General features: G+C 54.9%; 46 protein-coding genes and 4 pseudogenes (2 of these 50 only partly in view). 18 read left to right on the plus strand and 32 right to left on the minus strand.

From position 1 onward, the window contains the following. The 6 genes from HB779_RS01050 to HB779_RS01075 all read right to left on the minus strand — a co-directional run. Positions 1 to 610 carry the 5' end (the start) of a glycosyltransferase family 1 protein gene (locus HB779_RS01050; RefSeq protein WP_188342256.1) on the minus strand. 722 nt of this gene lie to the left of the window's left edge, so 610 of the gene's 1,332 nt are visible here — the first part of the coding sequence; it begins with the start codon at positions 608 to 610; its stop codon lies off the left edge, out of view. A gap of 40 nt (positions 611 to 650) precedes the next feature. After that, the gene (locus HB779_RS01055; protein ID WP_244642324.1) at positions 651 to 1,397 is read right to left on the minus strand and encodes an FkbM family methyltransferase; all 747 of its coding nucleotides are present in this window, start codon (positions 1,395 to 1,397) and stop codon (positions 651 to 653) included. A 224-nt stretch (positions 1,398 to 1,621) separates the two neighbouring features. Continuing rightward, entirely contained in the window at positions 1,622 to 2,887 is a 1,266-nt protein-coding gene (locus tag HB779_RS01060) for a polysaccharide biosynthesis/export family protein (RefSeq protein WP_188342258.1), read from the minus strand. A 3-nt stretch (positions 2,888 to 2,890) separates the two neighbouring features. Continuing rightward, on the minus strand, positions 2,891 to 3,190 hold the full coding sequence (locus tag HB779_RS01065) for a helix-turn-helix transcriptional regulator (RefSeq protein WP_188342259.1): 300 nt from the start codon (positions 3,188 to 3,190) through the stop codon (positions 2,891 to 2,893). Continuing rightward, the gene (locus tag HB779_RS01070; protein ID WP_188342260.1) at positions 3,156 to 3,884 is read right to left on the minus strand and encodes a hypothetical protein; all 729 of its coding nucleotides are present in this window, start codon (positions 3,882 to 3,884) and stop codon (positions 3,156 to 3,158) included. Before HB779_RS01070 ends, HB779_RS01065 begins: the two co-directional genes overlap by 35 nt. A 504-nt stretch (positions 3,885 to 4,388) precedes the next feature. Next, a complete protein-coding gene (locus HB779_RS01075; protein WP_188342261.1) occupies positions 4,389 to 4,661 on the minus strand; it encodes a hypothetical protein in 273 nt (90 codons plus the stop codon). Positions 4,662 to 5,474: 813 nt separating this feature from the next. Between HB779_RS01075 and HB779_RS01080 the strand changes: the two genes are divergently transcribed. Together HB779_RS01080 and HB779_RS01085 are read left to right on the plus strand one after the other, a co-directional pair. Next, on the plus strand, positions 5,475 to 6,227 hold the full coding sequence (locus tag HB779_RS01080; RefSeq protein ID WP_244642325.1) for an alpha/beta hydrolase: 753 nt from the start codon (positions 5,475 to 5,477) through the stop codon (positions 6,225 to 6,227). Between the two features lie 156 nt (positions 6,228 to 6,383). Next, complete coding sequence (locus HB779_RS01085) at positions 6,384 to 7,142, plus strand: 4'-phosphopantetheinyl transferase superfamily protein (RefSeq protein ID WP_188342262.1); 759 nt, start codon at positions 6,384 to 6,386, stop codon at positions 7,140 to 7,142. A 4-nt stretch (positions 7,143 to 7,146) separates the two neighbouring features. On the opposite strand, the gene HB779_RS01090 is transcribed toward HB779_RS01085, so the two are convergent. The 3 genes and pseudogenes from HB779_RS01090 to HB779_RS01100 form a co-directional block, all read right to left on the minus strand. Further along, positions 7,147 to 8,493: a lysine N(6)-hydroxylase/L-ornithine N(5)-oxygenase family protein gene (locus HB779_RS01090; RefSeq protein WP_188342263.1), complete on the minus strand. Its 1,347-nt coding sequence runs from the start codon at positions 8,491 to 8,493 to the stop codon at positions 7,147 to 7,149. A gap of 38 nt (positions 8,494 to 8,531) precedes the next feature. Beyond that, positions 8,532 to 12,514 (minus strand): annotated as a pseudogene (locus HB779_RS01095) (amino acid adenylation domain-containing protein). Positions 12,515 to 12,553: 39 nt separating this feature from the next. Then, entirely contained in the window at positions 12,554 to 12,760 is a 207-nt protein-coding gene (locus HB779_RS01100) for an MbtH family NRPS accessory protein (protein WP_371823838.1), read from the minus strand. A 174-nt stretch (positions 12,761 to 12,934) separates the two neighbouring features. Here HB779_RS01100 and HB779_RS01105 point away from each other — a divergent pair, with 174 nt between their 5' ends. From HB779_RS01105 to fhuB, 6 genes are all read left to right on the plus strand, one after another. Continuing rightward, entirely contained in the window at positions 12,935 to 13,966 is a 1,032-nt protein-coding gene (locus HB779_RS01105) for a GNAT family N-acetyltransferase (RefSeq protein ID WP_244642326.1), read from the plus strand. A gap of 113 nt (positions 13,967 to 14,079) precedes the next feature. Next, positions 14,080 to 15,267 (plus strand): PLP-dependent transferase, encoded by a 1,188-nt coding sequence (locus tag HB779_RS01110; protein ID WP_188342264.1) that lies wholly within the window; start codon positions 14,080 to 14,082, stop codon positions 15,265 to 15,267. A 181-nt stretch (positions 15,268 to 15,448) separates the two neighbouring features. Continuing rightward, complete coding sequence (locus HB779_RS01115) at positions 15,449 to 17,620, plus strand: TonB-dependent siderophore receptor (RefSeq protein WP_188342265.1); 2,172 nt, start codon at positions 15,449 to 15,451, stop codon at positions 17,618 to 17,620. Between the two features lie 11 nt (positions 17,621 to 17,631). Beyond that, on the plus strand, positions 17,632 to 18,411 hold the full coding sequence (locus HB779_RS01120) for an ATP-binding cassette domain-containing protein (RefSeq protein ID WP_188342266.1): 780 nt from the start codon (positions 17,632 to 17,634) through the stop codon (positions 18,409 to 18,411). A gap of 16 nt (positions 18,412 to 18,427) precedes the next feature. Continuing rightward, on the plus strand, positions 18,428 to 19,300 hold the full coding sequence (locus HB779_RS01125) for an ABC transporter substrate-binding protein (RefSeq protein ID WP_188342267.1): 873 nt from the start codon (positions 18,428 to 18,430) through the stop codon (positions 19,298 to 19,300). After that, positions 19,301 to 21,292, plus strand: a complete 1,992-nt coding sequence (fhuB, locus tag HB779_RS01130) for a Fe(3+)-hydroxamate ABC transporter permease FhuB (RefSeq protein WP_188342268.1) — start codon at positions 19,301 to 19,303, stop codon at positions 21,290 to 21,292. Here the strand turns inward: fhuB and HB779_RS01135 are convergent. Continuing rightward, the gene (locus tag HB779_RS01135) at positions 21,279 to 21,797 is read right to left on the minus strand and encodes a sigma-70 family RNA polymerase sigma factor (protein ID WP_188342269.1); all 519 of its coding nucleotides are present in this window, start codon (positions 21,795 to 21,797) and stop codon (positions 21,279 to 21,281) included. The genes fhuB and HB779_RS01135 overlap by 14 nt on opposite strands. 322 nt (positions 21,798 to 22,119) lie before the next feature. Here HB779_RS01135 and HB779_RS01140 point away from each other — a divergent pair, with 322 nt between their 5' ends. Further along, positions 22,120 to 22,599 (plus strand): class I SAM-dependent methyltransferase, encoded by a 480-nt coding sequence (locus HB779_RS01140; protein WP_188342270.1) that lies wholly within the window; start codon positions 22,120 to 22,122, stop codon positions 22,597 to 22,599. On the opposite strand, the gene HB779_RS01145 is transcribed toward HB779_RS01140, so the two are convergent. Next, the gene (locus tag HB779_RS01145; protein WP_244642327.1) at positions 22,596 to 23,465 is read right to left on the minus strand and encodes an FkbM family methyltransferase; all 870 of its coding nucleotides are present in this window, start codon (positions 23,463 to 23,465) and stop codon (positions 22,596 to 22,598) included. The two genes, HB779_RS01140 and HB779_RS01145, sit on opposite strands and share 4 nt — an antisense overlap. A 57-nt stretch (positions 23,466 to 23,522) precedes the next feature. Then, positions 23,523 to 25,256 (minus strand): adenylate/guanylate cyclase domain-containing protein, encoded by a 1,734-nt coding sequence (locus tag HB779_RS01150; RefSeq protein ID WP_244642328.1) that lies wholly within the window; start codon positions 25,254 to 25,256, stop codon positions 23,523 to 23,525. Between the two features lie 267 nt (positions 25,257 to 25,523). Between HB779_RS01150 and HB779_RS01155 the strand changes: the two genes are divergently transcribed. Together HB779_RS01155 and HB779_RS01160 are read left to right on the plus strand one after the other, a co-directional pair. Continuing rightward, the gene (locus HB779_RS01155) at positions 25,524 to 26,618 is read left to right on the plus strand and encodes a glycosyltransferase family 4 protein (protein WP_188342471.1); all 1,095 of its coding nucleotides are present in this window, start codon (positions 25,524 to 25,526) and stop codon (positions 26,616 to 26,618) included. Then, a complete protein-coding gene (locus HB779_RS01160) occupies positions 26,615 to 27,379 on the plus strand; it encodes a polysaccharide deacetylase family protein (RefSeq protein WP_188342271.1) in 765 nt (254 codons plus the stop codon). Before HB779_RS01155 ends, HB779_RS01160 begins: the two co-directional genes overlap by 4 nt. On the opposite strand, the gene HB779_RS01165 is transcribed toward HB779_RS01160, so the two are convergent. Next, positions 27,376 to 28,206, minus strand: a complete 831-nt coding sequence (locus HB779_RS01165; protein ID WP_188342272.1) for an MBL fold metallo-hydrolase — start codon at positions 28,204 to 28,206, stop codon at positions 27,376 to 27,378. The two genes, HB779_RS01160 and HB779_RS01165, sit on opposite strands and share 4 nt — an antisense overlap. A gap of 200 nt (positions 28,207 to 28,406) precedes the next feature. On the opposite strand from HB779_RS01165, the gene HB779_RS01170 reads away from it, so the two are divergent. Beyond that, positions 28,407 to 30,176 (plus strand): metallophosphoesterase, encoded by a 1,770-nt coding sequence (locus tag HB779_RS01170; protein ID WP_188342273.1) that lies wholly within the window; start codon positions 28,407 to 28,409, stop codon positions 30,174 to 30,176. 10 nt (positions 30,177 to 30,186) lie between these two features. Here the strand turns inward: HB779_RS01170 and HB779_RS01175 are convergent, their stop codons facing one another. The 11 genes and pseudogenes from HB779_RS01175 to HB779_RS01225 form a co-directional block, all read right to left on the minus strand. Next, positions 30,187 to 30,636, minus strand: coding sequence for a cyclic nucleotide-binding domain-containing protein (locus tag HB779_RS01175; protein ID WP_188342274.1), 450 nt, complete (start codon positions 30,634 to 30,636; stop codon positions 30,187 to 30,189). A 47-nt stretch (positions 30,637 to 30,683) separates the two neighbouring features. Continuing rightward, a pseudogene (locus tag HB779_RS01180) lies at positions 30,684 to 33,399 on the minus strand (ABC transporter transmembrane domain-containing protein). A gap of 242 nt (positions 33,400 to 33,641) precedes the next feature. Next, positions 33,642 to 34,765, minus strand: a pseudogene (locus HB779_RS01185) (glycosyltransferase family protein). Then, positions 34,762 to 36,009: a glycosyltransferase gene (locus tag HB779_RS01190; RefSeq protein ID WP_188342275.1), complete on the minus strand. Its 1,248-nt coding sequence runs from the start codon at positions 36,007 to 36,009 to the stop codon at positions 34,762 to 34,764. The pseudogene HB779_RS01185 and the gene HB779_RS01190 overlap by 4 nt, the downstream one beginning before the upstream one ends. A gap of 10 nt (positions 36,010 to 36,019) precedes the next feature. After that, a complete protein-coding gene (locus HB779_RS01195; protein ID WP_188342276.1) occupies positions 36,020 to 37,234 on the minus strand; it encodes a glycosyltransferase family protein in 1,215 nt (404 codons plus the stop codon). 102 nt (positions 37,235 to 37,336) lie between these two features. Then, positions 37,337 to 38,512 (minus strand): ABC transporter permease, encoded by a 1,176-nt coding sequence (locus HB779_RS01200; protein WP_188342277.1) that lies wholly within the window; start codon positions 38,510 to 38,512, stop codon positions 37,337 to 37,339. Further along, on the minus strand, positions 38,509 to 39,507 hold the full coding sequence (locus HB779_RS01205) for an ABC transporter permease (RefSeq protein ID WP_188342278.1): 999 nt from the start codon (positions 39,505 to 39,507) through the stop codon (positions 38,509 to 38,511). The genes HB779_RS01200 and HB779_RS01205 overlap by 4 nt, the downstream gene beginning before the upstream one ends. A gap of 4 nt (positions 39,508 to 39,511) precedes the next feature. Beyond that, positions 39,512 to 41,416: an ABC transporter substrate-binding protein gene (locus HB779_RS01210; RefSeq protein WP_188342279.1), complete on the minus strand. Its 1,905-nt coding sequence runs from the start codon at positions 41,414 to 41,416 to the stop codon at positions 39,512 to 39,514. Beyond that, on the minus strand, positions 41,410 to 43,299 hold the full coding sequence (locus tag HB779_RS01215) for an ABC transporter ATP-binding protein (RefSeq protein ID WP_188342280.1): 1,890 nt from the start codon (positions 43,297 to 43,299) through the stop codon (positions 41,410 to 41,412). Before HB779_RS01215 ends, HB779_RS01210 begins: the two co-directional genes overlap by 7 nt. Before the next feature lie 137 nt (positions 43,300 to 43,436). Then, a pseudogene (locus HB779_RS01220) lies at positions 43,437 to 44,397 on the minus strand (polysaccharide lyase). Continuing rightward, positions 44,394 to 45,734, minus strand: coding sequence for an adenylate/guanylate cyclase domain-containing protein (locus HB779_RS01225; RefSeq protein WP_188342281.1), 1,341 nt, complete (start codon positions 45,732 to 45,734; stop codon positions 44,394 to 44,396). Before HB779_RS01225 ends, HB779_RS01220 begins: the two are co-directional and overlap by 4 nt. A 393-nt stretch (positions 45,735 to 46,127) precedes the next feature. Here HB779_RS01225 and HB779_RS01230 point away from each other — a divergent pair, with 393 nt between their 5' ends. Continuing rightward, positions 46,128 to 46,520 (plus strand): GFA family protein, encoded by a 393-nt coding sequence (locus HB779_RS01230; RefSeq protein WP_188342282.1) that lies wholly within the window; start codon positions 46,128 to 46,130, stop codon positions 46,518 to 46,520. Between the two features lie 165 nt (positions 46,521 to 46,685). Further along, a complete protein-coding gene (locus HB779_RS01235) occupies positions 46,686 to 48,053 on the plus strand; it encodes a nucleotide sugar dehydrogenase (RefSeq protein WP_188342283.1) in 1,368 nt (455 codons plus the stop codon). 9 nt (positions 48,054 to 48,062) lie between these two features. On the opposite strand, the gene HB779_RS01240 is transcribed toward HB779_RS01235, so the two are convergent. After that, a complete protein-coding gene (locus HB779_RS01240; RefSeq protein WP_188342284.1) occupies positions 48,063 to 49,217 on the minus strand; it encodes a DUF3095 domain-containing protein in 1,155 nt (384 codons plus the stop codon). Positions 49,218 to 49,723: 506 nt separating this feature from the next. Between HB779_RS01240 and HB779_RS01245 the strand changes: the two genes are divergently transcribed. Beyond that, entirely contained in the window at positions 49,724 to 50,518 is a 795-nt protein-coding gene (locus HB779_RS01245) for a helix-turn-helix transcriptional regulator (protein ID WP_188342285.1), read from the plus strand. Positions 50,519 to 50,528: 10 nt separating this feature from the next. Here the strand turns inward: HB779_RS01245 and HB779_RS01250 are convergent, their stop codons facing one another. Genes HB779_RS01250 through motA form a run of 7 tightly spaced genes read right to left on the minus strand, consistent with a single transcriptional unit; the run spans position 50,529 to position 55,839 of the window. Then, complete coding sequence (locus HB779_RS01250) at positions 50,529 to 50,990, minus strand: hypothetical protein (protein WP_188342286.1); 462 nt, start codon at positions 50,988 to 50,990, stop codon at positions 50,529 to 50,531. Between the two features lie 26 nt (positions 50,991 to 51,016). Continuing rightward, positions 51,017 to 52,081: a flagellar biosynthesis protein FlhB gene (flhB, locus tag HB779_RS01255; protein ID WP_188342287.1), complete on the minus strand. Its 1,065-nt coding sequence runs from the start codon at positions 52,079 to 52,081 to the stop codon at positions 51,017 to 51,019. 11 nt (positions 52,082 to 52,092) lie between these two features. Then, positions 52,093 to 53,121 carry a flagellar motor switch protein FliG gene (locus HB779_RS01260; protein WP_188342288.1) on the minus strand — a complete coding sequence of 343 codons (1,029 nt, stop codon included), beginning with the start codon at positions 53,119 to 53,121 and terminating at the stop codon, positions 52,093 to 52,095. A 54-nt stretch (positions 53,122 to 53,175) separates the two neighbouring features. Continuing rightward, positions 53,176 to 53,529 (minus strand): flagellar motor switch protein FliN, encoded by a 354-nt coding sequence (gene fliN / locus HB779_RS01265; protein WP_188342289.1) that lies wholly within the window; start codon positions 53,527 to 53,529, stop codon positions 53,176 to 53,178. Between the two features lie 27 nt (positions 53,530 to 53,556). Beyond that, positions 53,557 to 54,039 (minus strand): BAB2_0123 family type IV secretion system effector, encoded by a 483-nt coding sequence (locus tag HB779_RS01270; protein ID WP_188342290.1) that lies wholly within the window; start codon positions 54,037 to 54,039, stop codon positions 53,557 to 53,559. Further along, positions 54,020 to 54,958, minus strand: coding sequence for a FliM/FliN family flagellar motor switch protein (locus HB779_RS01275; protein ID WP_188342291.1), 939 nt, complete (start codon positions 54,956 to 54,958; stop codon positions 54,020 to 54,022). The genes HB779_RS01270 and HB779_RS01275 overlap by 20 nt, the downstream gene beginning before the upstream one ends. Before the next feature lie 8 nt (positions 54,959 to 54,966). Then, a complete protein-coding gene (gene motA / locus HB779_RS01280; RefSeq protein WP_188342292.1) occupies positions 54,967 to 55,839 on the minus strand; it encodes a flagellar motor stator protein MotA in 873 nt (290 codons plus the stop codon). Positions 55,840 to 55,999: 160 nt separating this feature from the next. Between motA and HB779_RS01285 the strand changes: the two genes are divergently transcribed. The 3 genes in view from HB779_RS01285 to fliI are tightly spaced (at most 31 nt apart) and all read left to right on the plus strand, a layout consistent with a single transcriptional unit that may run on beyond the window. After that, positions 56,000 to 56,779 (plus strand): DUF1217 domain-containing protein, encoded by a 780-nt coding sequence (locus HB779_RS01285; RefSeq protein WP_188342293.1) that lies wholly within the window; start codon positions 56,000 to 56,002, stop codon positions 56,777 to 56,779. Continuing rightward, positions 56,776 to 57,501 (plus strand): flagellar basal-body rod protein FlgF, encoded by a 726-nt coding sequence (flgF, locus tag HB779_RS01290; protein ID WP_188342472.1) that lies wholly within the window; start codon positions 56,776 to 56,778, stop codon positions 57,499 to 57,501. Before HB779_RS01285 ends, flgF begins: the two co-directional genes overlap by 4 nt. A gap of 31 nt (positions 57,502 to 57,532) precedes the next feature. Further along, a protein-coding gene (gene fliI, locus HB779_RS01295) for a flagellar protein export ATPase FliI (protein WP_188342294.1) crosses the window boundary here: on the plus strand, positions 57,533 to 57,671 show its beginning. Its footprint extends 1,238 nt past the window's final position; the window shows 139 of its 1,377 coding nt (coding positions 1-139); the start codon lies at positions 57,533 to 57,535; its stop codon lies off the right edge, out of view.

Genomic DNA, 57,671 nt, shown 5'->3' on the forward strand with positions numbered 1-57,671 from the left:
TTTCAGATACCGTCACGATATGGTCAGCAGTTTTGGCCAGATGACGCACCAGCTTGTAATGATACCGCTTGTTGTCTTCAGTCAGATAGGGCAGGCGCAATGGAACCAGATCGTGAATGGTACAAATGTTGAGTGATTTACGGGCCCTGAGTGGCAATGGATAAGTCGTGTGGAAAAGATCAGGCGCCTTATCGAAAGACAGCGGCAAGCTCTTTCCAAAAACCTTGAAATGCTGCCTCGCCAAGGCAAATACATCGTTGTTGGCATAAAGAAATTCTGAATCCATCACGTTGCCTTGCAGAGATTTCGTGATGACAGTCCCGGTCAAGGGTATCTGTGTTGGTTTTATGCCCAATGGAGCTGCAATCTGGCGGCGCAACCAGCGCCGGCCAAGGGCCACAGGGCCAAGCTTTCTCAAAGCATTGTCGTCAAACAAGACCACTTCGCGGAGCATCGGATCTTTGGGCAGTTTACCCTGAACCGAATGAACAATGCCGGTCTGATAATCGAGATTCCGGGCCGTCTGGATCAGGCCACGCGTATATGTCGCAACTCCAGTACCCTTCTGCATGGACAGATTAAGGCCGTCATACAATATGGTTTTTACCATGACGGCTTCCTTTCAATATGGATATTGACTCTGTGCATTTTCATGAAGGTTCATTCATCGAGAGTACCAAAAGCCAATCCTCCCCAAAATTCTCACTCAGCAATTCATGAGTCGACACGGAATGGGTTTGCCCCTTGTAATCCAGTCGTCGCAGCGTGCCATAAACCGACATCATTTGTTCAATGAAGTCAGGTCCATTTTTGTAGCGTTCAGCATTGAATTCCAACACAATCATCGGTTTGTGCTGCCTGATCGTTTCTTTCATTCCGTCAAAGATTCGCTGTTCGCCGCCTTCTGCGTCAATTTTGATGAAATCAACCCGTTCGTATGATGCGCAAAGCTGATCCAGCGACGTTTCCGGTACGTTCAAAATTGCACCCACAAGAGGATCGGCAATAAACCAGGGTTCCACAACGGTCGCATTTTTGGGTTCGTTGTAAGGTACAAAAAGCGGAGCGACGCCTGTTGTCTCATCACCTAGAATAACCGCTTCAATTCTGGTGCGCCGCAAAAAGCCATTCAAGTCGATTGATCGCCGCAAAAAATCCACAGCATGCGGATTGGGCTCCACAGCCAAAAGCCTTCCCGCAGCGCCCACAAGTTCAGCGAGCAAAACAGAGTAATAACCAAAATTGGCGCCGACATCGACAGCGACCATTCCCGCGCGAATATTGCGCGCGCAGAACTGGGTCAGCCAGATTTCCCAGTAACCGTCGAGCAGGAGATGTGATCCGAACCCACGATCACGTGTATCGAGATAGAATTTATAGCGGCCAAGAATACGCACAAGCGCCGTATAATCACCGAGATATGCACTCTTCGCGAGGTTCTGAACGGCTATTTCCAGATCCTGGCGCTTTAGATTGGCAATTTCATGAAGGTGAAGCAGTGACTGGGATGGCATGGCATGTTCTCACTAGAGCTGTTCCCAAGCAGGAAACATAGTACAGTGATGGTTTCAGTTATATTATTATCCCACAAGACTTACACCCGGAGATTATTCCCCTTTTTCTATTTTATTGCAGCAGCGTTAATGGCGAGAGATGTTGCCGATAGCGCTGGCGAGCTGATGCCCGAGAATACAGCCATAACCTTCTGCCATTCGGCACCGGAAGCGTTGGCGATATAGATGACGTCCCGCGGCTGCATTTCAAACCTTTGCATCGCAAGCAACGTGCTCGTATTCTTCATGTTAAACCGGTAAACCACGGGGATGTACTCCCCGGAATTATTGAGAGAACTGCCGGCGGGAATGAAACGCCGCGCAACCGACGCCATTTCATAGCGCAAGACAAAGACACCTTTGGCGTCGGCACGATTATCATTCAGACCAGCTGCTTTCGCCAGCGCATCCGCCATGGAAATGCGCGATGCTTCAAACGGAATTTCCGCATTGCGCCCGGCCGCACCCAGCACAAGGATTGTACGCGGCTCACGCACCACCGTAATGAGATCGCCTGAACGGACGCGAATATTCTCGGCCGGATTATCGATCAGTGTGTCGAACGGTATCCTTGCAGTGGCGCCGTTACGCGTCAGCCTGATAATGCTTTCGCTTGCCCCGGCGCGAATGCCGCCGGAAGATGCGATGACATCAAGAATCCGCTCGCCCGCACCCGTCAACGAAATCCGCGCACCGGACGCAACTTCACCCGTCACGGTTACCGCATTGGCGGTGCTGCGCTGAATGGTCACCAGAGCCTGCGGCTGAACAGCCTTGCCCTCCAGGGCACTCGATATCTGCCGTTCGACCTGTGATGGCGTTCGGCCTGAAACCCTGATGCGGCCGGCATAGGGCACGGCAATTGTGCCATCCCCCGAAACAGTTTGCGCCGGAATTGTCGTTGAACCGCCCGATGATTGCTGAACACCCGACGCCGTGAGATTTCCACCAAACAGACTTCCGGGAGGTGCCTCCCATAAGTTGACACCAATAATATCGCCAACGGCGATACTGAGTTCGCTTGTCCGGGGGCCAGCGCCGAAATGGCTGACCAGACTTTCACGCGGGCGCACTGCCGCATAGGAAAGAACAGCATCGTTCACATCAACCATCGCATAGTTGATGTGCGTTTCAGTCTTTCTCTGTTCAATAACCTGATTGGCTGACGGACCGGAACTGGGAAGGGCGCAACCAGACAGTGCCGCTGCGATGACAATCACCGAAACGACCGGTAAATTCCTCAATGCGGTACTGCTTGCTTTGAATGTGTCTGACAGAACATATTCTGACAGCGCGAAAGTCGGCAATGGCACTCGAATTCGTCTGCTCAGCATGTCTTACGCGCTCTTTTCATGAAACCGCATCATTGCTGATGGACTCATTCCATATGCATTCCGGTAGAGTGACGAAAACCGCCCCGGGTTCGAAAACTGAAGATGCATTGCCAGATCGGTTACATTGCGGGCGCTGCCGCTAACGATGGCATCGTGCGCCGCTGACAACCGGTATTCACACAGGATATGCATGGGGCTCGTGTCACGATATTCCTTGAACATCCGCTGCAGCGCGCGCGAACTGCACCCTGCTGCGGCTGCAATCTCGTCAAGCGTGATCGAATTGTGGATATTCTCCCGCATGAATGCTTCGGCATTCTGCAGATAACGCGGGGAAATGCGGCGCGAGGACTGATTGTTCAGCGCATTCACATTGTCCGGCTTGGTCATAAACAACTTGGCCAATAACAACCGCTCGTAGACTTCCCGCCAGAACATCACGACCCGAACTGGTTGCAGCGGCAATATCCTCGCTGACATAGCAAAGTGTCTGATACAGTGCCGATGCACTGCCCGTCCGGAAATCATGCAACGGGGAGAAAGCCAATTCCTGAAAATAAGGCCGCCGCATCAAACGTTCAAAATGCTCGCGCAAGGTCGGTACAGGAACCAGATATGTCACCCAGGATGTTCCAGGGTATAGTTTTGCCTTTACTCCAGCACGATCAAAAACACTGGTGGCATTACCAGCGACAACATTTTGTATTTTACGATTCTTAGTATCAACAAGATCAATGGCGCCTTTGAGTATAAATATAAAGCTTAGAGTTGTACCGACCCCATTCGAAACAACCTCCAGACGGCCATTTGTTTCGCCGTAGATAATAGATGTCTGTTGAAGTGTGCAGATTTGCCTTTTGAAACCGTAACGGCCTTGCTCATCTGGAAAACTAGTCCAGCGCCAATTTTCGTCGATCTTCTCAATTTTATTTGAGATATCGTCGCTTGAACTTGAAATAGATCTGTATTCAGAACGTTCCATCGGATTTTTATACATTTCTCCCCCAAAGAAACCCAAATACCGCCAAACAACTTCCTTAATTGACGCCTCAGATTAACTTTAGACATTCAACGAATTATAAATTAAGAGAAACTTTCTAGAAATAGCAACTAAAGAAATCAGTTTTTCAAGTTTTTCATCGTTTTAGATTAATATGAAATTTGAAGACAAATTTAGATATCCCATACAATACCAAACAATTGTTTCTTCATAGAGAACTATGAACATTGTTTTCAATAAATATATTGACGTTAATGTGAGAAAAATGGCGCTTATTATGCTTGCTTGTCGCAAAGTGTATATCTTTACATCGAGATATATCAGCGGCGAACAATAGAAAAAACGGCGGCTTGTATGGATGCACTGATATCAGAACGACGGCATAAGACGAAAGGCGCGGTGATACGGCGAAAGCAACCACTGACTTTGTGGGTGTGCGGTCGTTTTCAGGCGGAGTTTTTCACGAAAATATCGGGAAGTGATTCTCTGATCCGTTCACACCTAGGGCTTGGTGTTCGGATTGAGCGGTGAAGCATCGACAGCCGCCTGGATTGTCCGTGATGTCACGGAAGGGCGGGCCCGGTTGGCAGCATCGATCATCTCGTTTGAAGGGTCGCGCATGACATTATAGACAACCGGAATTGCCGCCTTGGCGTATTCGCGGTAGGTCTGGCGAACAAAATCAGGGATACTGTCCCAGTGCTGACTGCCAGTATACTTCTGGGAGTGAATCGCCTTCGCAATGGATTCTATAAGGTTTTCATGCGTAATCATAAATCATTTCTCACCTTGGCTGCTAGTTCATAGGCAACGCGATAATTCCGTATGTATATTTGTTATATATGTAGAGCGCGAATATTTTTTTGCGACAGAGTAAACATCGATAATTTGCTCACTTGTTACAAGGTCTTTACTGCGTTCCACCGCCGAGAAAAATAAATATGGTTAGCAGCATCCACTCTGACGTTGCAAATGTATGCTTCGAGGGATTTTGGCAATGTTGCAACCACGGGTCTAGTACAAATTTTGTTGAAACAGCCCCATTCGGCTGATTGATATTGCAGACATAGAGTGAGGAACCGGCGTACCGGAGACCTGAGCGCGCAGCCCGGCAAGCGAATTTATATATTGACCGGTAAAGTCATATTTTATAACACCCTGTACAGGCTGACGCGTCGCGGGCCAGTAAAATTATGGACGCTAGAGCAAGTTTTGTTTATTTGGAGCCGTTCTGCCGGAGGGAATTTGTGGGCAAGGTCAAGGGGTTTGACAAGACCGATGTTTACCCATCGGGTGAAGTCAAAGCCCGCAGGAATTGGGCCAAATTCACCCGGCCCACCGGTTGAACCGCATTTCTGCCGAAATGCGGATAATTCGACCGGCAGATATGAAAGCTTGTTGGTTTGCACAGCAAACCAACGGCTGGGTTTCCGGCTGGCGGACACCCACTTTGTCAGGCAGCTCCGTCCGATGGGTAAACATCGACCTTGCTACCTTTCGCGTGGATTGTCTCGCCATCCGAGAAACAGAACTGGCTTCGAATAAACAAAATTTGCTCTAGCGTTCCATCGCCCAAGTCACGGACCCATGCCTGCATTTCCAAATTCATCACCTGCCACCATTGGCAACACCACGTTTCATGATGTCGTGTCGAAACAGAACGGCGGGATATATCGCATCTTTGTCTATCGGCCGTCTGGTGCAGCACCGAAAGATGGATGGCCGGTGCTTTACATGACCGACGGCAACGCCGTTATTGCCACAGCTGTCGATGCCATGCGGGCACAGGCAAATTACCCCAGCGGTACAAATGTGGGATACGGCGTCATCGTCACTATCGGCTATCCGCTTGATGCAGCCTATGATCCATTGCGCCGCTCATGGGATCTTGGCCCGCCTCCGGGTCAAACCTATCCACCCTTCTATGAGAACAGCCCGGAGGTCAAAACCGGAGGAGCTGAAGAGTTCCTGACCTTTATTGAGGACCAGATCAAACCGATGATCGAGGCCAGTGTGCCGATTGACCGGAATCGCCAGGCAATATTTGGCCATTCCTTTGGTGGACTGTTTGTTCTCTACAGCCTGTTCACCCGGCCATCTGCCTTCACCACATGGATAGCCGCAAGTGCATCCATCTATTGGGAAGATTGCGCGATCAATAAGTTTTATTCCCAATTTGCGGCCAACCCTGCAACCCGCCCGGGTGCCCGGCTCTTTTATCCTGCGGTGAATATGAGACCGATAAACTGGCACCATTCCAGCGGGGCGCGGCCGACGAAACCGAAAGACTGGCGCAAAAGCAAGTCACCCGGAATGATATGTATTCCACCGAACTCATGAACAAGCTCAACGGCCTGCCGGATCAGCCGGTTCGAACACAGTTCGAGATTCATCCGGGGGAAAATCACATGTCGCTGCTGCCGGTTGCCGTCAACCGTGCTATTCAAGCAGCGTTCGCTGTCAGAAAGTAACCTGAGACTGCCGGGGAGGAATCCGATGCTGCCATGCGCCTCTCTGGCGGATCTGCCCGAAGCATCAGCCCCGCGTGCCGGCCATCCCTCAGCTGATATCTGGTGGTGGCCTTATCGAACACAAGATGATTGGAATAGAATCAGGCAGACGCTGGCTGTAGACGAACAGACGCGGGCCGATCGATTTCATTTCAGCAAGGATGCCACCGCATTCATGGCCGGACGCTATTTGCAGCGCACTGTCCTGTCGGCCTATTCAGCTATACCAGCACCTGCTCTGATCATAGCCACAGGCACCAATGGCAAACCGTATCTCGCAGATCAGGCAGGCGGAGAGAATATTACATTCAACCTGAGCAATACTGACGGGCTGGCGGTTTTCATCATAAGCCGGAACTGTTCAGCTGTTGGTATCGACGTGGAAACCAGATCGGCGCTGCTTGAGCCGCAAACGGCAGACCTGTTCTGCTCACCAGCTGAACTTGAAACACTCTCAACGCTTCAAGGCCCTGAACGCCAGTCATTGCTGCTGGCCTACTGGACTCTGAAGGAAAGTTTCCTCAAAGCCACCGGGCATGGACTTACAGTCGCACCGCATTCTCTGAATGTCAGGCTCGACCCGATGACAAAAGCCATTTCCGTTGATAGCGCATTGGCAGCAGACGGCGCCGATTGGCACCATCGCCTGCTTCACTCGGCGAGCAATCACCTGATTGCCATTTCAACTCGATCAGACCGGGCAGACCTCATGCTGCGTCAGCACAGGCTCCCCGATCCTCATTAACGGTTCAGTACTCCGCAGCGACAGACTGGCCAAGCGCTTCATGCCCACTGGAAAGCCAGTTGATCTGCGAGTCGTGCGGCTCCAGATCAAAATGGTCGCGGCCTGTCATTGTGTTGATGATATGGGCACTGCGCCAAGCCATTAAACTAAGTTGCGAGTCGGCAATACCATGGCTGTAGCGGCCAGCATTCTGGGCAAAGATGCGGTTCTGTTTTGGCCCATTCCAGTTCAGACAATATTCGTCATTGAGGGCAGGGCGGCTATTGCGGTCAAACTGGATGCGATCCTGCAAACCGGAAAGCGCTTCCGGCAATTTGAACTGATAGCCGGTGGCTAGGACAATCGCATCCGCATGGGCGACCTCTACACCACCATCGAAGCGGTTGCGCACGATCAGGCGGTAGCCATCCTTGTCGGCTTCCACCTGAATGACATCGCGGTTGGGTGACAGCTTGGCCTCGATATCGCGGCCTTCGAGATAGCGCAGGCTGTAAAGGCGGCGATAGATCGAATTGATGGTGGACAGCGACAGCCCGTCACTTGTCAGAATCGATGCCTTCAGCGCTTCCAGCTTCTGATCATTGTTGAGGTTGAGATAGGCGTAGACATATTCCGGTGAGAACACCTGATTGGAGAAAGCGGTATCGTTGATCGGCTCGAAATTGGTCCGGCGGCTGAACCAGTTCAGTTCCTTCAGTTCGGACTTCGAGTTCAGGATGGATTCAACCACCTCTCCGCCACTCTGACCACCGCCAATCACCGCAATGCGTGATGCATTCAGACCGGGCAGGCGGAATTTTGCTTCGGAATTGTGGAAACAGCGGTCACCCAGAAACGGCGTCGCCCATGATGGCATGAACGGTGTGGTGCCTGTTCCAAGAACGATGTTCTTTGCGGCAACGCTGCCATTGTCGAAGCGGACGACAAACCGGTCCTTGTCATGATTGACCTCGCGCACCGGGGTGTCAAACGACACGTTGTTCAACTGACCGGCCACCCACGCGAGATATTGGGCGAATTCCCGTCGTGGCACGGCGTCGTAATGGGCATTCAAAAATGCGTAGAGACGTTTGTGTGCAACGAGATAGGACACAAAGGACCATGGGCTCGTCGGCATGACGGGCGTGACAAGATCTTTCAGATAGGACGATTGCAACTCAACATCCGGCAGCATCATGCCTGGGTGCCAGTCGAAATTCGTCCGGCGCTCGTAGAAGTGCGCCTTCATATCGCCGACGCCGTCAAGCAGCGCCGCTAGGCTCAAATTGGAAGGACCGACACCGATACCCGCCAGATCGAGCGTCTCGTTCGGTTGGCGTGCATGATCATTGTTCGCAAACATGGCAGTCATCAGAATTCCTTTCCGTGATCATCATTCCAAGATTGGCCCTATCGGGCCTCGTCCAGGCGGTGGGAGAGCCGGCTATGGAATGCCTGTGATCCGATTACGTGCAGATGGTTGGTGCCAGAGATGATTTCCGCCGGGTTTGCCCGGGGGAGTAACGCCGCCAGTCGATCAGGTTGAGACCCCGATTCAGACTGTCATCGGCCGCCCAGGAATGGATCGGCACGTCGTGCGGCTGCAATTGGTGACGCCTGAAGATCAGGGCGTTGTCGATGAGAATCCAGAATGTATGTTCACGGCTGCTGATGTCAGGACCATCGGTCGGCAGCTCGTCCTTTTCATCGCCGACAAAGCGCAGGAACTGATCGTAGGTATCGGCATCCATGACATTGAGCAGGCGATCCCATTCGCCGCGCATGGCGGTGCGGGACAACCATTCCTGTACGGTCGCGTGCAATTGATCGCGTTCGCCCGGCTTGAAGCGCGGCTTGGCGCCGATGGCAAATTCAGTGCCGAGATCGCAGACGTCGACCATGGTAATCAGACGCAGGTCGATCTCATCGCCAAGTTTGCGGGCCGTTTCATAGGCCAGCAGACCGCCCCAGGACCAGCCGAGGAAGTAGCAGGGCTGGCCTTTGCTTTCACGGCGGATGTAATCGACATAGCCCTGAATGATATCATCGACTGAGGAGCCGATTTCTTTCTGTTCGGACAGCGAATAACAGATGAAGCCGGTCGCTGGCTGATCCGCCCCGAGATAGTCGACGAGCTTGACATATTCGCGCGTGCTGACCAGCAGACCGGGGAAGCAGTAAAGCACCGGCTTGCTGCCCGACGCGCGCAGCACGATAACCTCGCTGCCCGCCTGATCATTGCCATTTTCAACAACACCAGCGAAGGATCGGATGGTCGGATTGTTGAACAAATCGGCAATCGTCGTACGGTTCTGCGGCTTGCGCTGGCGCAAGGTCGAGAGAATACGGATAGCCCCAAGCGAGTTGCCGCCGATTGCAAAAAAATTGTCCTCGACGCTGATCGGGCTGACCTTCAATATATCCTGCCAGATGCCGAGGATTTCTTCCTCCAGCGCATTTTCCGGCTCGATAATGTTGCGTTTCATGGGCGTTGGTGCGGGCAGGGCAAAACGATCAAGCTTGCTGTTCGGATTGATCGGCATGGCCTTCAGCGGCACGATTGCCGACGGCACCATATAGGCCGGAAGCATGCGCTCCAGCGCCGAATGCATATCAACGACATCGAGTTCGATACCTTGCTTTGGTACGACGTAGGCAACCAGCATCTTCTGCTTCGTCCCCTCATCGTCCCGCAGAACAACCAGAGCCTCGCCGACACCATTAAGCTCCAGCAAAGCCGCTTCGATTTCTCCCAGCTCAATGCGATAGCCACGCAGTTTGACCTGATGATCAACACGTCCAACGAATTCCACCGTTCCGTCCTCGCGCCAGCGCGTCAGATCACCGGAACGGTAGAGGCGGCCGCCCTCCTTGGAGAACGGATCCGGGATGAAGCGGTCAGCCGTCGTATCGGCCTTGCCGATATAGCCGCGCGCCATACCTTCGCCAGCAATGTAAAGCTCGCCGGTCACGCCAATCGGGCAGGGGTTGAGATCCGGATCCAGCACGTAGACGCGCCGGTTGCCGACGGCACGGCCGATAGGGGCGTAGGTGCCTTCAAATTTTTGTCCGGCACGCACCTTCCAGACCATCGGAGTCATGATGGTTTCGGTTGGACCGTAGCCATTGATGAGCCATTCGGATTTCAGCGCCGTGGAAAGCAGATCAAAAGTCTGCTGGGCAAGGCCTTCGCCGCCAAAGGAATAAAGGCGCATCGGCGGCGCGCTGTCGGTCAGATCAGCCCATTCCGCCAGCTGCTGCAAATAGGTGGTTGGAATGCTGGCATTGTTGGCGCCGTGCTTGCGCATGGCGGTCAATGTTTCCTCGGGAGTCCACAGCGGCTGGTCCGGCAGAATGATGCTGCCGCCTTCCATCAGCGGGTTCATCCAGCGTTCGTGTCCACCGTCGGAACTGAACGGCAGGAATGGCAGTTCACGCGATTCCGAGCTCATGCCATAGACACGTGACGTGTTCTGCGTGTGGTGGGTCAGCGGTCCATGTTCGACAGCCACGCCCTTCGGCAGACCGGTCGAACCGGATGTGTACATGATGTAGGCGAGCTGATCCTTGTGAATCTTCACATCCGGCACGCTGTCCGGCTCGAGTGAGAGATCAAGCTTGTCGATCTCAAGGATGACGGCATCAAGCCCTTCCGGGATACGGTCGAGCAGCCAGCTGTTGGTGAGAATAACCTTCACGCCGCCATCGCGCAGGATGTGATGATTGCGGCTGGTGGGATGGTCAGGCTCGACCGGAATATAGGCACCGCCCGCCTTCAGTGTCGCCAGAATGCCGACAATCGCTTCGGGTGAGCGTTTGACAGCAATTGCCACGCTGATATCGGCACCAACACCAAGCTGGATCAGCCGGTGCGCCAGCTTGTTAGCACTTTTGTCGAGTTTGCTGTGACTCCAGACTTCGTCAGCAAAGATGATGGCCGTTTTATCAGGCGTGCTTTGTGCATGCGCCGCGATATGTTCGTGCACGGCCCGGTCATCGTTGATTTCATTGTCTTCATACGGTGCAGAAAGAATATCAAGTTCATCATCGGCGATAAGCTCGATATCCTTGATACGAACCTGTTCTCCGGCGATGGCCTGCGTCAGAATACGGCCAAAATGGATGGCAGCACGCTCGATCAGGTTGGGCTCGTAAATATCGTCGGCATAGTCGAACAGGCCGAACAGTCCGCCTGCGGCATCAGGCGTGACAACCAGCGCGAGTTCGGCGTCCGAACGCGGAGCAAGCGTAGCGTCCTGATCTGCAACGAGTGATGAGCGAGGCATTGGCTGGCGGAATTCGAACAGCGATTTGACAATCGCGTCCTGCTCACGCTCTTCGTGGGTCTGGATTTCCTGAACCAGCCGCTCAAATGGAACGAGGTTCTTTATCCCCGTGGCAACCGATGATGCGAGTGCTTCGCACACGTCGAGGAATGCGGTGCGCGACCTGAGTTCGAGCTTCAACGGCAGGATTTGCTCGCTGCGTGCAATGGCTTGCTGACCCGCCGAGCCAAGCAACGTTCCATACTGCAGAGAATATGTGCCGCTATAACGCGCAAGCAGCACGGCAAAAGCCGCGGAGAGAAGCTCTTCAGTCTTCAGGCCTTGTCGCGCTGCATAGGACTGGATATCCGCCCAAAGCTTTGCATCCAATGAAAACGGCACACGCTTGCGTGCAGCACCGGCATATCCGGCAGCATTGAAGCGGGTAGGGAGCGTTGTCGCATTGTATTCTTCACCGATAATATCCCGCCAATGAGCCAGGGCAGCAGCAAAATCGGACGTTTCCAGCGCTTCTTCTTCGCGGACACCGCGCAAAAGACTGTCCTCGCCGAGCGCGGGCACATCCTGTCCGTCAACCAGCGCAATGAGGTCATGCCGCAGAATGGCAAGAGCGGCATCATCGCAAACAATCGGGTGCAGAACGATGGTCGAGATCAAATGGCCATTGGCACCGGCAATCAGCTGATAACGTACCGAAACACCATTCAACAGATCAAAGGGACGAGCGATAAACCCGACCTTTTCGATCTCGGCTTCCGCCGGGCTCAGCGGATTGCTGTCACTTCCAACAATTTCATTCGATGGCAAATCGTCTGCATTGGAAAACTGCTCGATACGCCCGCCGGCAAAACGGCGGAAACGGGTGCGTAAGGCGCTGTGGCGCCGGGCCAACGCGCTTAAAGCATTCTGCAATTGATCCGGAGTAACCGTCGAATTCCAATGCAGGGTTAGAACCTGCAGCGGGAAAACCGTTGCGTTGCCGATCTGCTCCAGCGACCAGATGCGCTTTTGCGCCAGGGTCAGCGGGAAACTTTCGAGTGTCCCATCGGCAAGGTCGTCCACCGCCACGGGATGGTTCGTTTCGGGTTGAGCGAATAGCTTGTTCATATCGTCACCGATCTGTTGTCTGATGGAATTGTCCGGCGGCTACGCCATTGCCTGACGCAGGCCGAGTGGCCGCGGATCAACCCAGATTTTCTTGATTTCGCTCAGGCACTCGTCACGTGTGCCGTTGAAGCTTTCCTTGCTCCAGCCAACAGGCAGAGCCTTGTCATTGGACCAGACGGAATAACGATGTTCCTGATCGCGAACGATGCTCCAGGTCTCTGGCGACGTCTCGGCGTTCGACATCATGCGGGCTCCTTGCAGAATAAACACATGACCAAGAGACGGATGAACCCGCCCGCGATTTAAGCGGAAAACGAGAAAATTTTTTCAAAGTTTCGGCTAAATCAGAACGCACCCCACGCGTCTCTATAGCAATTGCTTTGCCAGACCATGGCAGCCAACACGCTGCGGAGTGCGCGAATGACCCTTGTTTCCAACCTCGCCAAAGAGACCAATGTGGAGCGCTATCCATCCCCTTCAGCGCCGTCCTGTTTTCTGAAATCCGCCGAGATGAAAACACCGGACAGGCTGGTGCTGACAACAGCGGCCGGGAGCTATCTCGTTGATGTCGAGACCAAGATAGGCCAAACCAAAGTTCGATTACCGGACCTGCGTGCGGACGAAACCGTACCGGTGCTGGCCTCCGCCATCGAATATCTGTCATCGCAATCACGCAATGGCGGCTTGGTCGAAATCGACAACGTACAGGATACGGTTTTTCCCCTCGGCACACGCAACGGCGCAACCTTGACTGTCGATCCGCGTGAGTTCTGGCAATTGCCTCAGCCGTGGATTGCCAATGCCGCCTATCCGCATCCGCAGGTCCATGTTCTCACCAATGGCCAATACCATCCCAAGCGGCCGCGCAAACCGGTCGGGGTGGTCTATGAGCGTTACATCCCATGGCTCGGCGAAACATTGTCGTTCCGCACTGCTGATCCGCAAACGGATATCGAGCATTTTCATCGCTGGATGAATGACGAGCAGGTCAATCTGATCTGGGAAGACGGCGGCGACAAGGAGAAGCACACAACCATCCTTGAGGTGCGCCTGCACGATCCGCACATACTGGCACTGATCGGTTGCTTCAATGGTGTGCCTTTCGGCTATTTCGAAGTCTATTGGGCCAAAGAAAACCGTCTTGGACCCTATTACGACGCACAGGATTATGACCGTGGCTGGCATGTGGCCATCGGCGAGCCTGCTTATCGCGGCAAGAAGTGGATCACAGCCTGGCTGCCATCCCTGATGCATTTCATGTTTCTTGATGATCCGCGCACCCAGCGCATTGTCGGGGAACCGCGCGCCAGCCACGAGCAGCAGATCCGCAATCTCGACCGTTCCGGGTTTTCCAAGGTGAAGCACTTCGACTTCCCGCATAAGCGCGCCATGCTGGTGATGCTGCTGCGCGAGCGTTACTTCGATGACAGGTTCTGGGTACCTGCACCATGAGCATTGCTGCGGGCCAGCGCTGCTGTCGCTGATCATTCTTTACACCACGCTGCATCCGTTGCGCGGCGATACCCATCACCCCATTCCGAACCCACTGTCTCCGAGAGGGCATCATGAACAAGTCCATGCCACCCCATGAATTCGATCCGATGGAAATGCCAGACGATCTGTTTTCACCCATTGATACCGCCGCCTTCAATGCGGTTTCGCCACCCATCTTTCAGACATCGCTCTTCACTTACGATACCTATGAGGCAATGGAAGATGTGTTTGCCGGACGCTCGCGCAACTACATCTATTCACGCGGAGACAATCCCACCGTGCGTGAATTCGAGCTGCTGACAGCACGGCTTGAAGGCGCTGAAGATGGCCGCGGTTTTTCCAGCGGTACGGCGGCAATTACCGCAACAATCCTGAGCCTCGTCGAGGCGGGTGACCGCGTTGTCGCCGTCCAGCATCTCTACAATGACGTCTACCGGCTGTTCGTGAAAATGCTTGCCCGGTTTGGCGTGACAGTCGATTTCGTCGATCCATCCAACCTCGACGAAGTGCGCACCGCGCTGAAGGGTGCGAAGCTGCTTTACCTGGAAAACCCGACATCCATGGTTTTCGAGTTGCAGGATATCGAAGCACTCGCCGCCATGGCCAAGGAATATGGCATAACCTCCGTCATCGACAATTCCTGGGCAACACCCTTGTTCCAGAAGCCAATCCAGCATGGTGTGGATATCGTCATCCATGCGGCCTCGAAATATCTCGGCGGTCACAGCGATACGGTGGCTGGTGTCGTCGTCGGTCCGCGTGACCTCATCGCCAAGATCAACAGCTCCACCTATCCCTATATCGGTGCCAAGCTCTCGCCATTCGAGGCGTGGCTGTTGCTGCGCGGCATGCGGACGCTGAAAGTCCGGCTGAAGGAACACATGCACAACGGGCTGGTGCTGGCCAAACACCTGCAGCAGCATGATGATATCGCTCTTGTCCGGCATCCGGCCTTTTCCGATCATCCGGGCAAGAAGACACTCACCGGTTTTGCGGGGCTTTTCGCCTTCGATCTCAACCCTGACATCGACGTTGCACGGTTCGTCAATGCGCTGCGCCATATCAGGCTCGGCGTCAGTTGGGGCGGACCGGAAACGCTCGTCGTTCCGGCCAAGGCTGCCTTGCAGATCCCTGATCGGATGACATCGTTTGTGCATTTCGGAGTCAATCCGCAGACAATCCGCTTTGCTGTTGGTCTCGAGGAACCCGAGGTCATCTGGAACGATATCCAGCAGGCGCTGCACACGGCGAAACTCTAACGCCACACCACGGATAAAAACGTCAAGGTGCGGGGAAAAGACCGAGAATACGTCAAACGCGCCTTGACTCCACTAAGATGACAAATGTAGTCATGTTTTGAATATGATGGCAACACTCATATTAAATATCAAACAGTCTCAGGGTTTTAACAGGGGTTTGGTCATGCGGGGATGCAGGACGGTGGTTTCGAACGGGGTCAATTCAGCAGGGCGCAGCCAGCGCGATTATAAACGTTTGCTGGTGACGACGTCTTTGGCGACATTGATGACGGCCAATTTCGCCGCAGCGCAGGAAGCCAACCCTATTCAGCTCAACACGATTGTGATTGATGCGAACAATAGCCCTGTCGGACCAGACAACGGCTACATTGCAAAGAATACGACAACAGGTTCCAAAACCAATACCCCACTCAGAGAAATTCCGCAGTCGGTTTCGGTTATTACGCGGGAACAAATGGATGACCGTTCCAACCAGCGCATCGAAGACACGCTGGCATACACGGCCGGGGTGACCGCGTCGCCTTGGGGCGTGGACGATCGCTTCACGCAGGTGAATATTCGCGGTTTTGACGCTGGTTCGAATTCCATGTTCCGTGACGGATTGGCACAAAGAACGATAGATTTCTCCGGATTCAAGATAGAGCCCTATGGCCTTGAACGCGTCGAGGTCCTGAAGGGCCCCGCGTCTGTGCTCTACGGAGAGAACGAAGTAGGCGGCGTTATCAATGCCGTCACCAAGCGCCCGACAAAGGACCCGCTCTACAGTGCCTATGCCAGCTATGGTTCGTTCAATACCTATGAAGTCGGTCTCGATGCAGGTGGGCCACTGGATAAGGACGGTGTGTGGACATATCGCCTGACCGGTCTGTTCCGTGATGGCGAGCAGGAGAAGAAGTTTTCCGAAAACGACCGCGTATTCATCGCACCGGCCATTACCTGGTCGCCAAGCGCCGATACATCTTTGACCGTTCTTGCTAATTATCAGTGGGACAAGCTGACACCGAATTACTTCCTGCCGCTCGCAGGTGTTCAATATCCTGCAGCCTACGGCCAGCTCTCACGCAGTTTCACCACTGCCGATCCAAACTTTGACCGGTTTCATGCAAACCACGGCTCAATCGGCTATGACTTCGAACATACATTCAATGAAGCATGGACCATACGCCAGAAGGTGCGTTATTCGGCCGAAGATACGGATTATCGCCACCTTTACTACAGCAACAGCATGATCGATGACCGGATCATGCCGCGCACCGCGTTCACGGTTGATCAGAAGGCGACAGCCTTTAACGTCGATAACAATGCCGAGTACACCTACGAGTCAGCCCTTATCAAGAATACGCTGCTCATCGGACTGGATTACAACCGTTACACGCTTGATGGACAGAAGGGTTTCGGCGATGGCCCAACCCTCGATATTCTGAACCCGGTCTACGGCCTCGATGTCGTCAACCCGCCAATCTATGAAGATATGCGGCAGACCATCAGCCAAGTTGGCCTTTATGCCCAGACCCATGCCAAAATCGATGATCACTGGTTGATCACTTTGGGTGGACGTCAGGCATGGGTCGACAACAAGACCAATAACCGCCTCAACCCCGTCAGCAGTACAGATCAGTCAGACCAGGCATTCACGTGGCAAGCCGGACTTGGTTATCTCTTTGACAACGGGATGACACCCTATGTCAGCTATTCCGAGTCGTTTAAAACGAACCTTGGAGTGGGGGCGCAAGGGGCATTCGAACCAACCAAAGGAACGCAATACGAAGCCGGCATAAAATATGAGCCGGACTTCTTCCCCGGCACAGTCACAGCGTCGGTATTTCAGATCACCAAAACCAACGTTACAACACCGGATCTTTCGGACCCGACAAATACCATCCAGACCGGCGAAATCCGCCATAAGGGCGTCGAACTGGAATCCGTCGTCAATCTGTTTCATGGCGTCAGCTTGACAGGCAGCTACACGTATCTTGACGCTGAAATCACGTCGAGCAATACGGTGGGAGAGCAGGGCAATCGGCCATCTCTGGTTCCCGAACATCAGGCGTCTTTGTGGGCGAAGTATAATTTCGATACCGGCTTGCTGCAGGGCTTGAACGTAGGTGCCGGTGTTCGTTATGTCGGCAGCAGTTTCGGTGACAATGCCAACAAGATCAATATTGGCGCTTACACCCTTGTGGATGCCGAGTTGAGCTATGAAAAGAATGGCTGGAAGGGCTCGCTCAAAGCAAGCAACCTTTTCGACAAATCCTACTACGGGAACTGTTCGGCGGACGGCAGCGGTGTCAATCCGATGTGTATCTACGGCGAGGGGCGCACCTTAAAGGGCACATTGTCGGCTAAATTTTAAGAAGAAATGCAATGAACGGAACGTCCTTTTCACTCAGCGGTGTCGGTTTTGATATTGACGGAAGAACATTGCTTCATCCGCTGACACTGGACGTTCCGAAAGGCCAGGTTGTCGGTATTCTCGGCCACAATGGCTCGGGTAAATCGACACTTTTGAAAATCCTCGCTCGTTTTCAGGCGCCGACACATGGTCAGGCCGAATATCACGGCCAGCCACTTGGTTCCTTTCGCCCGAAAGACTATGCCAAGAAGGTCGCTTATCTGCCGCAGCAGACACCCGATACGGATGGTATGACGGTACGTGAAGTGGTTTCACTCGGCCGTTATCCCTGGCACGGCGCTCTTGGCCGGTTTTCCCTGACTGACCGAACCAAGGTGACCGAAGCGCTGGAACTAACCGGCCTGATGCCCTTCGCCGACCGCATCGTTGATACCCTGTCGGGCGGCGAGCGGCAGCGGGCGTTTTTGGCCATGCTGATCGCGCAGGACACCGAATGTCTCCTGCTCGACGAGCCGATCTCGGCTCTCGATATCAATCACCAGATCGAGGTGATGAGCCTCATCCAGACGCTGGCACATGAGCATAATCGCTCGGTGCTCATCGTGCTGCACGATATCAACATGGCGGCACGCTATTGCGACCGGCTGATTGCCCTGTCCGGCGGCAAGCTCGTCGCCCATGACACTACCGGCGCGCTGATCACAACCGATCAGCTCAATGCCATTTACGGGGTTCGCATGGGTATTTTCCGGCATCCGGAAACGCAATCACCCATCAGCTACGTTTTGTAGAAAACCGGGAAACGACATGATGGCCGCGCTGCGCCGACGGGACTTTCTTTTTGGCTCAGCCGCCCTCGCGGGATCATGGCTGCTGCCAGTGGCAAGCAGTGCTGCCGCCCCGCGCGTGGTTTCGCTGGATTATGGTCTTGCTCAAACCCTGATTGAGATCGGTGCACCACCGGTGGGCCTCATTGATACGCAGGGGTGGTATGACTGGGTGATGGAACCCACTCTGCCGCAGGGCGTTGCCAATGTCGGTTCCAATTATGAGATCAACATGGAAATGCTGCAGCTTTTGCAGCCCGACCTGATCGTCACGACGCCTTATCTTGAATGGATACGGCCGCAGCTGGAAAAGATCGCACCGGTCCAATCCTTTCCCATCCACGCACTCGGCTCGCCGCCTTATCCGCACATCGTGGCAGCAACGACAGAACTTGGCCGCCTGCTTGGACGGGCGCAGGCAGCGCAGGCTTTGATAGACCGGACAGAGCGCGACTTAGAGTCTGCCAAGGCGGCAACGCGCCGTCTTGCCGAACAGAAGCTGGCGATCATAACCTTTCTGGATGCCCGCAACATCCGCGTCTATGGCCCCGGCGGGATTTTTCAGGATGTCCTCGACAGAATTGAACTGCAGAATGCCTGGACGCGAAAGACCAATGAATGGGGCTTCAGTGATGCCGGGTTGGCTGATCTGATCGCCCTTGGCGACAGCCATGTTTTCTATATGGATCCGGTTCCGCCGGATGTTCTGGCTGGTCTGGATGGCAGCCCGCTCTGGCAGGCCATGCCCTTCGTGCAAAAGGGCCATGTGCAACGCATGGCAAGCGTGCTGATGTTTGGAGCGCTGCCTTCGATTTCCCGCTTCGCCCGTCTGCTGGCAGAGGTAAAAGTCTAGATGTTGCGCACCGCATCCTCACAGCGGCTGGCCGGAACCGCTTTCATCTGGTGCCTTGCGCTGGGCATCGCGGCCATCAATCTCTGGCCGCTGATAAGCACGCTTGGGTTGCAAGCCGCGATTTCGCCGCCGGTCAGTGACGGTCAGGCCATTCTCCTGCATTACAGTCTGCTGCCACGATTGACGATTTCCATCGTTTGCGGCTTTGCACTGGGCCTGTCCGGCACCCTGTTCCAGCATGTCCTGCGCAATCCGCTGGCTTCGCCGTCAACGCTCGGGATCGAGGCGGGTGCGCAGCTGGCGCTCGGGATAGCCATTCTCTGGTTCCCGGCCCTGCTGGGCTGGAACCGTGACCTGACTACGGCCCTGGGTGGGTTCAGCGCCATGGCGATTGTCTTTCTGGTGGCCTGGCGTTTTCAGTTTCAGCCTGTGACCGTCATTCTGACGGGTCTTGTCATGGGGCTCTATTGCAGTGCCATCGTGACGATCCTCGTTCTGATGAACGACCACTATCTTGCAGGCCTGTTTATTTGGGGCGGCGGGTCGCTCAACCAGAATGACTGGCGCGATGTGAGTGCACTTCTGCCGAAGATCGGCCTATTCACACTGTTCGCCCTGTTTCTGACGCGCCAACTGAACGTACTCTCGCTGGGTGATGCAGCCCAAAGTCTTGGCATGAAGTTACAGACCACACGCGCCATTACCCTGCTTGTTGCCGTCGCGCTCACAACCTTCACCGTCAGCGCCGTTGGCGTGATCGGCTTTCTCGGCCTCGCATCGCCAGCCATTGCCCGCGCTATTGGTGCCCGGCGTGTCAAGGAAAGGCTGATCATCGCCCCTCTGATTGGCGCAGGATTGCTTGTGCTGATTGACCAGCTCCTGCAACTGCTCACGGCCAAGACCGGCATTGCGCTGCCGACCGGCGCGGTCACCGCATTGATCGGTGTACCGGCATTGCTGATTGTCATGCTGCGGCGCAAGGCCGTTGCGCAACCGACCGCTGCGGCACCAGCCATTGCCAGGACGCGACGGCCGGTAATGGTGCTTTCTACGCTTGCTGTTCTTCTGATACTCGCATGCATCACCGCGATTTTTGTCGGCAAGGATATTGACACATCCTGGACAATTCATACGGGAGCGATGCTCGATTTGCTCCTGCCATGGCGATTGCCCCGGCTGGTTGCCGCTGTGTCGGCCGGTATTATGCTCGCCCTTGCCGGAACCCTGCTGCAGCGTTTGACCAGCAATTCCATGGCAAGCCCGGAAGTGCTCGGCGTCAGTGCGGGAACGGCATTCGGCTTGCTGTGTATTCTCTTCGTATTCGCCCAGCCCGATTATGGCCACCGGCTTCTCGGCGGATTTCTGGGTGCCGCAGTGGTTCTTGCGGCTCTCTTTGCCATGAGCTGGCGCAAGGCGCAGTCGGGCAATCAGTTTCTAATCATCGGCGTATCGCTGAGTGCATTCCTGACGGCTCTGATTTCCGTCATTCTGGCGTCGGGCGATCCCCGTGCCATGTCGCTGATCAGTTGGATGACCGGTTCGACCTACAGTGTCACCAGCTCCGCCGCGATCATTTCGCTCGTATGCGCCCTTATTGCCATGGTTACGGTCCCGGTATTTCTGCGACCGCTGCAGCACTTCGCTCTGGGCGAAATATCGGCGCATTCGCACGGCGTCAACGTCAGGACTTTCCGGATACTGATTCTAGGCTTTTCCGCGCTGCTGACAGCCATCGCAACCCTGGTTGTCGGCCCATTGAGCTTTGTTGGCTTGATGGCCCCGCATCTGGCACAGCGCATTGGATTGACGCGTGGGTACGCGCATCTTCTTGGTACGGCCCTGTTCGGTGCTTTGTTGATGGCCGTGGCAGATTTTATTGGCCGGACCGCCTATTTCCCTTGGCAATTGCCAACGGGATTGATTGCAACGCTTCTGGGTGGGCCGGTCTTTGCGGTGCTGCTGTTAAAGCCGCGCAGAACTACGCGGCTTTAAGCGATTGCTCGCAGTAACGGTGCGCATCCTTGATCATGAAATTCACGAGCGTACGCGAGACGCCAAGCTCTTCGGCAATGTCTTTCTGCGGGACGCCTTCAATGCGATGCCGGATGAAGGCATCGTGGGTGCGTTTCGGCAAATCCTTGAGCGAAGCCATGACTTTGTTCAAAGCTTCCGTCGTCACAATACAGTCCAGTGCATTGACACAAGGGGCCGGAACGGAATCGACACCGTCCATCGGCATCATATTATTCTTCTCATATTGCCGTTTACGGGCCTCATCCAACGCCAGATTGTAGACCATCCGGCAGGCATAACCGACAGGGCAGTGAATGCAACTGGTCTGCATAGTACACGCTTTTACGACAGCATCATGAAATATATCTTCGGCTTGTGCATGCGAGTGCAGTACACTTTCTGCAATTACCAAGAGTTTATTTTTGTATTTAACCATTGCATCGATAAGAACATTTCCATCATGAAGACCTAGTTCTTTTGACATGATCTTTATTCTTTATGACAAAGGATTTCGACTTGATGTTTGGCAAAAGTAAACCCCATCAGAAATATTTCAAATTCTGAAATATCCGACTCCGCAACCTTCGCGGGTGCAGCTATACAAGAACATGAGAAAAAGAGTCAAGTTAAAGAAAATACGATTTGTTATGGCCCTCAAAACCCTCGAAATCATCCTCGCGGAAAGGTTCCATTTGTCACGATCACCAAAAATCTACCGGATATCCCGAAAGTGATAGTCGACCGGATTGTGACAGGCTGCTAAGCCGGTCAGATACGAATTGAAATATATTGGATACCTGACAATCATGAGCCGTCTCGACAGCTTCATCCGCCGCATGACGGCCCAGCGTGATATTCTCAACCACATTTGCGATACAGTTAAAGAGCTTGAAGGGCCGGTTCTCGAACTTGGCCTTGGCAATGGCCGTACCTATGACCATTTGCGCGAGCGTTTCCCTGACCGGCGGATCATTGCCTTCGACAGGGCATCCCATGCCTATAAAAGCTCGACACCCGACCCGGAAAATCTGGTGATCGGCGAAATCAAGGAAACCGCACAAAGTTTCATCGGCATCAATGCGGCCCTTGTCCATGCGGATATCGGCACGGGCTATCCGGAAATGGATGCCATAACCCAGACCTGGCTGCCGCAACTGGCGGCCGGATTGCTTATCAGCGAAGGTATCGTCGCCAGCGGGCTCGCGCTTGATCATCCGGAGCTGACACCTTTGCCACTACCGAAATCCGTCAAACCTGGCCGCTATTTCCTTTACCGCCGTATTTAGCCTGAGGCGAAAAGCAGGATATCGAACTGAATACGGTCGACGGGAATTTCACGGACCTTCATTGGTGTCGGCTCGTCGCCTAGAAAGACAAGGCAGTCTTCATAGAAGCCGGACAAATACTGCACAAAGGCGGCTGCCTGTTTATCCCCGTAGAATGCGGGTGAAAACTCCAGATACAGCGGAACCTGACGCTGGAGCAGCATTTCCATCGACCGGCAGGCAACGGGTTCGTAGCCTTCAATATCCATCCAGATGAGACCGATCTGGTCAGAAGCGATAGCCGCATCTTCCAGAATTTTATCAACCCGCCGCACTGGTACGACGATCTTGACGTCGGTATGGCTCTGACGGCTCGCACTGCTCTTGCCGTGATTGTTGCGATGTTGAAAGAAATCCAACTCGCCATCCCGATCGCCCGCAGCGCAATTGACCAGTGTCACCCGGTCCTCGAGATGATTCTGCGCGATATTGGATCGCAGCAACCGAAAATTGCGCGGGTCAGGCTCCACGCTGATAATGTGGCTGAAAGACCCGCTCAGGCTGAAATAGATGGTCTGCGTGCCGATATTGCCACCAAGCTCCAACAGCGTTGCATCACTGCGCAGAAGTTGCCGCTCCCGCAGGATTGTCAGCAAACGGCTGACATGGTGCCGTTCAAAATGGCCCTTGCGGAAGATTTTACGGCCAATGTAATCATTGGGAGAGAAGGTCATGACGTGGTCGCCGCAATCCACGGTCATTGTCAGAACGCGTGGGTCCATGGCGCTGATCATCAGCTCCCGGCCGTAGCGCGTGTTGAAAAATTGTCCCGCAGCACGGTTTCTGGCTTTTTCAAAGCCCCGCCGCCATGATTTGATATCGATCACTGTCCGCCCCGTACCGTCCGATAAACCCGTCCCCAAGCGGACACGATAACAGGGTTATCAAAGGAAGCGAACACTGCTTTCCTGCGAAACAACATAAACCCGTAGCGGCAATGCCCGGCCACGAATTGCCACCTCGCGAACTTCGAGCCCGGCAATGTCAGACCCTGCCAGCACGATTGTCGGCTCCGACACCACCAGCGTTGCATCAAATTCCTTGGCGACAGTTTCCAGACGGCTTGCCACATTCACCGTATCGCCAATGGCGGTCAGGCTCTTGACCGCGCCATAACCCATCGCGCCAACAATGGCAGGGCCCGTATGAATTCCGATAGCGACGCGCAAGGGAATGGTGAGCTCCGCCGCCAGTTCAGCATTCAGCCGCTCGATTTCCCGGATAATCAGCGCGGCGGCCTTCAGCGCATTGCTACAGCCATCGGCGGTCGAACCGGTGAGGCCAAACAAGGCCATGGCACCATCACCAATGAATTTGTCCAGCCGCCCGCCCGAACGTTCAACCGCCTGACCGACAATGGCAAAATACCGATTGAGCAGGAAAACGATGTCATAGGGCAGACGGGCTTCAGTGAGCATGGTGAAACTGCGGATATCGCAAAACAGAACGGCGATTTCCCGTTCGCGGCCCGGACTTGCCTGCTGGCTTCCGGCCGGCACGATACTTTCAAGGCTGGGCACCAGCAGCGGCACGACGCTGATATCATGGGTCGGATGCAACTGGCAGGCGAGTCGAACCCCATGATCAGCGCCGATACGGGTGAGCGTCGCCTGCTCGATAGGCTGGGGTGGCGGCAATGTCTCCGCACCTTCAAGCACCTGCACCCGGCAGGTTGAACAGCGGCCTTTGCCGCCGCAGACGGCATAATGCGGTATGCCCCCAAGACGGCTGGCTTCGAGCACACTGAACCCGAGGGGAACCCGCACGCTTTGACCGTCGGCATAGCGGATGGCAATCTGGCTTGCCCGTTCGCGCCAGTGGCGGCGGAAGCGAAGCGCAAGAACCAGTGCTAACGCGCCCGCATAGGATCCAAAAAGACCAACCTTGATATAAAACTCATCATTTTTGACTTCTATGCGCTCGGCAGGAGAGGCGTAACGCGTTGAATTATAGCTCTTATGCCCCTGATAACCGGAAGAAGGAAACTCGCCATAGCCGGAAGCGGGCGACATATTGGCAATCGTACGCCCCGTATTGGCAAAGCCGAGCAAGGCAAGAACCGGCAGCAGAATGGCTGCCGTCAGCAATACCGGCGCTGCCTGCTGATACCATTGCCGGTAGCGCAGCCAGAAGTGAACCCCGATGCAGCCATGACACCAAATAACAATCAGCGCGACCGTCTGCTTGATACCGTTGAAAGGCGAGTTGATCCAGAAGCCGCGAATGATCGTTTCATAACTGTCATAGTAATTGGAGATCTCGTAGCGAATGCGCGTGCCGACTACATGTTCAATGATCAGCATGGGTATGAGCAGCCCAAGAATGATCTGCAGCGCTTCACCCAGCGGCATATAGAGCGTCCGGCGCGCATAGAGCGAGCGCATGACCAGAGCGACGTGGGTGATCGCAGCTCCGTAAAAGATCACCGTCCCGACAGGATTGCGCCAGATGAACAGAAACCAGCGGCGGCCTTCTTCAGCCGCTGCGAGCGAAATCAGGTTGAGCGAATGATTGGCGAGATGCAATGTCAGGAATGTGAGCATGATCAGGCCGGATAGCAACCGCGCCCTGCGCAGGGATCGCTCGGAAACAATGGGCGCTGCTACAGCTATCGTCATGAATACCGGTTCAGCTCCTGTATCCTCTCAGCCATGATTGCACGTGCCTCTTCCCAGCTTCGCCTTAAGTTTATGCGAGCGCGGCTGATTTGGCGATACAGACACGAGTGGTCAACCGCTATGATGGCTTTTTGACAGAAAGACCAGCGAAGCAGGATCAAAAGATTGTTAGTGCCTGTGAACGGCAACCCGTTATAGATTACCGGGAATCGGCTTCGCTGCGCCGAAATGGCTGAAACGATTGTAAAAACACTGGATTGCGTGCGGATGCAGGTCGCCTTTTACGCTCCCCTCAAGTCACCCAACCACGGGGTTCCGTCTGGCGACCGGCAAATGGCGCGCCTGCTGGTGGCTGCCCTGCAGATGGCCGGGCATAGCGTTGAGGTGGTTTCAGAGCTGCGCAGTTTTACCAAACAGCCGGATTTTGCCGAACGTCAACGCGTTGCGGTGGCGGCCACGGAAGAGATAGCGCGCCTTACCGCTCTCTGGCAAACAGCCGCGAAGCCCGATCTCTGGTTCTGCTATCATCCCTATTACAAGGCCCCGGATTTAATCGGTCCGCCGATGGCCGCCGCTCTAGATATTCCCTATGTAACTGCAGAAGCCTCCTATTCGCCGCGCCGTAACGCTACCGGTTGGGCCGAGACACAGATACTTGTGGCCGAAGCGGTGCGTCAGGCCGCCGTCAATATCTGGTTCACCCAGCGTGATCAGAATGGTCTCGCCGCAAACATCCCCGGCGCACGGTTTGCGCCGTTGAAACCGTTTATCGACGTAACGCCCTTCGGCAATGGTCAAATTGCGGACAATCCGCATCGTCTTGTCACCGTGGCAATGATGCGGCCGGGTGATAAATTGCACAGCTATGAGATGCTCGCCAAATCGCTTGCCTTGATCAAGGACAAGCCTTGGACGCTTGATGTCATCGGTGACGGTCCGCAACGGGAAACTGTGCAGTCTTTGTTTTCCTGCTTCGATCCCCGCCGGATAAATTGGCTGGGACAACGGAACGCTGACCAGGTTACCGCGTTGCTTCTTAAGGGCGGCACCTATGTCTGGCCCGGATGCGGCGAAGCCTACGGCATTGCCTATCTTGAAGCTCAGGCGGCAGGACTGCCTCTGGTAGCGCAAGCAACAGCTGGCGTACCTGAAGTGGTCAATGACGGTGTAACCGGCTTTCTGACGCCAGAAGGCGATGTCGGGGCCTATGCCAAAGCTGTAGCCGAAATGCTGGATGACCAGGGCAAACACCGGATCATGGGTTTGGCCGCCCGGCGCTTTATAAGGGAAGAACGGTCGCTGGAGGTCGCAGCGGTGCAGCTGGACAGGCTGCTGAAACATTCAATGGGACGGAGCCAATGACAGAAGACCCAATCTGGCAACCCCTACAGGCAGAACTTGCCCGCTGGATACATGCCAATCGCAGTGCCAAATTCTGGCTGCGCGATGATGATGCCGTTGAACCAACTCCCGCACTCGATCAGCTTCTTCAGCTTGCCAACGACTTCAAGGCCCCCGTGACGCTTGCCGTTATCCCTGCCCATACGGGCGAGCCGCTGGCTGAGCGGTTGGGGGGTGAGACACAAATCTCTGTTGCCGTGCATGGCTGGAGCCATGAAAATCACGCAGCCAAAGACAAGAAAAAGCAGGAATTGGGGTCCGATCGCCCGGGCGATCTCGTGTTGGGACAGCTCAAGCAAGGTTGCGCGCTGCTGGCCAAACTGCATCCGGCACGTTTTGTGCCCGTTCTTGTGCCACCATGGAACAGGATCGATGCTGCTCTGGTGTCGTCACTCGGTGAATGCGGTTTTAGAGTGCTTTCAGTGTTTGGTCCGGCGTCCAAGTCTGCAGCCGGCTTGCCCGCCATCAACACCCATGTTGATCTGATGGACTGGCATGGAACCAAAGGCTGCCGCGATCATGCGGAGCTGGTGAATGCGCTTGTCACGGAGTTGAAAAAACGCATTGATGGCAATGACGAGCCTATCGGTATCCTCACCCATCACCTCGTACATGATGAGTCAGCCTGGATATTTCTGAAGAAGCTCTTTCAGGTCGTGGCTAAAACCCCCGGAGGGCGCTGGCTCTCCATCAATGATTTGATGAAGAGCCAAAAGCTTTAGAGATCGATGATTTGCCCGTCGCGGGCGGCAAAAGTGCCCGCAAACCTCTTTTTGGCCAGCTTTTCGAAATGATCGATCTCGTCATCGGTGCGCGAAGGCGCGTGATGAAAGAGGGCGAGCTGGCCGATTTTACCTGCCGCTGCCAGTTTGACACCGTGCTGCCATGTGGAATGGCCATAGCCGAACCGGCGCGGCATTTCATCTTCCGTGTAGGTGCAGTCATAGACAACCAGATCAGCACCCTCGATCAGCCCAAGCACCGCCGGATCAAGAATACCAGCTTCGTGTTCGGTATCGTAAATAAGCGCAAGGACCTTCCCCGCCCATTCAATCCGGTAACCGATGCAGCCGCCGGGATGATTGAGACTGTCTGTCCGGATTGTGATGCCTTCACGCGGGCTCAGAACATCGCCCGAGGTGAAATCACGAAAACCAAGACAAGCCTTGCAAATATCCGGCTCAACCGGGAACCAAGGCGGACGCATGAATTGCTTGACGATCTCGCGCGTTGTCATGATCCCGGCGAGATGGCCGGACCACAGCCGCACATTCATCGTCGGATTGTAGATCGGCGCAAAATAGGGAAGACCGATAATGTGATCGTAATGGCTATGGGTGAAAATAACGTCGAAGTCAGTTATGCCTTCCGCAGACAAAGCATCACCTGCCTGACGCAGACCGGAGCCCGCATCAAAGATCAATCTATGTTCACCGCAACGCACCTCGATACATGACGTGTTTCCGCCGTAGCGCTGAAATTCAGATCCGGATACTGGGATACTGCCGCGCGTTCCCCAGAATTTCACCCGAAATACATCGTTGTTCATACGTTTCTCACACCCAATTCCCCGTTTTTTTGGTCATCGTAACCAAACTACAAACGTTATGCGAGGCTTGGATTTTGTTTTATTGGCTAACAGCGCAATAAAAACCTGCCATAGAGCATATGTAGGTGATAGCCATTTGTTTTTTAAGCTTTATGAAAATCGCTGATACAAATGTATAAATTCACCGGAACTGCTGATTCATGCCTTTGTCCCAATTTCCACCCATAGCCGTCATCGCAGATGCTCATTTTCACGACCTTTACGGTGATTATGATTTCGCCGGAATAGATGTTGGCGGCAAGCGGATGACGGCACGGCGGCTGACCGACACAGTCCGGTCAACCCGTGTTTTCAACGAAAGCTATCATGCGCTGCGAGGCGCCCTTGATGCAGTGGTCAGGCGCGGTATCAAACATGTGGTCCTGCTCGGCGACTATTCCGATGACGGGCAGGCCGCAACCTTGAACGCGCTTGGACGACTACTGGACACCTATACAACCGATCATGGGCTGATTTTCATTGCCACGCCGGGTAATCACGACATTTTCGGCCCCAAGGGCAGACACCATGCCAAACGCCTGCTCAATCCTGATGGCACCTACACCATCGTTGCCAGCGACAGTGCGTTCATCGACGAGGATGCCGACGGCATGGTCGTTACCGGCAAAATGTATTGTGATGGTTATCCTAATGGCTTGCAGGCTTTGCCCGGTCTCGGCTTTTTCCGCCGCGCCAGTGATCTTCACTGGGAAACGCCTTTCGGCGCCGACGATGATCCCGCAAAACGGCAATACACCGTGCACTCGGCAGACGGGCTGAACGAATACCAGCTCATGGATGCGTCCTATCTGGTCGAACCTGTTCCCGGACTTTGGTTACTGATGATCGATGCCAATGTGTTCGAACCACGGGATGGCCATTTCGAGCGCGGCGATTCCGGTGCCTTTATCGACAGCACCAATGCCGGCTGGAATGGCATGCTGAAACACAAACGTTTCATCCTCGACTGGATGCAGGATGTTGCGGAGCGGGCAAAGAACGAGGGGAAAACGCTGCTCGCCTTCTCCCATTACCCGATGCTCGACATAATGGACGGAACGCATGGGGACGAGAAAAACCTGATCGGCAATACCAGCGCCGTACGCCGTACACCATCGGCCGATGTTGCCGCCGCCGTTATGAAAGCCGGTATACGGATACATTTCAGCGGTCATCTGCATGTCAATGACACGGCCCGTGTACAGGAAAAAGCCGCATGGCTGGTCAATGTTGCAGTGCCATCCCTCGTGGCCTTTCCACCTGCTTTCAAAGTACTGCAACTGGACGGGCAGAACCTGAATGTTGAGACCGTCTCCATGGACGATCTGCCGATAGATCCTGTGCTCAATAGGCAATACCGCACCGAAATCAGCCTCACGGGCAAGAAAACCGGCAATATGCTGGATGCGGCAAATTACGGAGACTTCATCTCGGAACACGTGGACCAGCTTGTGGTGCATCGCTATCTCAGGCGCGAGTGGCCAGCCGATCTGGCGCGGATACTGCCATTGCTGAGCCTTGGCGATCTGTTGACACTCAGCCTGTTCGAACAGCCCGTGGAAACAGATACCGCTGTTGTTCTTGTCCACGCCGAGCGCGGCAGGCCTGAAACCGCAGCACGATTGGAAACGCTTCTTTCAGACACGGGCATCAGTCTTCAGCAACTCGATGTCTTTCCCGTTCTGCTGCTTCTAGGCGACTGGTATCGTTTGCGCATGGGCAGTGAAATGGCACTCGATCGCATAGCCGTATCGACCCTTGGCATTTACAGCGTGCTGATAGACGTTTTCGCCCGCTCCAATGCAATCGGCAGGGGCGGGGCGCAGGCTCAATTTGCGCGGCTGTTCCGCATGATGGCCAATTATCTCGAAGGCCTGCCATCACGCGACTTCAGGATCGATCTGGCAACTGGCGAGATCGGTACTTTCTGATCGTCCGGAATTAATGCTTGCTGCGTTCTTCGGAAAGCTCCGCCGTTGTATGGCTGAGACGGCTGGCAAGAACCCGCATGATTTCGATGGTCATTTCAGGATAGTCGCTGAGCAGCTTGAGAAAATGCTCCTTGCTGATACGCAGGGCTTCAAGCGGTGTTGAGGCTGTTACGGTCGCCGTACGCAGCACATCGCAAAGAATAGCGATCTCGCCCACGATGGAATCATGCTCGACTTCGGCGACTTTGATCTGACCGCTGGGGCTATCAACGCTTACTTCTGCAGTACCCGAGAGAATGACATAGGCAGCGTCCGCCATATCACCCTGCCTGAACAATGCCTGATCAGCGCGATAACTGACACGATCCGACGTGAACGCAAGCAACTTGAGTTTTGCTGGCGCTACACCTGAAAACAGCGGAATCCGCCGCAACATTTCAACTTCATCCCGCAGAAGCATGAACGTCCATTATCCCCCAAGTTCTATCCTACCCCGGCCCTACAGTATTACGATACGAGCTCCTTGAATATACCATTTTTCTCCAGAAGAGTCGCGTGTGTTCCGTCTTCGACCAATGTACCCCGGTCGAAGACAAGCACCCGATCAAACAGGTTTGCCAGCGACGAATTAGCCAGCACCCAGATAATCGCGGGCGCATGACCCTCCTCATGCAGGTTCTGCATGACATTGCGGGTAATCTGGTCCTGTACACGCTGGTCCAGCGCGGGCAGGGGCCGGTTGAAAATCACGTAATCGGATCGCTTGAGCAGGGCTCTGGCAACATTGATCTTCTGCCGCTGCACATTTGTCAGCCGCTTGCCGCCCGAACCGACATCGAAATCCAGACCGATGGACAGAACACTGTCATAGACGCCCAGCTCATCGAAAAGATCGCGCAGGATCACGCGAATACGCTCCGAACCGTCAGCCTGCGTGTACCCGATCCTGCCGAACAGCACATTGTCCATCAGACTTGCCGAGGCGATGAATTTCTTGGCGTCATAGCGCTCGATGACCGCTTTCAGATCATCCGGCAGGTTCTTGTGAAACCGGATGCGGGCGTCAACAATCTTGGCCATCAGCTCATCGGTCAGCAAACCGAAACGGTGCCTTGGTTCAACATAGGCAAAACTCAAGCGGATGATGCTCGAGCGTTCATCGGGCGAAGCGGCCTCGAAATCCCGGCCTTGCAACTTTTGCAGCAGCAGTTGATAAGCCGGGATATCATCAGCCGTCATGAATGTAAGCTGCTGGAAGAACGGATGATCCGGCGGCAGATCCTCGAACAGTTCGATCGCATTGGCAGCAATCTCAAGGCCCATCTTATACAGATCGATATGAAGCCCGCTTTCCCGCAGGATCGAGCGGAAATACGGATGCGCGGCCAACTTGAGGTTCGTCATCATCGGCCGTTTCAGCGTACCGAACAGAAGGTTCTCGCCGATTGTCGCCTGCACGTTGTAAGCCTTGGGTTCAAATGGCACCACGAGGCTGTCCAAATCCTCTTCCTTGAGGCTTTTGCGCAAGGCTTGGCGCAACTCGACGATCCGGCTGGTCAGATCGGCATGGGCTGTCGTATCGACCTGAGAACGCAGGGCAAGATCCATAATATCCTGCGAGATCATGACCGCTTCCAGAACCGGGCGTATGGCACGGAACAGGTCATCCGGACCCGTGACACCCGCAGACGCATAGTCAACCCAGTCACTGTTCAGATCGAGTTCCGGGTTACCGGCCAGACGGGCTTCGTTGATATTCCACTTGTACCTGACGGCTTTTGCACCCTCGTACTCAACCTTCGTCAGCGGCGCATGTTTGAGGCCGTAGAGAAGGTTGTCGCGCAAAGTCCCATGGAAGAAATAGGCATCCGATGCCGCATAGGCGATGCGCCGCCCGGTGACCGATTCAGGCAGTTCGAGCAGATCCTTGCCGTCAATCGTTATGCGGCCGGACTCTGGCCAGATCAGACGGGCAAACGCTTCGGCAATTGCTTCACCGCCGCCACCGCTAGGCCCTACAATAGCAACCGTTTCGCCAAGCTTGATCTCAAGCGAGACGTGATCGACAAGGCGCGCTCCACTATCGTCGGAAAGTCGGAGATTGACCGCGTTGAGCGAATGTTCCAGCCGCCCGACAGGTTCATGCACAACGGCTTGAATACGCGGATCGACCAGCATGTCCACGTTGAACTGCTCAACAACCTGAGCATATTTGATTTGCACATCCTGACGGGACTGGTCCCAGTCAATGAGTTCCTTCAATGGACCCGGCAAATCCTTGTAGGCATTGATGACCGCAACCAGCTGTCCAATGTCCAAACGCCCCCTGCAAGGCAAGAACACCGCCAATGGAATAAAACAGGAAGGGTGTGACCTGAGCGAGGAAGTTATTGATGAACTTGACCAAAAATTTCCACTGATAAAGATCATAGCGGATGGAAAAAATAAGGCCGAGGCGCGCAGCGATATCAGCGCGTTCGTAGTTCGATGTGTCATTGCCGTGGATCGTTCCGATCCCATCGACAATTTCACCAACCCGCCCGGAAAGCTCGCGCGCCGTCAGCTGGCGCTGACGCCCAAGATCGAGCAATTTTTTGCGCATACGCGGGATAACCACGCCTTGCACCGCAACGATGCCGGCGGCAATCATACCCAGCCAGAAATTCTGCAAAATGATGAAGACAAGCGCGGTAATCGCCTGTCCGCCAAGCAGTGCCGGCTGAACAAACGCATCTCCGGTAAAGCCGCCCATCGGCTCCACCTCGTCCTTGATCATCGTCGCGATTTCGGCCGATTTCACCCGCTTGAACTGAGCCGGCGGGAAACGCAGCACGCGGTCAATCAACTCGAAACGGATGCGGCGCAGCATGCGCTCGCCAAGGCGGCCCTTGTAGGTATTGATATAGAGCTTGAACAGGCCGTTGATGACGACCAGCAGCAGGAAAACCAGACTAAGCGCCATCAGCATCTGGAAACGCGTAAGTTGCAGTCCTTCGAAGAACATCACCTTGCCGAAATAGGGCAGATTGTACTGGATGCGCATGAACGTCTGGGTTGCGCCTTCCCCTTCGAATCCGGTGCCCTGTATGGGGCCATTGACTATCTGTTTCGGCAGATCGAACGACAGGAAATACGGAATCATCGAGGCCGCAACAACCGTCAGGATCCATATTTGCTGGAGTCGCGTATTCGACCAGATATAGCGTGTTAGACTTTTTTCCATGGGCAACCGTGAGCTGTGAAATAAGCTGAATTCGTAACTATTTTAATGGGTTATACGCGGTGAAATCCTCCTTGCTGAGACCGTGAGGCACAATAAAGTGGAGGGGAAATAGGCGGCAGTTCATAGATTTTACGGGATTGGCTGAAATCTCCCCAAACCTTTCAGATGTTCAGTTTACAACACGGGATGGATGAACGCTATACGCTTGCACCCGATTGTATGGGTGGAAATCGGGTACAGACTTAGAGCAGATTTCGCAGTATTTCCGCTGTCCGTTTTGCGCCATCAAGATCAAGACGGTGGTCCCCTGGTTTTGGCTGCCGCAATGACCGCTCAACCGCTTCCGCAAGCATAGCTGCGTTCAAGCCGCTTTCCGGAAGGGCAATAGCCAGCCCCAGCGCTTCCAGACGCGTGGCGCGCACTGTCTGTTCAGTTTCGCCGCCCGCAGTGAACGGCACAAGAATGGACCGGCAACCCGCCTGCAGCACATCGCAAACGGTATTGTACCCGGCCTGCGATATGGACAGCTCCGCCCCCTGAGCAGGGAAGGGAAGTCTCTGCGAAAACGCACGAGCGCAACATTATCCGGAGTCTGATCAGACAGTGCAGCAAAATCCGTTTCCGGCAAGTTGGGCCCGGTAATCACACACCATTTGCCGTGTGACGTGCGGGCTGCTTCAAGCGCCGAGCGAACGAGATCAAGCCCGACAGCACCGCCACCCGCCGAGACCACAATGTCGAAAATATCCGTTGGTATTGGCGCAACCGGCCCAGCAACCAGACCGGTGTAGACAATCTTGCCGGCAATGTCGCCAGCAAGCGGAAATGTGTCGGGTAGGGCGACAAAACCGGGATCGCCATGCACCAGCACATTGTCGAAATGCCCGTTGATAAGAGCAACCGTTTCTTGGTCACGACCGGGCTTTGCCCGCTCCTGAAGAATATCCCTGACCGATGTCAGCAACTTCGGCCGGGGCGTTGCCGCTTGAATGGCATCAAGCAAAGGCAGCAGCTCAAAACGCATCTGGCGGCGGCCAAACGGGAAGGCTTCAATGATGACAATATCCGGTTGTACCCGGTGAAATGCCTGAAGCAGCAGGTCGCGGCGGTGATGAAGAAAAGCCTCGTCAACCGGCTTGCCCTGTTCGTCGGCCAATCCTGAAAATCCGGCATTGCTCGCAACAACAGCGGGGAGGGCAACTGATTTCACATTGGAACCGGGAAAGCCCGGGACAGCCAGCCCGCCCGTTACCACAGTCACGTCAAAGCCGTCCTCAGCCAATGCCGAAGCTATGCGGCTGGCACGGGCCAGATGCCCGATGCCAAGCAGATGCTGGACGTAAAAGAAGACGCGGAGCGCCGTCATTGTGTTTTCTGCCATTCGGTTTCAAACAGGGCGGTCAGTTGCCGGATGCTGGAATTGTGATCGAAATGTTCACGCACCCGCACTTCCGCAGCATCGCCAAGCCGGTGGCGCAGATCCGGTTCGCGTATCGCCCTTTCCAAGGCTGCTGCCAAAGCATGCGGCTCTTCGGGCGGAACCACAAAACCATTCTCGCCATCGGTGAGCAATTCGGGCACGCCCGAAATATTGGTCGAGATACAGACAAGGTTCTGGCTGGACGCCTCGACAAGCACGTTCGGCAGGCCGTCGCGGTCGCCATCGGCTGCGATCCGGCAGGCCAGCGCAAAAATATCGGCACGGCGATAGTGCTCCAGCACCTCTTCCTGCGCCAGTGCACCTTTCCAGGTGATGCGGTCAGTTATCCCTAGCTCTTTGGCCAATGGTTTCAGTTTCGCCAGTTGATCGCCGCCGCCAATGTGCACAAACGTCCAGTTCAATTCTGCAGGCAGAAGAGCTAGGGCGCGCAGGAGAATGTCGTAACCCTTCTTCTCCACGGCGCGGCCGACGCTCAGAATTTGCACCGAATCAGCTGCGCTGGAGCCATCGCGCTTCGACCGCACGGTGTTGAAATGACCAAAGCGCGCCAGATCAAGGCCGTGATAGCTCAGATGTACCTCGTCCTTGCGATCCGTCAGTTGCCGCATATGGTCGTAGCCACTACGGGTGCAGGTTACGCTCCAGCGTGCTTCCGCCAGCTTTTCCGTCAGTTCCCAATCCGGCGATGTCCAGATGTCCTTGGCATGGGCCGAACAGGTCCAGGGAACGCCTGTCAGGATGCTGGTATAGGCAGTTACAGAAGCCGGTGTGTGAATGAAATGCGCGTGCAGCCATTCGCCTGCATCCGGCCATTCATGCGCCAGAACCAGTGCCTGTCCCAAACGGCGAAACCGGTTGCGGGTTACATCGCGTTTAAGATCAGCCCAGAACCGTCGCAAAAGTGGCTTGAAGCCCGGCTTGGACCACCCGGCAACAAGACCGCGCAATACCCGGAGCGGCTCGTCATGCAGATATTCCGGCAGGTAGACAACCCGCGCCTTGATCTCGTCATGGATAGGATGGCGCTTCTTGTCCGTTGGCTTGCGCATGGAAATGAGCGTCAGGTCAAAACCGGCGCGTTCAAGCCCAAGCAGTTCCTGCGCAATAAAGGTCTCCGACAGGCGCGGATAACCCTTCAGCACCACCAGTGTTTTACGGCGTATCGGCAAAACAGTCTCTTTATTCAGCAACGGCAAGAGGTAGCTGCTGCTCGCGTTCATCCAGCCAATCGCCAACAATCTTGGATATATGGACCAGCCCTTCCAGCCTCATACCTTCGCCCTTGCCGCTCTTGGATGGCGGCGCCCGATCAGGCAACCGTTTCAAGGCTTCGGCGAGAAGCAGCGGATCTTCGGCTTCTTCGGGCAGCAGCATATCCACCAGCCCAAGCTCCGATGCGCGCTGGGCGCGGATCAGTTGCTCTTCGCGCGGCTGGACGCGTGGCACGATGAGCGCAGGCTTGTCGAAGGACAGGATTTCGCAATAGGTGTTGTAACCGCCCATCGCCACCACGGCCTTGGCTCCGGCAATCAGCTCTTCCATGCGGTTATCGAACTCTATGACCTCGATATAAGGGATTTTGCCGCCCTTCTTCACCAGCTTGGCCCGCTGTTTTGCGGGCATGTAGGGTCCAAGTACGATAAACGCCTTGTGCTGCAGGGTAGGGTCCTGCTGATAGGCGTGAATGACATTGTGAACGAGATCGGCACCATCGCCGCCACCGCCGGTTGTCACCAGAATATAATCGCCTTCCGGAACGTGGGTAGAAGCCTTGTCATGCGACAGGCTGCGCTGCAGGAAGCCGACAAACTTCATCTTGTCACGCACGGTCGAAGGCACATCCAGATCCAGCAGCGGATCATAAAAATCCGGCGGACCATAGACCCAGATATTATCATAATACTGGTCGATCTTCTCCATCACATTGCTCTTCTTCCATTCGGCTTCGAGCAGATGCGGGGCATCCATCACTTCGCGCAGACCAAGCACCAGCGTTGTACCGCGTGATTTCAGATAGGCGAGGGTTTCTTCCGCTTCGCCCTTCAGGCCCATCGGTTCTTTGTCGACAATGAAAATGTCGGGCTGGAAAGTTTCCGCCGTATGCCGGATGATGGACTGCCGCATCTTCAGCGTGTCGTGCAGATCAATATGCCGGGCTAGCGATGTATATTCGCCGTTACGCAGCTTGATCACGCTTGGCACCTTCACAAAATCCACGCGTGCACGGTAGTCGAACGCTCCGGCAATGGTTGCACCGGAGATGATGAGAATGTTGAGCCCGCGATAATCTTCGACAAGCGAATGGGCAATGGTCCTGCAGCGCCTCAGATGGCCAAGACCAAAAGTATCGTGGCTGTACATCAGGATCCGCGCATCTTCAAAACGCCGCATCATGGTCAAAACCTCTTGAATACGATGTGCCGTTGCAGTCGGAACTGCACAGCACATTCGGAACGGCTGGGAGAATCCAAGTTCATTGGCCTTTCAACTTTCCACTTATCTGTAGGGATCGGCTGCGTCGCGCAACCCGTCTCCCAGAAAATTGAACGCCAAAATAACAAGAATAACCGGAATCATCGGGAACAGCAGCCACGGATAGAAGGCGATAACGCTGACACTGCGTGCTTCGGTCAACAAAATACCCCAACTGGTGATGGGTGGCCGAAGGCCAAGGCCCAGAAAGCTCAATGCTGTTTCGCCAAGGATCATACCGGGTATCGATATGGTTGCGGTTGCGATGAGGTGCGACATAAAGCCGGGCACAAGGTGCCGGCCGATGATGCGTCCGCTCTTTGCGCCCATCAACTGTGCGGCGAGCACGTAATCCTCTTCCCGCAATGCCAGAATTTTGGAGCGCACCGCACGGGCAAGACCAGTCCAGTCCAGCATGCCGAGAATCAGCGTGATGCCAAAATAGATCAGAATTGGGCTCCAGGTCACGGGCATGATCGCCGCCAACGCCATCCAGAGCGGCAAGCTGGGTAGAGATTGAAGCACCTCGATGACGCGCTGAACAAGCAAGTCAAACCATCCGCCATGATACCCTGCCAGTCCGCCGATAATGATGCCGAGAACGAAACTGATGGTGATACCAATAAGGCCAATGGTCAATGAGATACGCGCACCATAGATGATGCGTGAAAGCACGTCACGGCCAAGGCGATCCGTACCAAGCAAGAACATCTGCCCCCCTTTGGCGGGACAGACAAGATGAACATTGGTCGCCACGGCTCCCCAGAAGCGGTAATCATCGCCGCGGCAGAAGAAGCGCAACGGCTGCACATCGCTTTTGTTGTCGGTATACACGCGCTTCAGCGATTCCATGTCTACTTTCATTTCACGGCCGTAGACATAAGGCCCAATTAACTTTCCGTCATGGAACAGACGGACCCGCTGTGGCGGGGAATGAATGAAATCAACATTTCGTGTGTGCAGGTTATAAGGCGCCAGAAACTCGGCAATGATGATCATGCCGTAGAGTGCGAGCAGGAAAATACCTGAGGCAAGCGCCAGCCGGTGGCGTTTGAATTTCCACCACATCAAGCGCAATTGCGAAGCAAGATGAATCTTGGCCTGCGCTTCGGTCATGGCCTCGATCGACATCGGGTCGAACGGAGCGGCGGAGACATAGTGCTGCAAAGGTGCACCGGGTTGTGGGAGCGGCAAAGTCACTTGGTGCTCCTGCCCTGCAAACGGATACGCGGATCGAGAAAGGCCAGTGCGATATCGGATATCAGCACGCCGATAACGGTGAGGAAAGCGAGGAACATTAGAAACGAACCCGCAAGATACATATCCTGGCTTTGCAGCGCCTTGATCAGCATCGGCCCGGTCGTTTCCAGTGAAAGCACGATGGCCGTAATCTCTGCCCCCGAAATAATCGACGGGAGGATCGAACCGATATCAGCCACGAAAAAGTTCAGCGCCATGCGCAGTGGATATTTGACCAGCGTACGGAAAGGATGCAGCCCTTTGGCCCGGGCGGTCATCACATATTGCTTTTGCAATTCGTCCAGCAAGTTGGCGCGCAGACGCCTGATCATGCCTGCCGTACCAGCGGTACCGACGATGATAACGGGAATCCACAAGTGAGCGAGGATCGACCGGGCCTTTTCCCAGCTCATGGGCTCGCTGAGATATTTCTGGTCCATCAGGTGGCCAATGGATGTGCCGAACCAGATATTGGCAAAATACATCAGGATGAGCGCCAGCATAAAGTTTGGAATGGCAATACCAAGCAGGCCAAACAGCGTCAGACCATAATCGCTCCAGCTATATTGATGGGTTGCCGAGTACATGCCGATGGGGAATGCGAGCAGCCACGTCACCAAGATGGTGCAGAACGATACGAGCACTGTCAGCCACAAGCGGTCTCCCACAACGGCGCTTACCGGCAGCTGGTACTCAAAGGAATAGCCAAAATCGCCCTGCAGCATGCCGCCGAGCCAATGGAAATAACGCAGCACCGGGGGCTGGTCGAAACCGTATTGGTGGCGAAGCTCCTCCATATCCTGAAGGTTTACCGTCTCGCCCTGCGCCTGCATTTCGGCGATCTGGCTTTCGAAGAAATTGCCGGGCGGCAATTCGATGATAACGAAAACGAGCGCTGAAATGATCAGCAGCGTCGGGATCATGGCGGCTATCCGCCAGAGAATATATCGCAGCATCCGGTCAGCCCTCCTTCAGCCAGAAGGTGTCGGGCATATAGATTCCGAGATAGCAAGTCGGATCAAACCCGTAGAGGCCCTTCTCAGGGACATTCTGCAAACGGGATGATCGCATGATGGGCTGCAACGTTCCGTTGACCAGCCCAATGGAGAACACTTGATCGGTGAAAATCGACAGCATCTTATGCCATATTTCCGTGCGCTCCTGCATATGCGCGGATTTGCGCCACTGGTGCTGCAGGGCAAGAAGCTCCACTGCCGCCGGCAGATCGGGCGCTTCACCATTCTGCCCGAGTGAAAGATAATGTCTGCCCCAGACCGGCCACTGGTATTGATCGTCCATGGTTGGGGCCAACTGTCCGGGATTCATATCCGGCGTAGCAACGCCATTGGCAATGCCATACCAGATCGACATCATGATCCGGCCACCCTGCGCCCGGCTGCGGAAAATATCGCGCTGCGACGTGCGCGTGTACAGTGCCAGGCCAAGCTTGCGCCAATGATCCGTCACGAGTTCGAGTACGTCCGTATCGAGCGTACTCTCGCCGGGTGACTCTATTGTAATCTCAGCAGGGCGGCCATCGGGTAAAAGGCGGACGCCGTCATCATTGCGGTTCTGCATACCCAACTCATCGAGCAGGGCATTGGCCTTATCAGGATTGTGTTCAATCCAGGCTTTGGCATATTCGGGTTTATAGAGCGGGCTTTCCGGCAATACCGTATCGGCACTTGGCGTTCCAAGGCCGTAGAATACCGCCATATTGATTTCGTGCCGGTCAGTACCCAGCGATAGGGCACGGCGGAAGCGCACATCCCGGAACAGATTACGCCAGCCATCATCCACGTAATTCAAATTGGGCACGATCGCAACGCGCGAGCCACGGATCATCTTCCACAGGTCGACTTTCACCGGGTAACGTTTTTCCGCATCCTTCAGGAAGGTATAATCGGTGAAATCCACACCCGTCGCCTGCAGATCGCTTTCGCCTGCACCCGCCTTGGCCGGAATGATTGACGATGAACTGACATTCAGGATGAAACGGTCGATATAGGGCAATTGCCGCCCATTCTCGTCCACGCGATGAAAGAACGGATTGCGATCAAAAACAAATTGTTCGGCTGGCGACGTCGTTGTATTGACCCATGGATCAAGCACCGGCAGTTCCGGATTTTCCGGACGATATTGCCGCGCCATCTTGATGTGAAGGTCCGCCCATTTCTTGACCCGGTTTTCCTTCATCAGGGCCTGAAGCCGGAACTTGTCCTGATAGTCCTTGTGGAATTTCTTCAAATAGGCTGACGGGCCAACAATAACCAATGCCTGCGGGGCAGCGAGCGTGGGAAGAAAGTCAGGGTTGGGCGCTTCCCAGGAATAACGAACCGTCAGCGGATCGATGACTTCAAACTTGGGCAGCTTTCCGTCAATACGCAGCTCAAGCGCACCACCACCCGGTGTCAAATCCGCATTCAGAAGGACATCATTCCACCAATAGCTGAAATCATCCGCGGTCAATGGCGAGCCATCAGACCATCTATGGCCTTCACGAATCCGGAAGGTGAAAACCGTATCATTTTCCGATTCGAACGATTCAAGCACGTCAGGGCGCAAGACAAGATGCTCGTCATAGCCGACCAGACGGGCATAGCCATAGATCGTCATGAAGCGGATATCTTTTCCGCTGCCAATAATGGTGCGGACTGTTCCGCCATATTGGCCGGGAACACGGCCGATTTCCTTCATGTTGATGATACGCGGGTGCTTCGGCAAACGCTGTACCAGCGGCGGCAGGCTCGTGGCACGCAGCCGGTCTGCAAGGAATTCCGGCTCGCGTTCGCGATCGGCGGCCTTCACCGTAGCCGGCACCATGGCGGATGCGAGCACACCCAGGACCGTGCGCCGCGTTACCACGCGCGTAATTCCCGTGCATCGGCATTGCGCCTTGCGAGCACCAGATGGCCATTGCCGAGATCGGCCGGTGACAGCGGGTCGTCACTGTCCTCGCCGGAAAAATTCGGTCCCCAGGCGTGCTGATCCGATGCACCGCTGGCCTTCAAAGTTTTGAAGTCGAGGGGACGATCGAGATCGGGGAAGGGCACGGCCGCGAGAAGCGCGCGGGTATAGGGATGCACCGGGTCCCGCAGGATAATTTCGCGCGGGGCAATCTCGACAATACGGCCAGCGCACATCACGGCAATTCGATCCGCCATATAATCGACCACTGCCAGATTATGCGAAATGAAGAGGTAAGTCAGGCCCAATTCCTTCTGCAGATCTTTGAGCAGATTGAGAATCTGCGCCTGTACCGAAACATCCAGCGCCGAGACAGGCTCGTCGCAGATCAGCAATTGCGGCCCGAGCGCCAGCGCCCGCGCGATGCCGATACGCTGCCGCTGCCCACCGGAAAAACTGTGCGGATAGCGATTGAGGTAGCGCTGGTCGAGACCAATGGCCTGCATCAGTGCCCGCACCTTCTCCAGCCGGTACGCCTTGTCGCCGCGACCATGAATTTCCAGCGGCTCGCTCAGAATATTCTGCACCGTCATGCGCGGCGAAAGCGAGGATACCGGATCCTGAAACACCATCTGGATCTTGGTGCGCAGTTCCATCAGTTTTGCACCCTGCGCGGCAAGCACATCGATCTTGCCTTTGCCATCGTCAAACGTGACGGAGCCACCATCGGGCGTAATGGCGCGCATCAGAATTTTGCTGACCGTGGTCTTGCCACAACCGCTCTCACCCACGAGCCCGAGACATTCCCCGCGCCTGATATCGAAGCTGACGCCGTCAACTGCACGAATTCGGGTCTTGTCCTGTTTGCCGAACAATCCGGATTTCCGGATGCCGTAGGTCTTGGTCAGGTTTCGCACTGAGAGCAGGACGTCAGGCGCGGACTCTTCCTGCTTTTTCTTGCCCCACAATGCGCCCGAATTGACCGGCACCTCACGCAAGGCTTTCAGGCGCTCGCCGGGCTTCATATCGAAATGCGGAATAGCGGCCATCAGGCCCTTCAGATAGGGATGCTGCGGATTGCGGAATATCGCATCAACCGGCCCGGCTTCCATGATCTCGCCATGATAGATCACCACCACTTCATCGGCCATGTTGGCAACAACGCCAAGATCATGGGTGATCAACAGCATTGCCATATTGAGCTTGTGCTGGAGATTGCGCAGCAGTTCGAGAATTTGCGCCTGAATGGTCACATCAAGCGCGGTTGTCGGCTCGTCAGCAATCAACAAAGCAGGGCGGCAGATCAGCGCCATGGCGATCATGGCACGCTGGCGCATACCGCCGGACAGCTCAAACGGGTACATGTCATAGGTGCGCTTGGGATTGGAGAACCCCACAAGCCCGAGCATCTCTTCGGTCTGGGACCGGCGTTCGGATTTGGTTGCTTTGGTATGGATTGCCAGAACTTCGCTGATCTGGTTGCCGACCGTGTGCAGCGGCGACAACGAGGTCATTGGTTCCTGAAAGATCTTGGCCATGCGGCTGCCGCGCAGCGCTCTGATTTCAGGCCCATCCCGTTCCAGTTGCAGAATATCGGTGGTTTTCCCGTCAACGGGATCCGTGAACAATATTTTGCCTGTCACCGCAGCCGTATTGGGCAGGATACCCATAACCGATTGGCTGATAACGGATTTTCCGGAACCGGATTCACCAACGAGTGCCGTCACCTTACCCGGAAGGATGCGCAGATTTGCGCCTTTGACGACATGCATACGCCCTCCCAGCATCGAAAACGAGATGCCGAGATTTTCAATACGCAACAGATCAGACCCCGACGTCATGCCAGTTTTTTGTTCCCCAAAGCGCTTTTTATTGCCGCCATTAAACCCAGACTATCTCACGATATACAGTGAGTCCAGTTGGGTCACATGCTGATGACAACACCACCCTGTTGGGGATCGTTTCGGTGCGCCAGCCCTTACAGTACCGGGCAGAATTGCGCATCCATGACATCTTCGCACCGGGGCGAGCGGCGGAAGTCGTCATAATAGAGCGTCCAATTCCTGTCGTCCGCCGCACGATAGGGGCCGAATTTGAAATACTGATTCTTGCCAAGACCTTTGTCGTTGTGACCAATATGACCCTTGATCGTGACAATCCACTTATTGTTGGCAAATATCTCGACATGCCCGGAACCGTCGGGTCCAGGCTTGGTATAAATGGCAAAATCGATCCAGCCGGAACCGGGCGTCGGCAGCTTGTTGCCCCGATCGATCAGCGTGATCGCATTGGTACAGGTGTTGAACTGCTTGCCATCCTGCGGCGTCCAGGTGGAATCCGTCGCCACAAGCGCACGCATCTGGTTGGTGTCCGGCCGCAGCCACACCCGCGTCTGATCATCGCCACATGCCTTGACGGTCGTGGTTCCTTCAGCTTTCAGCGGCGCAATGTAATTGGTTTCGATCGTGGCAAACAATTTGCCCTGATTGAGCCGCAGCGCCAGAAACGGACTGAAATCGCCCACTGCTTTCGGCCCGATTTCCCGTTTCCATTGGGCGATCAGATAACGGTGGTCACCGCTTGGTATCGGATCGGCAAACTTGACGGCAAATCCGTACCAGACACCTTCATTGTAGGGGACACGCTTATCGGTCTTTTCCCAGATTTCGGCCCGTTCGCTGCAGTTGTTTTTTTACACCGGGGCATAATGGTTTGACACTCAGTTTGAGTGCACCCCCGCCTGTCCGCGTCACCTCGGATTGGAATTCGACAGTCCCGGCGCTCTGCTCAAAGTTCTTGCGGTAATAAAGTCCACCGGCAGGCGAAAAATCCTTACCGTCAAAACCATCCACGAGCACATCGCTCTTTGGCTCGGCAGTTGCGGGGGACATGTTTAAACCAGCAAACAAGGCGGCCATCAGGACGATCTTTCGCTTCATTGCATGAACTTCTCCAGAAGGGGCCTCTGATCCTGTATCTTGGCGTCACGGTGCAGCAACATCACCTGTTCGGCTTCTGACAGACCATCATAGGAGACCTCGTCGAAAGCATCCTCCTGAGGCACAGCAATAGACTGTTTCGGCAGAAGAACCGTAACTTTCTGGCCGACACCACGCAATTTCTCTTCGCCCAGTGTCGTCCAGTCGCCGCCACAATAGGTGGCAAATGCCTGGCTGGCGACCACCTCGCGCGAATATTTCTTCGTCAGTCCCTGCAGGCGCTGCACCTCGTTGACCGCCGAGCCGAAGGCGGAAAATGTCAGGCGGTCTTTCAGACCGACATTGCCAAACATGACATTGCCGACATGCAAGCCGATACCGTAACGGACATCGCTCAAACCATCCTTGCGCCGTTCCCTGTTGAGTTCGGAAACGCGGGCCTGCGCCTTGAAGACGGCGGAAAGCGCGGCCTGACAAGCAACTTTCGACGGATCCTTATGCCGTCCGCATGGATAGACGGCGAGAAAACCATCGCCCATGAAGCTCAAAATCTCACCGCCGCCGCGATTGAACGGGGCAGCTATCGCGTCAAAGAAATGATTGAGCGTATCGATATAGGCCTGACGGCCCTCCTTTTCGGCCAACATGGTTGATTGACGCATATCGCCCATAACCAGCGCGGCACGGATGGTTTCGCCATCGCCGCGCCGGATCTGGCCATTCAGCACGCGCTTGCCGGCATTCCCGCCAAGATAGGTCGTCAGCATATTGTCGGCGAGCTTGCCGAGAACCGCCATCTTCGCAGCGACAGCCAGATGATTCTGCAGTTTCAGCAATGCGCCGATCATGCTTTCGCTGAACCCAGCTTTGCTGTCAGTTGACCAGGAACCCATCATGCCTTGCGCGGACTCGCCGCTGAATGGCTGCACAAAGGCCAGATAATCGGTCACTCCCTGCTGCCGCAACTCATCGAATATTGGAAATTCATTGGGTCCATCGGCATCGATACGGCGGCGGACATGTTCAAGATTGTTTGTGAGAAGATAATAATAGGGGCTGAGAAGGAAGCGCTCGGGCTTTTCGCCGGGCGTATGGCGATAACCTTCGACCACGAGACCGCTCGAGCGCTGCCACGTAAAGCCAAGCGCATCGTAAAGCGGGTGGAGCATGGAGAAGGTTAGATGCACGCGGGCCAGCGGCAGACCCGCTGCAGCAATACGTTCACAAAATCCACGCACAATTGTCTCAAGATTTTCACCCGCAAGGGACGAGCGCGTGAGCCAGTCTGCTACCTTATCGAGAAGTATGGTGGAAACATCGGTCTGGTTCGTACTCATCACTCGTCCTGTCCTTGCGAGCCACGTCCAGCCTCAACACGCTGTCCCATGATCGGCCGGGCACGAAAAATCATACCCAAAACAAGCAGATACGGGGGACAGGATGAGCGAACCGGGCACCAGTGTCAACGCCGCCAACGGCGGCGTCAGCTGGAAATGACTGGTCCAATACAACTCATGCGGATGGGTGACGGGCGGTCCTCTTTGAATACCCTGTTGTTCTATCTTTGAAATGGGCATGTCATCGATCCGAAACAATAGAGCGTCACGGGATAATTGCCTCCGCGAAGTCACTCTCCTGACAGCCTCCTGTCAGGAGAGCAGCAGGCAATTGCAATGACTGTATCGTTCGTTGTAAATATTGCAGCCGCTTGGTTTCAAAGGAGACACAGCATGGACCGATTCACGGGCGGGTGCCTGTGCGGAAACGTCCGAATTGTGGCATCAGGACCTCCATACCGGGTCGGCCTTTGTCACTGTCTCGACTGCCGCAAGCATCATGGGGCGCTTTTTCACGCTTCCGCGATATTCCCTCAGGATGCGGTGACAATTAGTGGCGAAACGCGGGACTATGCCGGGCGGTTTTTTTGTCCTAACTGCGGCTCGCCGGTTTTTGCGCGCACTGCAGATGAAATCGAAGTGAATCTGGGATCCCTGGATGCCCCTGACCAACTGATACCAACCTACGAACTCTGGACCATCCGCCGCGAGGCCTGGTTGCCACAATTTCCGCTGATGCGGCGATACGACCGCGACCGTGATGCCACGAGTCGTTTTGAAGAGTAAGTCGCATCTGTCACTACATCGGCATCGCATAGCTTTGATTGCATCACCTGTTTGTGACACGGGTGACCCCACGCCCCTTGCTTGACAGTTGTGTGCGGGCAAGCCATCTAAACCGGACAAATTCCGGGCCTGCTTTATGGCCTCAATCGCATCCGCCGAGGCGGCATGCCTCGCAAAGAAGAGATCGCCTTGGCCGTTTCCTCCTCTCCCTTCACAGCGCTTTCAACAAAGATCGAAAACGGGACAGCCCACGCCGGTGTCATCGGCCTCGGTTACGTTGGTCTTCCCCTTGCCATAACGCTGGCCCATAGCGGGTTCCCGGTGACGGGTTTTGATATTGATCCGAAGAAGATCGTTGCTCTGGATGCGGGCAGCTCCTACATCGAAGCGGTGACTGACAGCGCCCTTGCGACGGAAGCAGGGCAGGGCCGGTTCCGCTCGACCAGCGATTTTGCCGGGCTCGCCAATTGTGATGTGATCATCATTTGCGTGCCAACCCCGCTCACCAAGCACCGTGATCCCGATCTGTCTTTCGTCGAAGCCACCTGCCATTCCATCGCGGCGACATTGCGCCCCGGCCAATTGATCGTACTGGAGTCGACCACCTATCCCGGCACCACCGATGACGTCGTAAAAACCATTCTGGAGAAGACCGGCCTCAAATCAGGCGTGGATTTCTTCCTCGGCTTTTCGCCGGAGCGCGAAGATCCGGGCAACCGTGATTTTCAAACCTCGACCATCCCGAAAATTGTCGCCGGCGATGGGCCGGAAGCGGGCCAGTTGATGCAGGCGTTTTATGGCGCCGCAGTCAAGACTGTCGTCCCGGTCTCCTCCAATGCAACGGCCGAAGCCGTCAAGCTCACCGAAAACATCTTTCGCGCAGTCAATATTGCGCTCGTCAATGAGCTCAAGACTGTCTATTCCGCCATGGGCATCGATATCTGGGAAGTCATCGAAGCGGCCAAGACCAAACCCTTCGGCTATATGCCGTTCTATCCGGGACCCGGACTGGGCGGACATTGCATACCGATCGATCCGTTTTATCTCACCTGGAAGTCGCGCGAATACGAGTTGCCGACGCGCTTCATCGAACTGGCGGGCGAGATCAATTCCGCCATGCCGCGCTATGTTGTCGGTAAGCTGGCCGAAGCGCTGGATATGCGTGCCGGCAAGGCATTGAGCCGTTCCCGCGTGCTTGTTCTCGGGCTAGCCTACAAGAAGAACGTGCCGGACATCCGCGAAAGCCCATCGCTGCGCCTGATCGAGCTTATCGAGGAGCGCGGAGGCAGGGCGGACTATCACGATCCCTTCGTCGCCGAGATTCCGTCCACCCGCGAGTATATGGCGCTGAAAGGCCGTTCTTCGGTGGATCTCGATGAAAAGACCGTGAGGTCTTACGACGCCATACTGGTTTCAACCGATCATGACGGCGTGGATTATGCAGCGCTGGCGAAGTGGTCGCCATTGATTGTCGATACCCGCAATATCTTCACCAAGCTCGGCCTTGCAGCCGAACACATCGTCAAGTCCTGAGGAAGCCGTTCAGGCAAGCTTCGCCTTGAGATTGCTCGCCGCCATAGCGTAGCCGCCCGCCGCGCCATCAATGAAATGGATGTGGTTGCGTGACATGGGCGTTGGTACGAAACAGGTCATCAGCGCGGAGTCCTGTTTGTGCAGGCCATAGCGGGCAATCCCGGCCTTGGAAGCGTTTTCAAGCAGCGTTTCGATGCGGCGCAGCCGTGCCGCATCGATATCAATGGTCATTTTGAGACCATCGTCGAACTTCCGGAAATCTGAATTCTGCGCCACATCACGTTTGTATTGTTTCGGATCAAACGTTCCCAGCTTAAGACCCAATCTGTCGAGCGCGACGGTCAGGAAAATTTGGCCAAGAATGGCAATTTTTCGCAGAAAACGCTTTCCCTTGGGTGCAGAAGCCCGCGCTTCCGTATCGAGACCCTTTGTCGTTACCGTTATGGGCGGCCCCTCCTCGGGCAGGGGATGCGCACCACGGTTTTGTTCGGCGGCAATGGCAACGATTTCACTGACAAGGTGCTGGAATGGCGCACTGGCGCCTGCGTCCCCGGGAACAGCAATAATCGACAGGATTTCACCGTTGCGCGCCTGTATCGGATTCCAGCGGCAGGAGAGACCTGTCAGATCAGGCCGTGTTCCCGCTTGAGCCGCCGCAATGGCATATTTCCCGGCTTTCATTTGCGCCTCGGCCCAACTGCTGCCGCCACCGGTGAACATGGCATAAAAAACGTCCGGACTGGCGCTGAAGCGGGCAACGCGCACCTCAAGACCTTGGGCCTTGATGTCACGCATTGGCACGAGCGCAGCGCGCAGCGTCAATTGCAGATCGTCGTGCACCCAGGCCTGAACGGCTGCAAGCGCTTCTCTGGCCTGCTCGGTCGCGGAGGCGGGTATTGCGACCAAGGCACCATCACCGCCAAAGACAAATGGATAGTCACGCTTGCCAAGCGCATTGAGCAGGGCGGAAATAACACTTGCACCGGCCATGTTCACGGCTTTGTAGCGGCCTTCCCCGATTGCTTTGGTCGAGCCGACAATGTCCGCCGTCGCCAGCATCCAGTCATCCGGAAGCGGTTTATAATTGTTCGTATCCGCCACACCCTCGAATTCAACGAAGACCGGAAGTGTATCGAAGAAATTGTCGTTTGAAATATCACCCATGAGAAGGAACTAGCATATTCTCAAGGCACAGGCGACGAAGGAAAAACACGGCGCCAAATGAATACTCGCATGGGGGTTTCCGAGGCCAGCCAAATACCTCATGCAATGTGCAAAAAGGATAAAATACAAATGCGCGCGTCGGTTGTACTTGCGATTACTTCTTGATTAGATGAATACGGAAACTGACTGATTCTTGAGGGAAAATGACTGAAACCATCATCAAGCTCAACAAAATACAGACATTTACCGTATGGTTTGCTACGAATAGCACAGACAACCACAGATTGCGGCCTGAGTGAGGTCTATCTCAAACAACCGGAGATTGTTTTTTACAGTAAATATGTGAAAAACTGCAAATACAATTGTTCATCGACTTGTCTGTCTGCTGGTCTCGTGCAAGCATGGAGAAGCTGTTAAATCCCTGAAAATAAAAGCTATCCGAAATCCAAAAAATCCCGCTACGGGCCCTGACAAATCGTTGGGGTAAGAGGAATGACGTGTATCCAATGAATCTTGAACTGACTCATTTTCCCGACTTTCAGAAGGGTCTGTTCAAAGAAACTGTCGCCGGTGACACACTTGAGATGCTCAGGGACGTCAAGCACCAGGTCGACTGTCAATATCTTGCCCATATAGGCCATCCTGAGCCCCGTCCGGGCGCTGATGTGGTGGACGAGCATCTGCCGCTCCTGACCACATACCCGGTCAGCTGGATGCTGCGCTATTTCGCCAAGGACTACATCAAGATCGATCCCATCATGCAGGGAATGTCGTTGTTTCCGCCCCGTGCCGATGCGCCGGGCACAATTCGCAACCTGACTTCGGAGCCAGCCCTCGCACCCGCTGCCACGCATTACTTCCGGGACGCGCAAAGACGTGGCCTCGGCAATCTTTATCTTGCCGTTTGCGCGACCAATCCCTTCGGATTCAGGGGCATCACACTCTTTACGTTCGACACTGGCGATGAGGATCAGACAGCTTTCATCGAGCGCAAACGCAAGCAATTGTCAGCCGCATCGGCGCGGGTTCACAATGCGTTGCATGGCAGCCGTAATCCAGCCCTTGCCGCCATCATTGCCAATCTTCTAACCAAACGTGAAATCGACTGCCTCTTCTGGGCGGCAAACGGCAAGACGGATGGTGAGATTGGCGAAATATTGAATATTGCTCGCTGGACAGTCGTTACCTATCTGCAGAACGCCAAGAACAAGCTGGGCTGTTCCAACCGGACCTCAACCGTAGCAACGGCGCTCGCACTCGGCGTCATCGATATTCCGGCAGTTGCCAAGGCCTATCTCTAAAGCGATTCTGCTAAAGCAAATTTTGTTTGAACGTCGCCGGGGTGTCCGCAGATGTCAGCTTTGGCAGACGCGCATTTTCAAATGCTTCGGCCAGGAGTGCCGTATTATGCGCAGGGGTCTGGCCCGCCACGGCAAACCGCACGTGATGCAGGTCAATCTCTTCGCCTTCCGAGGATAATGTCAGGCGGAAATAGGCGTTCACACCCATATTCTTGAACTCAAGATCCAGCATCACCTTGGGCGATGTATTCCAGTCAAGTTTATATTCTCCGCCAAGGCCAAACGTTAAAGTATCGGGATAGAAAGTCAGCTCTGTTGCAGAGTTGACGATATCAGCAATATTGCCAAACAACTCACATCGTATGAATGCAATATAGTCAGCGACCTCAACGAGACGAATATCCCGTATGACCTCTGTCATTTGGCTCGAGATTATCTCGACCCGAGTTGCCGAATATTGCGTTCTCTTCATCTGTGTACCCGACCAAGGCGTCAACATTATTTACGACGCACATTAACGAATTGAATAAGTTCCGCCACTGCTTTGTAAAATTCTGGCGCAATAGCATTGTTAACTTGAACTTGCTTATACAATGCCCGTGCCAATGCTACATTTTCAAAAACCGGTATGTCACTTGCTTGGGCAATTTCCCTGATCTTCAAAGCAATCAGATCCTGCCCCTTGGCAACAACAATAGGCGCCGGATCCTTCTCCGGGCTGTAGCGGAGAGCAACCGAGAAGTGTGTCGGATTTGCGACGATCAGCGTGGCAGTTGGAACAGAGGCAATCATCCGCTGGCGGGCTCTGTTGCGGCCCAGTGAGCGCAGGCGCGCCTTCAGGATCGGATCGCCTTCGGCCTGCTTGTGTTCGTCCTTGATTTCCTGCTTTGTCATGCGTAGTTCGCTGCGCCAATGAATGCGCGTCCAGGCAAGATCGAAAGCGGCCAGTGCGGTCACGGCTATGGTCACCGATGCCAAAAGCCGTGTGATATTGCTGCGAATAAGCTCCGGCAGCTGGCTCGGCTCGGTTATAATCGTGTCGATGAAGAAATGGCTGCTGCGGAAGAACATCATGAACACGATGACGCTGGCGGCGAAGAACTTGAACGTCGATTTCAGAAACTCCACCCGTCCTGCCGAACCGAAAATGCGCGTCCATCCCTTGGCGGGTGATACACGGGAGAATTGCGGCTGGATGCGATCGAAGACCATGCGCGGCGCGTTCTGCAGGACTGACGCCAAAATACCGGCAAGCGGTATGATGATGAACACCGGAACCAGCGCTGTGCCCACGGCGATACCAATGATACCGAACAACTGCCTTGCATCCTGCGCACTGTTGAGCCGCCATTCCTCCGGCTTGTCGATCAGGGCCGACAGGAAGGAAACAAGTTTTGAACCGCTGGGAACAGCGACAAAAACCATGATGATCAGAAACGCGACAATGGAAGCGAGAATGGGCGCTTCCCGCGAGACGGGAAGATTGCCCTTCTCGACCGCATCACTGATTTTCTTCTCAGTGGCTTCCTCGGTTTTGCTTTCCTTGTCAGTATCGTCTGACATGGCTCAGAGGATCACGTTTCGGGTTCTTGCGGCTCGAGTTTGATATCTCCCCGCTCGGCAAGAGTGATAGCGGTGCGCGCAATCGAGCGGCGTGCTTCGGTGACCGTGTTGGCGTTGATGTTCGTCTGGCTCGACAACTCGGTTTCGACCATGCGGCGGCCGCGGGTCGACAGGGATTGAAGAATGAGTTCCTGCAGCCGTGGCTCGCAACCGTGCAGCGCAGAGGTAACCACATCCGTCTGGATTTCATCGAAGAGAATGAGCCGTGCGCGTTGCGATATGCGGATAATATCTTCGAAAGTGAACAGCTTGGCCTTGATCTTGGCAAGGTCCTCGGCACCCAGATCGGTGAGGCCCGCGAGCAATTCGTCGATTTCCGCTTTTTCCAGCTGGTTGATAATATTGGCAATGGTGCCGTGATGGCTCTTTTCTGAGCCTGAATTGTCTTTGCCGGTGACCTCGCGCTGCAGGATTGCTTCCAGCATGGCTATGGCAGACGGACCGACCTTACGAATGTGCAAAGTGCGCTGGATGATTGTGCTGCGCTCCTGCGGCGCAAAACTGATCAGCAGCCGTGCGGCTACATCGGAGGGCAGGCGGGAAATGATATAGGCTGTGACCTGAGGGTGCTGCGCCGATAGATAGGTTTGCAGGACATCGAGCGGAACGCGGGGGAGAATGTCCCAGACGGATTCCTGTGTCAGCAATTCCGGGCGGCGGTTTTCAATGACTGCACTGGCATCTTCCGCTGACAGCGTTTCGCGCAGCAGCCCTTCAAAGCGCATTCCGGCCTCGGATACCGGCGCGCCATCGGCAAAGGCGTTTTCAAATTCCTTGACCAGCTCTTCGAAATTCCCCGGTGTGATTGGCTCAAGCTTGCGCGCGTGACCGGCAAGCGAACGCAGATCATCCGCCGTGAAGTGCTTGAGAAGCCGTGATGCGGATGGGCGGCCAATCGCCACGAGCAATGCCGCCACCTTTTCCGGACCACTGAGATCCTGAATGGTGTTTTCGCCTTGAGGTGTATCTTGATCGCTCATGCGGTCCGGCTTCTCGAGATTTCAGAGGAAGAGTACAAAGACGGGGGCAGCGAATTAACCGCCGCTGCCGATCACTTCAGTCAGGCTGACGCCAAAGCGCGATGAATCATCCTCAAGGACGATAACTTCACCCCGGGCTATAACCCGGCCATTGACGACGATATCCACGGGATCACCGATCTGCTTGTCGAGTGTGACAACCGCGCCGCGCCCCAGCTTCATCAGATTGGCCACCGGCATTGACGTGCTGCCAAGCACCACCTGCACGTCGACCGGAATGCCCATGATAAGATCGATATTGGGCTTTGACCCGGCAGGCTTGCGCGCCTGCTGTGGCTCATCGCGTTTGAGATCTTCGATGGCTTCGTTGAGCTCGTCTTCGATCGAATTTTTGTCGGATATGGCCATGATATGAAATCCCGGTCAGAGCAGGGGTTAAAGGACGACGCTTGCCACATCGGCGCTACGGACGATGCGGTTGACGAAAACGGGCAGGACTTTTGCCGGAGCAGCGGGCTGAACCGGAACAGCAGGCGGCGCAGCAGCGGCGGGCTGGGCAACAGAAGCCGGAGCTGCGTTTCGCTGCGCTGGATCGATGGCCGGGAATGGGCGGACATTGTCCTTGAACTCGTTTCTGGCACGTTCAACCAGATGAATGGTCCGTGTCATTTCGGTTCGTGCCCGATCGGAATCCTTGAGTTTGGCTTCCAGCCGCACGCTTTCATCCCGGCAGGTTTCGCGCTCGTTCTGCAGAAGCTGCAGCGCCTGCTCGAGGCTCTTGGCTGAACCGGCCACCTGCTGCGCCAAGGCGCGACTCATCGCCGTCAACTTGTTGGCTTTGCGCAGGGTAACGAAAAAGACGATCAGGCCCGTGGTTATCACGGCCACCGAAATGAGATTAGCCAGCAGCAAGCTCATCGAGCAAATCCTCCTCTTCATTGATCGGGTCAGTAATACGCACGGTAAAGGCAGTACCGGTCTTGCCAAGACGGCACTTGTAGAGTGCCTGTTTGCCACTGCGCAGACGCACCTGATTGATGGCGTCTTTTGGCAGTTGCAGGATTTGTCCAGGCTTGAGCAAAGCAATCTGCTCGAGCGTCATCGATCCCTGCTGCAGATAGGCTTCAATATCGATATGGGCGCGGCTGACTTCGAGCCGCAGCTTTTTCGCCCAGGTCGGGTCTGAATGATGCGCCGGCTGCTGCAGCATGCGCGCAATGGCATCCTGCATGGGCCGGAAACTTGAGCGCGGCATCATAATGATGATTTGCCCCACCCGTCCGCCAACCTTCAGCAGCATCGTGCAGCAGATCATACGGGTATCGGTAACTGTTGTGGGAGCAAAGTGGGCAGCCTCGATGAGGTCCGCGACCTGAAAGAGCGCCTCGTTGCCGCTTGCAAACATATGATCAAGCGAGCCCGTCACATCGGAAAAGATTTGCCGGGCAACACCCAGATCAACCGACGTCATCGCCCGTTGCGGGGCAACACTATCCTGGCTTGCACCGGAGCCGAACAGCGCATCGACGCCGCAATCAACAAACGCCCGGTCGGCGGCGAGTAGCAGGCGTGAACCCCATTTGACCACCTGCACCGTTCCAATCAGACCCGAGCGCAGCAATGTATTGGCGATGGCGTCCTTCTCGATGGATTCCATGCGGACAAATTCCGCCGAAATGGCCACATCGGTCTGCGCAGCTATTTTACCGGCAAAAGATGTTGCCAGATCGCGAAACACTGTTTCAAGCGACTTGAGATCATCAACCGACATGCCGGCAGCGCGCAGAATGCTTTCTGCCAGGACATCAGGTCTTTTCTGTTCCGTCTCGACATCCATGGCTCAGCCTATGCCGCCTGCTGCATGGGGATGGTCGAGATCGTTTCCTGCTCGACCACATCAATTGACGGGCGATCATAGGCCGAAATTGTCTTGCGGCCATATTCCAGCGCGATCTGTGGTAGAGCGCCATTCATATAGGCCAGCAATGTCTGCTTGACGATCATATAGAGCCGGTTCTGCTTCTCGCGCGTCATCTTGATCTTGGTGGCGATGGGGCCGACCACACCATAGGACAGGAAGATACCGGCAAAGGTTCCAACCAGCGCCGCGCCGATCAGATGCCCGAGCACTTCGGGCGATTCGTTCAACGCGCCCATGGCCTTGATGACGCCAAGCACGGCCGCGACAATACCAAGCGCGGGCAGGCCTTCGGAAATACTGACCATGGCATGGTAAGGCTTCAGCTTGTCGCGCGAGATCGTATGGATTTCTTCGTCCATCAGCGCTTCGATTTCGTGCGAGCGGGCATTGCCGATGATGATCAAGCGGCAATAATCGCAGATGAAATGCGTCAGGTCATGGTTCTTGAGAACACTTGGAAATGCCTGAAAAATGGTTGATTCCGTTGGATTGTCGATGTGAACTTCAACTTCATTGCGGGATTTCGCCCGCAACTCGCGCATCAGCGCATAGAGAACACCGAGAACGTCGAGATAATCGCGCTGTTTGGGTACCTTGTTGGTGAAGGCTTCCATGCAGGCGCGGCCGGTATCCTTGACTGCCGAGAAGGGATTGGCAACGAGGAAGGTGCCGAGCGCCGAACCGCCGATGATGACGAATTCCCATGGCTGCATAAGAACGCTGACATGCCCGCCCATGGCGATAAACCCGCCAAGGAGACACCCCATCGTTACAACAAGTCCAATAAGGATACCCAAAGCACTCTCCTGCAAATATTGCCAGCAGTGCAGAGGTAGCAAGTCCGGCTTGCGTGAACCTTGCAGGCAATGACAGGCTCATTTCAGCAGCAGACAACAGCGACAGCTTCAGGCAAGCTTGATTTGGCAAAGATATGCGAAAGCTTTGGGAGCGCCGCGCATGGTTAGCACGATGACGAGTTACAAGTTGATCTCTTCCAACCTGCCGCGTTCGCTCGATCGCGTCGCGAAGGAACCGGCCGTTCAGCGTGATACCGACTATTACCTGAAGAACATCGGCAAGGTGAAAACCATCGATGATCTCATGAAAAATGACCGGCTTTACAAATATGCCATGAAGGCGGCTGGTCTCGAGGACATGACATTTGCCAAGGCATTCATCAAGAAGGTTCTCACCGAGGGCACCGGCAAGGACAGTTTCGCCAGCAAGTTGACCGACAAACGCTACCTTGAATTTGCCACGACATTCGATTTCGCCAAGCTTGGCGACAAGGCGACGAGCCAGCCAGCCGTGCTCAAGCCGGTTACGGACAAATACGCGCGGCAGACACTCGAACAGGAAGCCGGTCAACAGAATGAAGGCGTCCGGCTTGCGCTCTATTTTGCCCGCAAGGCACCGACGATCACCAATGCCTATGAAATCCTTGGCGACAAGGCTTTGCTGAAGGTCTTCCAGACGACGTTTTCGATTCCAACGCAAACCTCCAACATGGATATTGACCGGCAGGCCAAGATGGTCACCGACAAACTGGATCTGGCATCACTGAAGGATCCGGTAAAACTGGAAAAGCTCCTGACGCGATTTACAGCGATGTATGAAATGAACAATCCCTCGTCTGCGCCCAGTATCGCATCCCTGCTGATCGGCGGGCAAAGCAATGTCGGCATCTCGCAGGATATTCTCGCAACATTGCAATCCTTCAAGCTGGGTGGCCGCTGATGGAAAATTCAATCTATGTCGGCCTGTCATCGCAGATATCGCTGGAGCGTCGCCTCGATGCGCTGGCTCACAATGTTGCGAACATGTCGACGCCAGGTTTCCGCGCCACGGGCATGAAGTTCGAAACGATGGTGTCGAAAGCCGCCGAGGATTCCAGCTTCGTTTCCGCCGGTCAGAGCTATATCAAGACCGATGCAGGCCCAATCAGCCCAACAGGCAATCCACTTGATATCGCAGCTAAGGGCGACGTCTGGTTTTCCCTGCAGACACCTGCCGGCCAGGTCTTTACCCGCGACGGGCGAATGCAGATGTCAGCGACGGGTGAGCTTCTCTCGGTCAAGGGCTATTCGTTTCTCGATGCGGGTGGTCAACCCTTGACGATTGACCCGAATGGCGGACCGCCGGACATTTCAGCTGATGGCGCGATTTACCAGAACAAGCGTCAGATTGGAACGATCGGGCTGTTCACCATCAATCCCAACGCGAAGCTGACCTATTTCGACAATTCGGCTGTCATTCCGAGCATTACCGCTCAGCCGGCAATCGACAACCCGCATGCGGGGGTTATTCAAGGCTCGATCGAAGGTTCAAACGTCGATGCTATCAGCGAAATGACGCGGCTTATGAGTGTCACGCGTGCCTTCGAACGGATTGATTCATTGTTGCGCGGCAACGAAAACACCTTTTCCGAAGGCATCAAGACCCTCGGATCAAAAACCTGATGCGAAGCCTTCGTGAGCTCGCCGGATAAGCATGCACGATCTTGAATCAGCCTTGCCAACCATGAGCAACGGGACAGGCAGTCTCGAGGCCTTGGCACGGCTTGTCTCGCAGGTCACCCAGTCCGCCATGCCTGTCGCTGTGGGCGGCTACGTCAACGAGGTTTCCCGTT

The sequence above is a fragment of the Phyllobacterium sp. 628 genome (genome assembly GCF_014189505.1).
Classification (GTDB): domain Bacteria; phylum Pseudomonadota; class Alphaproteobacteria; order Rhizobiales; family Rhizobiaceae; genus Phyllobacterium.

Coding starts and splice junctions, on each gene's coding strand:
- HB779_RS01270 (WP_188342290.1), bottom strand. CDS start 54,039: ATGAGCTTGCTGCTGGCTAATCTCATTTCGGTGGCCGTGATAACCACG.
- HB779_RS01230 (WP_188342282.1), top strand. CDS start 46,128: ATGGACCGATTCACGGGCGGGTGCCTGTGCGGAAACGTCCGAATTGTG.
- fhuB (WP_188342268.1), top strand. CDS start 19,301: ATGTTGCGCACCGCATCCTCACAGCGGCTGGCCGGAACCGCTTTCATC.
- HB779_RS01245 (WP_188342285.1), top strand. CDS start 49,724: ATGAATCTTGAACTGACTCATTTTCCCGACTTTCAGAAGGGTCTGTTC.
- HB779_RS01155 (WP_188342471.1), top strand. CDS start 25,524: ATGCAGGTCGCCTTTTACGCTCCCCTCAAGTCACCCAACCACGGGGTT.
- HB779_RS01090 (WP_188342263.1), bottom strand. CDS start 8,493: ATGACTGCCATGTTTGCGAACAATGATCATGCACGCCAACCGAACGAG.
- HB779_RS01170 (WP_188342273.1), top strand. CDS start 28,407: ATGCCTTTGTCCCAATTTCCACCCATAGCCGTCATCGCAGATGCTCAT.
- HB779_RS01060 (WP_188342258.1), bottom strand. CDS start 2,887: ATGCTGAGCAGACGAATTCGAGTGCCATTGCCGACTTTCGCGCTGTCA.
- HB779_RS01175 (WP_188342274.1), bottom strand. CDS start 30,636: ATGCTTCTGCGGGATGAAGTTGAAATGTTGCGGCGGATTCCGCTGTTT.
- HB779_RS01240 (WP_188342284.1), bottom strand. CDS start 49,217: ATGGGTGATATTTCAAACGACAATTTCTTCGATACACTTCCGGTCTTC.
- HB779_RS01150 (WP_244642328.1), bottom strand. CDS start 25,256: ATGACGATAGCTGTAGCAGCGCCCATTGTTTCCGAGCGATCCCTGCGC.
- HB779_RS01225 (WP_188342281.1), bottom strand. CDS start 45,734: ATGAGTACGAACCAGACCGATGTTTCCACCATACTTCTCGATAAGGTA.
- HB779_RS01075 (WP_188342261.1), bottom strand. CDS start 4,661: ATGATTACGCATGAAAACCTTATAGAATCCATTGCGAAGGCGATTCAC.
- fliN (WP_188342289.1), bottom strand. CDS start 53,529: ATGGCCATATCCGACAAAAATTCGATCGAAGACGAGCTCAACGAAGCC.
- HB779_RS01160 (WP_188342271.1), top strand. CDS start 26,615: ATGACAGAAGACCCAATCTGGCAACCCCTACAGGCAGAACTTGCCCGC.
- HB779_RS01285 (WP_188342293.1), top strand. CDS start 56,000: ATGGTTAGCACGATGACGAGTTACAAGTTGATCTCTTCCAACCTGCCG.
- HB779_RS01275 (WP_188342291.1), bottom strand. CDS start 54,958: ATGGATGTCGAGACGGAACAGAAAAGACCTGATGTCCTGGCAGAAAGC.
- HB779_RS01120 (WP_188342266.1), top strand. CDS start 17,632: ATGAACGGAACGTCCTTTTCACTCAGCGGTGTCGGTTTTGATATTGAC.
- HB779_RS01110 (WP_188342264.1), top strand. CDS start 14,080: ATGAACAAGTCCATGCCACCCCATGAATTCGATCCGATGGAAATGCCA.
- flhB (WP_188342287.1), bottom strand. CDS start 52,081: ATGTCAGACGATACTGACAAGGAAAGCAAAACCGAGGAAGCCACTGAG.
- HB779_RS01205 (WP_188342278.1), bottom strand. CDS start 39,507: ATGCTGCGATATATTCTCTGGCGGATAGCCGCCATGATCCCGACGCTG.
- HB779_RS01235 (WP_188342283.1), top strand. CDS start 46,686: ATGCCTCGCAAAGAAGAGATCGCCTTGGCCGTTTCCTCCTCTCCCTTC.
- HB779_RS01135 (WP_188342269.1), bottom strand. CDS start 21,797: ATGTCAAAAGAACTAGGTCTTCATGATGGAAATGTTCTTATCGATGCA.
- HB779_RS01250 (WP_188342286.1), bottom strand. CDS start 50,990: ATGAAGAGAACGCAATATTCGGCAACTCGGGTCGAGATAATCTCGAGC.
- HB779_RS01100 (WP_371823838.1), bottom strand. CDS start 12,760: ATGATGTCGAACGCCGAGACGTCGCCAGAGACCTGGAGCATCGTTCGC.
- HB779_RS01080 (WP_244642325.1), top strand. CDS start 5,475: ATGCCTGCATTTCCAAATTCATCACCTGCCACCATTGGCAACACCACG.
- HB779_RS01260 (WP_188342288.1), bottom strand. CDS start 53,121: ATGAGCGATCAAGATACACCTCAAGGCGAAAACACCATTCAGGATCTC.
- HB779_RS01070 (WP_188342260.1), bottom strand. CDS start 3,884: ATGTATAAAAATCCGATGGAACGTTCTGAATACAGATCTATTTCAAGT.
- HB779_RS01195 (WP_188342276.1), bottom strand. CDS start 37,234: ATGATGCGGCGTTTTGAAGATGCGCGGATCCTGATGTACAGCCACGAT.
- HB779_RS01140 (WP_188342270.1), top strand. CDS start 22,120: ATGAGCCGTCTCGACAGCTTCATCCGCCGCATGACGGCCCAGCGTGAT.
- HB779_RS01065 (WP_188342259.1), bottom strand. CDS start 3,190: ATGCGGGAGAATATCCACAATTCGATCACGCTTGACGAGATTGCAGCC.
- HB779_RS01165 (WP_188342272.1), bottom strand. CDS start 28,206: ATGAACAACGATGTATTTCGGGTGAAATTCTGGGGAACGCGCGGCAGT.
- HB779_RS01085 (WP_188342262.1), top strand. CDS start 6,384: ATGCTGCCATGCGCCTCTCTGGCGGATCTGCCCGAAGCATCAGCCCCG.
- HB779_RS01125 (WP_188342267.1), top strand. CDS start 18,428: ATGATGGCCGCGCTGCGCCGACGGGACTTTCTTTTTGGCTCAGCCGCC.
- HB779_RS01105 (WP_244642326.1), top strand. CDS start 12,935: ATGACCCTTGTTTCCAACCTCGCCAAAGAGACCAATGTGGAGCGCTAT.
- HB779_RS01215 (WP_188342280.1), bottom strand. CDS start 43,299: ATGACGTCGGGGTCTGATCTGTTGCGTATTGAAAATCTCGGCATCTCG.